This window comes from Spirosoma terrae (assembly GCF_010435915.1).
Taxonomy (GTDB): Bacteria; Bacteroidota; Bacteroidia; order Cytophagales; family Spirosomataceae; genus Spirosoma; species Spirosoma terrae.
On the sequence record NZ_JAAFZH010000019.1, the window covers coordinates 1 to 57,671 of the forward strand.

Consider the following 57,671-nt stretch of genomic DNA (forward strand, 5'->3'; position numbering starts at 1 on the left):
CTTGTTATAGCAGGTTCAGTAGGCCAATTACTCTTGGATCAGGATAAGGTAATGGTATGCTCAAATGGAGTAAAACCGGTTAAATAAACAGTGGGGGCATCCATCGGAGCTAAGGCGCCACGCAAGAGCACACCTTTGTGCTGTTGTAAGCCGGGGCCAAACGTAATGGTGTCATTCTGGACCGTATAACTTCCAGAGCCGGAGAGAAGATACGCATTGTCGCGGGTAGGGTGTTTGCTTACTCCGGTGAACGATCCACCGGGTCGAAAAATAAGCTCTACTGCAACCGGTACGCCATCCGTCCCTGTGATTTGAATAATAGCTTCGATTCCGCGTTCGGCTTCATGGATGGTGATTCGGGTCTGGAGTCGTTGGATTTCACTTTGTTTCCGGTTAGATCGGGGCATTTTTTCCCAGTCGCCATCAACGGCAATGGTTTCCGGTGGGTAGGTTTGATAGTAAGGCCCCTCCAGCGATTGAGTCAATATCCATGAATCGCCCTGTTTATCAATGGACTCGGTCAGGAACTGACCTTTGCCGAAAAAAGAAGCGGCCATGCGTACCCCCTGCAAAATAGCATTGCCTTTATGGAACGTGAGCCAAACCGGGTTTGCCGATAGGATTGTACTGTCCCATCCATTCCGTCTAATTCGGACTAGTCCGGATTTCCGAAATGCCTTTACGTAGTTCGCTGGTAATGGCTGGCTGGGGGGCAGTTCGCGCCAGATCGACGGGTCGTTGAGAAAATAATCGAGGTAGTGAATCAATTTAGGGAGGAGGGTTTTCTCCATCTGGCGACATAGGGCTGCCATCTCCCCATTTTTATCCAGCAAAGCCAGATACCGATACGCGTAATAATAACCTTCTGGTGTGCCAACGCCAGCCTTGTCCTGGCGGCCCGACGCTTCCGTAACCAATTCCCCGTTGGGGTGCAGATAATACAGCGTCATGGTTAGATTGCGTCGGACATAGTCGAGCAGTTCTGGTTTATTCAGTCCTTTTGCGATTGTAATAAGTAGGCGATTGGTTAGGGGAGAATAAATCAACGTACTACGTTCGTTATACTGCCCATCGATATCCATATCGATGTGTTCCGACAGCCACTGGTTAACGCGGGCAACGTAGCGGGCATCGGGCCAGAGTGTATTCAACTTTGTTAGGGCAGCCGATACCACCCATCGGTGATTAGGGGTATGAATACCCCCCACAATCAGGGCTTCGCCAGCCCTGATCAGAAACGATTTAAACGTAGCGAGCACACCAGCCATGTCAGGCGTTCCGGAGCGGGACAGCAACGAATACGCTGTGGTTAAGCGTTTTACAATGAAACCAGTGTCGGGTGTTGAATGAAAGTTAGTGGCTGGTAAATCCAGCGTACCATCGAAATGCTGGATTTTCAGTAGAAACTGAAGCGCCAGGTGTGTTTCGTCGAGTATGATTTTTGACCGATAATGCACTGACTCTGGGCAGGCCATAGCACAGCAGGCCCGGCGAATAAAATCGGATGTCGTTTGCGGATTGGGGATATCTTCCCAGTCTTTAAACCCGCCAAATGCCGGGTTTGTGGCCTCTGTGATACGTAGTGTCCGAACCGTAATCAGCTGCTGGTCATTACCCTTGACCAAGTCAACCAGCCAGTCTGGCTTAGCCACCGATGCGCCCAGAGATGATTGAGAAAATACAGGGAATCGGGCAGTTTGTATTAGACAAAGGGAAGTAACACCTCCACTTAAAAATGTTCTTCGGTTCATGAAAAAAGGTCAGGGACATTGACTAGCTACCGCAACTTTTAGGCTGGTTACGGTAAGCCTGGCACCTGTATAAAAAAGAACAGGTACCAATTTATACTGCTACGTATGGCAATCAATATTGTTAAGTAAAAGCTGAGCATCCGCTTTATGACTTAAGCGATAGGTAGGCGCCGACTGCTGGTCTGCCACATTTTAAAGACAGTGGTTGTACAAAGGCGACATTCTGGCCCAATCAGGCACTTTGGTCTGCCAATCTGACAGCAATTCGAACAATTTTCTCGGCTGGCATTTCTATTGTTAGATAGCACATGTCTGTCAGTCTATAACCACAGTAGGTAAAGACGCTAAACTCACAATTGAATAAAGTAATATGGGAAAGATTATTGGTATTGACTTAGGCACCACGAACTCGTGTGTGGCCGTGATGGAAGGCAACGAGCCGGTCGTGATCCCTAACTCTGAAGGAGCACGCACGACACCGTCGGTAGTCGCATTTATGGATAACGGCAACGGCGAACGGAAAGTTGGTGCACCGGCCAAACGCCAGGCCATCACCAATCCGAAAAATACGATCTCTTCGATTAAACGTTTCATGGGTAAACGGTATAACGAAGTGACGAATGAAGCGAAAACCGTCGCTTATGACGTAGAGAACGGTCCAAACGGTACCCCACGGGTTCGGATTGGCGACCGTCAATATACTCCACAGGAAATTTCGGCGCTGATTCTGCAGAAAATGAAGCAGACTGCCGAAGATTATCTGGGTCAAACTGTAACAGAAGCGGTTATTACCGTACCTGCTTATTTTAACGATGCTGAGCGTCAGGCCACTAAAGAAGCGGGCCAGATTGCCGGTCTCGATGTAAAACGTATCATCAACGAGCCAACCGCTGCTGCACTGGCATATGGTCTGGACAAAACCGATAAAGATCAGAAGATCGCCGTATTTGATCTGGGTGGTGGTACGTTCGATATCTCGATTCTTGAGCTGGGTGATGGCGTGTTCGAAGTTAAATCGACCGATGGTGATACGCACCTGGGTGGTGATGACTTCGACCAGGTAATCATCGACTGGCTTGCCGACGAGTTTAAGAAAGATGAAAACATCGATCTTCGTCAGGACCCAATGGCGCTGCAACGGTTGAAAGAGGCCGCTGAGAAAGCCAAGATTGAACTGTCGAGTTCTAACTCTACAGAGATCAACCTGCCCTACATCATGCCGGTGAATGGCATTCCTAAACACTTAGTACGCTCACTGAGCCGTGCTAAGTTCGAGCAGTTGGCCGATTCGTTGATTCAGCGTAGCCTGGAACCTTGCCGTCGTGCTCTGAAAAACTCAGGCCTATCGGCCGGACAGATCGATGAGGTTATTCTCGTCGGTGGTTCAACTCGTATTCCGAAAGTGCAGGAGGAAGTTGAAAAACTGTTCGGTAAAAAGCCATCGAAAGCCGTTAACCCCGACGAAGCCGTAGCCATTGGTGCTGCTATTCAGGGTGGTGTGTTAACTGGTGAAGTGAAAGACGTACTGTTGCTCGACGTTATTCCACTTTCGCTGGGTATCGAAACCATGGGCGGTGTGTTTACCAAAATGGTAGACGCCAATACGACCATTCCAAGTAAGAAAGTTGAAGTTTACTCGACGGCTTCTGATAATCAGCCTAGTGTAGAAATCAACGTATTGCAGGGTGAGCGCCCAATGGCAGCTCAGAACCGTCAGTTAGGTCGGTTCATCCTGTCGGATATTCCACCAGCACCTCGCGGTGTTCCTCAAATTGAAGTAACGTTCGACGTAGATGCCAACGGTATTCTGCACGTAACGGCTAAAGATAAAGGAACTGGTAAGGAGCAGAAAATCCGGATTGAAGCATCGAGCGGTCTGACCGACGCGGAAATCAACCGGATGCGTGAAGAAGCGAAAGCCAACGAAGCGGCTGATAAACTGGAGCGCGAGACGATTGAGAAAGTTAACCAGGCCGACTCAATGGTGTTCCAGACCGAGAAGCAACTGAAAGAGTACGGCGATAAGCTGACTCCTGCCAATAAAACGGCCATCGAAGAAGCGCTGGGCCAGCTGCGTACCGCTCATGGTTCCCGCGATTTAGCGGCTATCGATGCTGCTATGGAGAAGCTGAATGCCGCCTGGTCTGCTGCTTCGACGGATTTGTATAATGCTACAAACGGTGCTGGTGCACCAACCGATGGAGCTGGCTTCGACGGTGGCAATGCCAACCAGGGCCAACCAACTGGCGACAACGTTTCTGACGTACCGTTTGAAGAAGTGAAATAAGAGTTTCTGATTGAGTTAACGAAGCCCTTGCTGGAAACAGTAAGGGCTTCTTGCTTTGTGTTACGTACGTAGTGATGGCAACCAATTACTCGTTTGCTGTTATGGTCTTCATGCCAACAATGCCCGCCAGGATCAGGAGTAGAAAAAACAATTCAAGCGCTGACCATGATTGCTTGAACCAAATGATGTCGCCCAGTTTAAGAAAGACCAGCGACAACGACATCCAGACCGCAAAGGCGGTTGTGGTAGGAATGGTACGCATAGCAATAGACAATAACACCGAATTAAGGGCTCCTAACGCCAGATAGCCAATCAAGGCAACTAGGAGTAGGCGACCCTCTGCACGATTTAGAAGCCCGGACCAACGTAACGAGCCTACGGCCACATTTTGCATGACTTTCAGGGAGTAAGTCCAACCCATCTGACTAATACCGGCAGCTACCAGGCAAATCCAGCCTATACTACTTTGGAACATCGTTAGAGCGCATGGAAACAATCTGTGTAGATTAGTTTCCGAAACGTCAAATGTAGGTTAAACCTAAATGTGTCAATTTTATGAAATAATTAATAATTGACCAGGAAATTAATTGTATAAACGAATAAGCCTGTTAGTACAGGATATACCTAAATTTTGTTTGTAAATATTTGTCGATATATTGTTGCTTATTGAATAAGGCTCTGTCTCCGCTATTAGGCAGGTCAACAGCAAGATATACATGGCAAAATTCTATCTATTCATTGGGTTACTGACTGGTATTTTTCTGGATAGTCACGCCCAGCAGATGATCGTAACGCAGTCGCCTAACCGGGCAATTACGTTAATCATTCGAAATACTGGGTCTGGAGAAATTACTTATCAGGTTCGCTATAAAAACAAACCGGTCATTGAGCCATCCAGACTAGGGTTTGTACTGAATAAACCACCGCTTGAACTAACTCGATTCAGTATCGTGAGCGCCGATTCATCCCAGAAAGATGAGACGTGGGCGCCAGTTTGGGGAGAGGTCAGCCAGATTCGCAATCATTACAGAGAGGTTGCGGTGAACCTTCAGGACAAGTCCAGTTCACAAATTGCCTTGCGGGTACGGTTTCGCTTATTTGACGACGGGATCGGGTTCCGCTATGAATTTCCGAAACAAACGGCACTGAATCATTTTATTGTGGCCGACGAGCGAACCGAATTCCGTTTAGCGGCCAATCATCAGACGCTCTGGATGCCGGGCGACTATGATTCCAATGAATATCTTTATAATACGACCAAACTTACGGAAGTCGATGCCGTAGTGGCTGCCGATCGGGAGAAAGATACCGCGCTGAAATCGATTATTGGGCCCAATGCGGTTCAGACGCCTTTACTGTTTAAGACCGCCGACGGACTTTATATTAGTTTATATGAAGCCGCATTGCTTAACTATCCCGTCATGCATCTGCAACTGGATAAGAAAAGCCTGACACTGACGTCGCAGCTCGTTCCCGATGCCGTCGGCAATAAAGCGTATCTGCAAACACCAGCGCAAACGCCCTGGCGAACGTTGATTATTAGTGACAAGGCCACGGATCTGCTCGCATCCAAATTAATACTGAACCTGAACGAACCATCCACGATCAGCGATCCTTCCTGGATTAAGCCTCAGAAGTTCGTGGGCATGTGGTGGGAAATGCACGTGGGAAAAGCGACCTGGGAAAAAGCAGGCGGAAAGCACGGCGCTAATACGCAGAACGTAAAAAAATACATCGATTTTGCGGCTAAGTATGGTTTTGATGGCGTACTGGTCGAAGGCTGGAATGAAGGCTGGGAGGATTGGTTCGGTAACTGGAAGGAGGATGTGTTTGATTTTGTTACGCCTTACGCCGATTATAACCTGGATTCATTAACGGCCTACGCTCAGAAAAAAGGCGTTCGACTCATCATGCATCACGAAACCTCTGGTTCAGTAACCAACTATGAGCGCCGGATGGATGCCGCATTTCAATTTATGGTGGCCAAAGGAATCAATACGGTGAAGACGGGCTATGTGGGACGTATCATTCCAAGGGGAGAACATCATGACGGTCAGTGGATGGTGAACCATTACCAACGTGTAGCCGAAAAGGCTGCTCAATACAAGATCATGATCGACTCCCACGAATCGGCACATCCCACCGGTTTACACCGCACTTATCCAAACTGGATGGCGAGTGAAGCCGCACGCGGGAGCGAATTCAACAACGCGCCCACTCTCGGCATTACGCCTGAGCACACCACTATTCTGCCGTTTACCCGGTTGTTGGGCGGTCCCATGGATTTTACACCCGGCCTGTTCCGATTTAAACTGAATCAGTTTGAGAGCACGCGTAAACAGCAGGTTCGGACCACATTAGCGAAACAACTAGCGTTATACATCACCCTGTATAGTCCGTTGCAAATGGCGGCCGACCTCCCCGAAAATTATGAACGACATCTGGATGCGTTCCAGTTTATTCGTGATGTGCCGGTCGATTGGGACGACACGAAGGTGATAGCGGCCGAACCTGCTGATTACATTGTTATCGCCCGGAAGGAGAAAAAGGGGCCTAATTGGTACGTAGGAGCCATTACCGATGAAAATAGCCGAACGCTTCCGGTTAAACTGGATTTTCTCGAGCCTGGTAAAACCTATGAGGCTGTGATCTATCGGGACGCTGCCAATGCCGACTGGGATACCAACCCCGAAGCCTACCAGATTGACCGGAAGACGGTAACCTCTCTGACAACGTTATCGCTGGTTTTGGCAAAAGGGGGCGGTTGTGCTATACAATTTGTTCGGCGCTAACGGGTGCGTCATTAACCCCAGGCTCCCAGCAATCGGCGGATGATAATGATTTCGCCAACGTGATACGCCGTATGGTCTGCAATCAGCAGCGCTTCCCGAAGCAGATTCTGGCCATCGCCGTGCGGAAAAGGGGCGTATAAATCCTGTTCCGGATTGCTCAATAAGGCAATAAAAGCCTCCCGATCCTGCCGAATCTGATGCAAGGTATTCTCCCAGTCCTGTTCATGGGCTGGGATTTCTTCTTTAGGCCAATAGCCTGATGGCCAGGAAGGAGATTGATGCGATGAATCCCTCGAAAATTCGAGAATGTCCCACTGGGCGATCCGAATATGCTCAACCAGCTGCCAGATACTATACGGTATATGGTCGGGCTTGACTCCCCGCAAATCAGCAGGCAAATCCCTTACGGCATCGTCGAAAGATTGATGGGCATTGTTACTGGTTAATAACTCGATTAGCTGCTTCCTGACAGTGTCATTGATGGCAGAAACGGATTGGTTCGTCTGGTTCATTCGTTTGCGGTTTTTATCTATACACTACAATCCAGACTAACGAGTGTTTGCTGGACAGCAGAAAAAGTAGTTTTCTATAGTTATTCGGGTATTTGTTGTGAACCTCCCAAGAGTTAGCGGCTTAAATCAGTAAAAATAGGCTCAGATCGTCTTACCCTTATCGGATAGCCCCAAAATTGCTAGTTAGTATCGATGACGACACGACGATCGTTTTTAAAAAATGCCGGAGGCAGCGTAGCCCTTGCCTCAATAGCTCCTGTGTCCATAACTACGACAGCGTCTGCTGAGACCCTCAGCGCACCTGGCGAGGACCTGTTCAAACTTGGCATGGCTGGGTACTCATTTGTTCACTTCAACCTGGACCAGGCGTTGGAGATGATGAAAAAGACCGATGTTCACTACCTGTGCATCAAAGACTTTCATTTGCCTCTCAATAGCACGCCTGAACAGATCAAAGCTTTTCATGAAAAACTGGCCAGCGCGGGGGTTACTGGCTACGCTGTTGGCCCCATTTACATGAAAACGAAGGAGGAAATCGATAATGGCTTTGACTACGCAAGGCGGGTCGGCGTGAAGCTCATCGTGGGGGTTCCGAATGAAGACCTGCTACCGCTTATCGATAAAAAAGTGAAAGAATATGACATGAACTATGCCATTCATATTCACGGTCCTGACATCAAACTGTGGCCCAATGCCAAATCGGTTATGGATGCGGTAAAGGATTTGGACCCACGGATCGGCCTGTGTTTCGATATGGGACACGATACACGGTTTGGCGACGATGCGATCGCTGATCTGGAGAAATACGCCAAACGGATTTTTGATATTCACCTGAAGAACGTAACGGCTGCCTCCAAAGAGGGAAAAACCTGCGAGCTGGGCCGGGGCGTCATTGATATTCCGGCCTTCGTGGCGATGCTACGTAAGATCAAATACAGCGGAAGCTGTAGCCTTGAATACGAAAAAGATATGAAAGATCCACTGGCCGGAATCGCCGAGTCAGTAGGCTACTTCAAAGGTGTTTGCGATGGGACCCGGCCCGGAGGGACCCGGTCTGGCAAACGCAAATCTTAATAACCCTGTCATTAATTGGAAAGAATGGAAACGTCCAGAAGAGAGTTTATAAAAAAGGCAGCCCTGAGCACCGCCGGTTTAACAGTGGGTGGTCTGGCCACGGGTATGTCGGCCAAAAGCTACGCTAAAATCATCGGCGCTAACGAACGCCTAAATATAGCCATTGCCGGTCTTGGCCGACGAATGGGGGCTTATTATGAGCCAATCGCCAAAAAAGAGAGTAACGTAGAGTTGCTGTACTTGTGCGACGTGATGAAAAAACAGCGGGACTCCGCGCTTCAGAAATGGTCGAAACACATTGACTACAAGCCGAAGCTGGAAAACGACATTCGAAAAATATTCGCCGACAAGGATGTTGATGTGCTGATCAATGCCACGCCCGACCACTGGCATGCTCCGGGAACCTGGATGGCGGTGCAGTCTGGAAAACACGTTTATGTAGAAAAGCCCTGTAGCCAAAACCCGCGCGAAGGAGAACTACTGGTAGAGTTCCAGAAGAAATACAACAAAGTCATTCAGATGGGAAACCAGCAGCGTTCGGCCGCTGAGTCTATCGATATCATCAAGCAGATCCATAATGGCGTAATTGGAAAGCCGTTTAAAGCGGTAGCATTCTATGCGGCCACCCGTGGCGAAGTGCCCATTCCGAAAAAAGCTCCGGTTCCAGATGGACTGGACTGGGAGTTGTTTCAGGGACCAGCGCCACGCCGGGAGTACACGCACGATACGTGGGATTATAACTGGCACTGGTATGGCTGGCTCTACGGCACCGCAGAAAGTGGCAACAACGCTACGCACGAGCTGGACGTAGCACGTTGGGCGTTGCAGGTAGAGTATCCGGAATACGTAACGGTTGAGGCTGCCAAGCGTTATTTCGAAGGCGACGGTTGGGAAATGTACGATACGATGGACGCTACGTTCCGTTTCCCCGGTGATAAAATCATCAAATGGGATGGTAAGAGCCGTAACGGACACAAAACGTATGGCAGTGATCGGGGAACGATCATCTATGGCACAAACGGAACCGTTTATGTCGACCGTGATGGCTATACGTTGTTCAGTCGCGAGGGCAAAGTCATTAAAGATAGTAAGGCCAAAGGTTCCGAAGCAGGCACCGCACTAGGCGGAGGGGGCGACATGAGCACGCGCCACGTTCAGAATTTCTTCGAAGCGATCAGAGGCAAGGAAAAACAAAATTCACCCATCGACGAAGGGGCTAAAAGTACGTTGCTTTGCCATCTGGCCAACATCGCTTACCGAACTAAAAAATCGTTTGCCGTCGATACGAAGAATGGGCATATCCAGGATAAGGATGCTATGAAACTCTGGAGCCGTGAGTATGAAAAAGGCTGGGAGCCCAAGATTTAGTTTTTATCAGAACTGGATACAAAAAAATAACCGGGCAATCGCTCGGTTATTTTTGTTTGAATGAAAAAAACAGAATTTGGTTATGCTAGTATAGGGGAAGATCAGGACAGGTTTTTGGCCAGCACACCCATCGTTTCGCGCTGACGTTTTTCCACAAATTTCTGCGCTTTCGCTACTTTGGCTTTGGCCGCTTTCGGATCTTTCGCCATAGCCAGCACCGCTGGAACAATTTTCGCTACGTCGCTGGGCGTATCCATATCGAACAGCCATTCGTTTAGGCCAATATCCCGCCACATAGCTCCTTTGCTGGTCTGCTCTTCAAACCGACAAACGATGGCCGGAACGCCCTGCGCAATGCACATAATGGGAGAGTGCATCTCCAGTCCAAACAGTCCCGCCGACCGGATATACGTACTGACGGCCTCATCGGTCAGCCAATAATGATCGCGCCAGACAACTTTTTTCTTCACATCGTCGGGGAGCGGGTCGTACAGCATTTCCTTACCGATACGTACCTGGGTTCCGTTTTCGGGCACAAGCAATACTTTGAGCGGGGTTTGCCGAACCACCTGAATAATGGCTTCGCGGATAGGAGCGTTGTCCTGCTCTTTCATTTTATCGTTGTACGCCCGTTTGGCTTCGTTGGGTGCCTGTTTTTTGCTGGGCAACTCCCACCAGGGCGAAAACCGATACTGCGGAATGGCACACAAGAATTTCCCCGGCTCCAACCCGTGTTCCTTTAAAAATGCATCGGCCGCTGCATCGTCTCGAAGATCGACGGCAAAAGCACCATCGGGACAAAACTCCATGATCGGGCATTTTACGCCATTCTTTCGGGCAAACTCCAGCGATACCGAATCCCGGAAATAAGCAAATTTGGCGTTGGTCAGCAGCTCAATATCAATAGGATTGAATTTACTACGTTCCTCGGGAAAGCCATAAACGCCCGGAAACGTAATGCCATAAATGCCGTAGGGTTTTCCCGTTTCGTTTACCCAGCGTTCTATGTCCTTACGCGCCACCAGCTGCGGCCCGGACCCGTGCAGCATAAACACGCAATCGGTAAAAGCTTTCTGGATTTCCTCCGGTGTTCGGATAATCGGTACGTTGGGGAATCGCTTACGTAACATTTCCTCTACGCCGTTTCCCACGTTCGAGGGCCACAGCCGTACCTGTACATCGGGCAGGTATTTTTCGAGCAGCGTTAATACGCCCGGTGTATGCGCAATGTCGCCGATGTTTTCGGTTTGCCACGACGAACGCAGAATAATAGCTTTAGACGCTACGTTGCCCGCTTTTAGCGAAGAAAGTGAACCTAAAATCAACCCGGCGATACCCGGAACCTGCTGAAGAAAATCGCGTCGGTTTAGCATTATTTCGAATTACAGTTAGACAGGTTTTTTTGACAGGATTAACAGGATTTTCAGGATTTATTGCGTTGAATATTGATAACAAATCATGTTCATCCTGTAAATCCTGTCGAAAAAAAATCAGTTACGCCATTACATTTTTCTTTACATACCCCATTGTTTCGCGCTGGCGTTGCTCTACGTATTTTCGAGCTTTAGCCGCTTTTGCTTTGGCCGCTTTGGGGTTTTTGGCCATTTCCAGTACCGTGGGTGCGTAACGAGCAATATCTTCTTCCTTATCAAAATCAAACAGCCAGTCGCCCAGACCAATGTCTTTCCACATGGCTCCTTTGCTGGTTTGTTCCGCAAAACGCCCCACGATAGCCGGAATGCCATTGCCGATGCACATGATGGGCGAGTGCATTTCCAAACCAAACAAGCCCGCCGACCGGATATACGTACTAACAGCTTCGTCGGTGAGCCAATAGCGGTCGCGCCAGACTACTTTCGCTTTTACATCGTCGGGAAGTTTATCGTACAGAATCTCCTTGCCGAGTTTGACCTGCGTTTCATCTTCAGGACAAATCAGCACTTTCAGCGGAGTTTGCCGAACAACCTGGATAATGGCTTCACGAAGGGGCGCGTTGTCGTGTTCGCGCATGGCCTTGTTCCGTGCGTCACGTTCTTCATTGAACGGGGTTTTCTTGCTTGGAATTTCCCAATAGGGGGTGAAGCGCGTCCGCGGAATCACGCACATAAACTTGCCCTCCTCCAGACCATGCTCCTTCATGAACGTAGTGGCAGCCGCATCGTTACGTAGATCAACGGCAAAAGCTCCATCGGGGCAGAACTCCATAATGGGCGATTTTATGCCAATATTCTTCGCGAACTCCAGCGACACCGAATCCCGGAAAAGCGCGAATTGTGCTTTTTTGAGCATCTCGACGGCTTGCGGATTAGGCGTTACCACAGCCTTCGGATCGGGGCTGTAGACGCCAGGAAACGTAATGCCATACACACCAAACGGTTTGCCAGTTTCTTTATCCCATTGTACTACGCTGCCAGTCGCCACCAGCGACGGACCGGAGCCATGCAGTAGAAAGACACAATCGGTAAAGGCTTTCTTAATTTCCTCCGGTGTTCGGATAATCGGTACGTTCGGGAACCGTTTGCGCAGCAGCTCTTCTACGCCATTATCCACGCTCGACGGCCACAGCCGTACTTCTAGGTCGGGCAGGTATTTTTCGAGCAACGTTAGAACGCCCGGCGTATGACCAATATCGCCAATGTTGACCGTTTGCCACGATGAACGTAGGATGATGGATTTTTTAGTGGCCAGACGGTCTGCGGCCAGACCTGGTTGTGTTTCGGTTAATTGCGCCAACGCCGGAATGCTGGACAGCAACCCAATCAGAGCGGGCGTTTGTTTCAGAAAGCTGCGACGGGTTGACAGGGTTTCGTTATTCATTGCGAATGCATTAAGAAGTCAGTTTAACAAGCTTACGCACGACCTGCATCGATGCTTTTTGGCGGTCGGCCACTACCTGCATAGCCATACGGGCTTTTTCTTTAGCTTTTGGATAGTTTTGATGAATCTGCATCAGGGTCGTGTTCATCGTGTCGGCTGAGGTGGTGTTAATGTCGAACAGCCACTCATTCAGGCCAATATCGCGGAACATCCAGCCCTTGCGCCCGTGCCAGATGGAACGGGCATGAATCACCGGAACGCCCAGCGCCAGCGCCATAATGAGCGAATGCGGTTCCATGCCAAATACTGTGTGAGCGCGGGCATAGACCGACATCGCTTCGTCGGCGCTCCAGAACGTATCACGGAAAACAACGCGGGGTTTTACGTCGTCGGGCAACGTAGCGTACAGCATCGTCCGGCCATATTTGGTTTCCTTGACCGACTCGGGGGCAATCAATACCTGTTGCCCGGTTTTTCGGACCCAATTAGTAATTACCGCGCCGGTTTTAGTCATCCAGTCGCGGTTTTGGGCCTGCTGTTCAGGCGTTGGGTTGGCGGGGTTCAGGAAACTGCTCTTGCCGTGACCATCGAGCGGGGCCGTATTCGTACGGATCACGACCGCCAGAAATTTACCCGCTTCCAGCCCGGTCTGTTTGAGGTAAGCCAGTCCTTTTTCTTCGTCGCGCACATCGATACCAAAACAACCGTCCGGCCCGAATTCGAGTACGGCAGGCTTGAATTTATTTTCCTGCAAATAGTTCAGCGAATCTTTGTCGCGGGTGTAAATGAAAGCGGCTCGGTTCAGTACGTCGCGGAAAATCAAATCGGAGGGGGAGGCAAACTTATCGAACGACTGGCCGTAGAGCCCAAACGGGATGTTACGTTCGTAGCAATAAAGCATCGGCGTGAGGTTCCCCATCGGCGCATTCCATTCGAAGCTGAACAGCCCGTAATTCATCGGCATGCCCGAATTATGAATGTATAGATTGGCTTCGTTGAATGCCTTCATAACGGGGCTATCGGGTTTGTCGGGAGCAAATTCGCCCGACACCAATTTGACTTTCGGGAAGTTTTTAGCCACCAGCGCTTCCGTAACGGGGCGGGGAGCCGCATGCCAGAGCACAACCTGCGCTTCGGGTACGTAGCGTTCCAGCAGACGTAGCGTTCCGGGCGTGTGACCGATGTCGCCAATGTTCATATCGTTCCACGATGACTTGAGCAGAATAACGGGCTTAGCGGCTGCGAACGATGGCTGAAACGGAAGTGCCGTGGCGGCCATCGACAGGCCAGATACCTTAAGGAAATGTCGGCGTGACGTCATAATTAGTTAAGCTTTCGGGAAGGACTGTACCTGTGGACGACCAGCTTCCGGACCCTCCGGGAACGTAAACGTCGTTGCGATGGGCTTTGCCGATGCGGTCGAATCCTGCACTCGTACCGTCACCTTTCCGGCACGATGGGTCGGATTACCGACGGCCAATGTCCACTTATTGTTCGTACTGCGTCGCCATTGCACCATGCAAGGCTGGTCGACAGTCAGTTTACGCTGATTCGGTAAGTCGAGCGAACCCGGTTTCCAGAAGATAACCTGCGCCAAATCGGGGAGCGCAATGGCCTGTATCGTATTCGTATTGGCGACAATAGTTGGCGACTGAAAAGCGGCAATATCGGCCGGTTTAAGACCCGGTGCCACTACGTAGCTGTATGTGAACCCTTCTTTCGAACCCGATTTGTCGTGTTCAATCCAGAGACTGAATACGTCGCCCTCAATGGCCGGAGGTGGGTTTTTAGGGTCTTCGCGGGCTTCGCGGTGCGGTGCCGTGTTGAGTGTTTTCCAGGGGGCTGACTTGCGCTCAGTACGGATACGTAGGTTCGTTGCCTGCGGGAAGAGATACGTTACGCCGTCGTGGTGGACCCATCCAGCCTTTGTTTGGGTATGGGTTTCGCCGTTGGGCAGCGTAGCAGTTTGTTCACTGGTAGTCACGGCGCCCTTGGCCCAGCATTGATTTATGCTTGTTACAACGGGCAACGTAGCGTCGTAAGACCGGATGCTTGCGCCCAGACAGACAACAACGTTATCCAGAAAAAACCAGGCTTTCTGCGCGTGTAAGCCAGCCCGGTGAACTTCCATGGATGATGCGCCCAGTGTTCCGTCGGATACGCCACCCGCCCAGTCACTACCGCCGTATGAACCAGCGCCCCAGCTGTGCAAGGGTAAGGGTACACTCGGATTGTACACACAACTCACCCCCGGCACTCGTCGCCAATCCCAAAGCGGGAAAATGTTTCGATATTCCTCACCGGTCTGCATCAGGCACATGGCTCCATCGCCGAGATGATAGCCTAATTCGTTTTGCTTTCCGCCCGATTCGTGGCTGTACACCCGACGCGACGACATGCGGGATGATGCCTGAAAACTGGGGCGGTTGTGCGCTACGTAGTCCGACATCCAGAAAACCCGATTGCCGACCGGAGCCGTGTTGGGTTCCGCTTCGCCCCGCATCCGACGAGCAAATGCCTGAAGTTCGGCCTGACGTTTGCCGCCAAACGGGATCAAATGATCGCAGGCGGCTTCGGTTCCGAAACCGGAGTCATGATCGGGACCATGCTTTACCGGCCAGGATACCATTCGTCCTACGGTCGTAAAATCAAGCGAACGGCCCCGCGTAAGTGGTTGCTGACCATCGAGGACGTAGCGTGTCAGTGTTTCAATTTTGTCGGGCGCAAAAGCCAGCGATGTGTTACGTAGCGCCAGTGCCAGCGCCGTAGCGTCGCGGGAGAAGCCAAGACCGTATAATCCGCCCGAATAAAACTGGGGACCGTGCTGGTGAAAACTGTAATCAACCTGAATACTTTCTCGCCGACCCGGGCCAATTTCCCGTTCGGCCTGTTTGGCGTAACGCGCTACGTAGGCGGCATCGTTCGACAGTAATCCGGCCAATACCTGAATGGTAGCTTCGTGCATCAGGTTTTCGCCCGTTGCCGGAGAGCCGGAATAGTCCAGAACGCCATCGGGCCGCACGCACGTTTTCAGGATCGTCACGATCTGCGCTTTTTCGGTTGCCGACAATTCATTGCCCATCAGCACAGCAGCCTGTCCCAACGCTAGCGGTGAGCCAATCTGATAAAACCAGCCCGCCGATGGGGGATGAGGCTTTCCTAGCCACACGCTCAATGCCCGATGCAGTGCGCTGGCCAGTTCGCTACGTGGCTGACCCTTCGCTTCGTGAAAGGCTCCTGCCAGTTTCAGAATGCGGGTGCAGTGGCCGTATCGTTTGATGCCTTCGTGCTCGGGTTTGAACTGTGCTTCCAGATCAGGCCAATGACCAGTCGGGTCTAACGTAGCAAGCAGTTGTTCCGTGCTTATCCAGTTTACTTCCGGGATAAGGGTCAGATAATGTTCGGCGAGCCGTTGCTGAATAAGCCCCAGTTCTGACGGAGCCGCCGTCGGGTCAAGCAGTTGTGTCAGGCCGAAACCGGGCCATAGTAGCCCTAGCCCTCCAATTGCCCCACCAGTCGATTTAAGGAAGGTACGCCGATTGGGCAAGCGATTTTCTTCGTGCATAAGTAGCTGTATCTAAAGGAAATCCTTGCCTGTTAATAGCCTGGGTTCTGCACCAGTTTCGGGTTCGCATCCATATCGTTTTGCGGAATCGGAAGCAGATTATGAAACGGTTGAATGGTTGCGTTACGCGAAAAGCTGTTTTCCGCTTTCACGGCATCAACCAGCCGACCCGTCCGTACCAGATCAAACCGACGGCTATTTTCGAACGTCAGTTCCAGCCGGCGTTCGAGCCAGACTGCTTCCTTAAACTGCTGATAGCTAAGCCCACTGAGCGCAGTCAGACCGGCGCGGGTCCGCACCCGATTGAGGGCCGCGTATGCTTCGGGGGTTGGGCCACTGTTTGCTTCATTGAGGGCTTCGGCCTGCATCAGCAATACATCGGCATAGCGCAGCACGGGAATGCTGGTTCCTTCGCCCCCGGAGGTTTTGGCCGTTTTATCCCATAGCTTCTGAAACGAAACCGCTTTGGTTGGGTCAGGGTCCGTAACTGACAGATTGGTCGTTACGCCGTTGTATACGTAGGACGTTATGAACGTAACGGCTTTCCGCTTGTCGTCGGGGGTATAGGCGTTAAACAGGGAAGGACTCACGCGGGCAATTCCGGCACCACCGCTGGGGTAGATCAATGCCTGCCGCACCCCGAAATTTCGTCCAAGTCCGTGGCCCCGAACATCAGTCAGGTATTGAACCTCAAAAATATTCTCTTTTCCACCTCGGGCCGAGAGCGCAAATGCATCGGCAAAATTGGCGTATAGGTCATAAACTCCCAAGTCAATAACTTCTTTTGCTTTGGCGGCTGCCTGCGCCCAATAGGGTGAATTGGCGGTGGTACCGGCACGGGTCAGATATACTTTTGCCAGTATGCCTTTGGCCGCTCCCTGCGTGACCCGGCCAGTTTCGGCGGCTGGGTATGACTTGGGCAGCACACTTTCGGCTTCTTTCAGATCCGCTTCAATCAGCGCATAAACATCGGCCAGCGGTGAACGGCCCACTTCCAGCCCTTCCAGCGACGTTGTTTCTTTGGTTATTAGCGGCACGTCGCCGTAATACCGTACCAGATTGAAATAATGGAGTGCCCGCAGAAATTTGGCTTCGGCTACGTAGCGTTTTTTGAGGGTTTCGTCCATCGGAATTCCCGGCAGCCGATCAATCACCGTATTGGACCGGTTGATTCCCCGATATCCCTGGGCGTAGGTCCCAATCAATGAGTTGGCGGGGGTAAGATTGTAACGCCAGAGTAACGGCCGATTGGCGTCGCCCGTCAGAAACGGAATGGCCTCGTCGGTGGTCGTAATGTCGATGTTGGGATCGAGGTTGCCGATGGCATTGTAGCAGGCCCCCAGTGCGGCCCGGGCGTCATCGGCGGTTTTGTAATACGTAGCGTTGGTCAGGTTGGTAACGGGCGACAGATCGAGCTGGTTTTCGCAACCGAACGCCATAAATACCGGAATGATCAGCAGAAGACGGTTTAGTTTCATGATCGGAGGGCGGTTTAGAGTTTCAGATTCAGGCCAATCAATAAGGTTTTGGAGGCTGGATACCCGCCGTAGTCGATTCCCTGGCTGAGCGATGAGCTACCGTAGCGGTTAACTTCAGGATCATAGCCCGTGTATTTGGTAAATGTCAGGTAGTTCTGAGCCGCTACGTATACTTTGACGGACGAAAAACCCGCCTTATTAATCAACGTAGCAGGCAGGGTGTACCCCAGCGAAATATTTTTCAGCCGCAGGTAAGAACCATCTTCGACGTGCAGGCTGGACAGTAACCGCGACCCACCAGCTGCATTGGCGCGGGGAATGGTATTGCCACCGTTCGTTGGCGTCCAGCGATCCAGAACGCGGGCCGACTGGTTGTTGCCGCCCGTCAGGTTAATCAGGTCGAACGTAGCGTAGTTGATGATATCATTTCCAAAACTTCCCTGAAAAAAGAGATTCAGGTCGAAGCCTTTATACGAAAACGTATTGTTGAAGCCACCGAAAAAATCGGGGTTGGCGTTGCCGATGATATCCCGGTCCAGATCGTTGATAACACCGTCGCCATTGCGGTCAACATAGCGAAGATCGCCGGGTTTAGCCGTTTTCTGTGCCGAGGCATCCACGTCGGCCTGATTCTGAAAAATACCGTCTGTTACCAGCCCAAAGAAGCTACCCAACGGGCTACCTACGCGCAGCAGAATCGGGTTCTGTGCCGTGTTCGAAATAGTGGCGTCGGAGCCGGTCCGAAACTCCTGCCGACCATCGAGCGTCAGAATTTTATTCTTGTTGAACGAAATGTTGAATTCCGATGACCAGCGGAAACCACCCCGGTCGATGTTAATTGTATTCAGTGCAAATTCGAACCCTGTATTGCGAACGCTACCAATGTTTTTGAGGGTGTTGCCGAAGCCAGACGAGGTAGGTACGCTCACGCTGAAGAGAAGGTCAGACGTTAGTTTGTTGTAGTAGTCAGCCGACACCTGAACCCGGTTGTTGAACAGGCCGACATCAAACCCGACGTCGAACTGGGCGTTTTTCTCCCACCGCAGATCGGGGTTGCCGATGCCGCCCGTTGCCGATCCTACCTGTAAAGCACCTCCCAAAACATAAGGTGCTGACGAAATGTTGGCCAGGTACTGATAGTTGCCAATTTCCTGATTACCCGATAAGCCGTAGCTGGCCCGGATTTTGGCATCCGATACGCCCGTCAGCCCCTTCATAAAGGGTTCGTTCGCCAGTTTCCAGGCAAAGGCGCCCGATGGAAAGAAGCCAAACTTGTTGTTCGGGCCGAAACGACTGGAACCGTCGCGACGACCGGTAAGCGTAAACAGAAAGCGATCTTTCAGCGAGTAGTTGACACGGGCCAGATACGAGATAAGTCGCCACTGGCTGGACCCCGTGCTGGGTGCCACCAGCGTAGAACCCGCTCCCAGATTATTATACAAGGCAAAATCGTCGGCAAAGGTATTGGCGTTCGCGTCTACCGATTCAGCATTGATTCCCTGAAACGTATAGCCGATTACCGCATTGATGTTGTGATCAGTGCCCAATTGGCGGGTGTAGTTCAGCGTATTCTCGTTCAGCCAGTTTATTGATTGCGACGAGCTAACTGAACCGCTTCCGCCCAGGCTGGCCCCTAACGTAGCAAGCCGGGTAACGTAGTAATTGTTTTTTGAGGTTTGTAAGTCAGCCCCGAAAGTGGTTCTGAACGTCAATCCTTCCAGAATTTTTACGTCCACATACGTGTTGGCCAGCAGGCGAATCAGCGAGGTACGATCCGTAAATTCGTTGATCATCGCCATCGGGTTATCAGCGCCCAGACCGTTCAGTACGCCCACGTTTTTATAGTAACTACCATCGGCATTGTAGATCGGGAACGTAGGGGAGAAGTTGAACGCCGAGGCAATGGCGCCGTCGACGGCCCGGTTTCCAGCCGTTTCCGTGCGGGGACCATTCTTGATCGTGTAAGCCCCCTGAATAGTCATGCCCACTTTTACCCGCGACGACAGTTCGTTGTCCAGATTAGTACGTAACGTGTAACGCTTAAAATCGGACCGGGGAATAATACCGTCCTGGCTAAAGTACCCCGCCGAAATAGCGTAGCGGGACGTAGGGCTCCCGCCCGATACGGAAAGCTGATGGCTCTGCTGGGGGGCATCGCGCAGTACGACACGTTGCCAATCGGTGCCTTCGCCCAGCGTAGAAGGCAGAGGACGCTCGGCCGTACTACCATCGAAATACGGTTTGCCGCCGTTGTTTGTCTGCGCTTCGTTGACCAGCTCTGCAAACTGACGGGCGTTGAGAAGTGGAATAATATATCGCGGGGTCTGATTACCGTAGTAGCCATCGTAACTCACTACCGCCTTTCCCGCTTTACCCCGTTTGGTGGTTACCAGCACAACGCCGTTCGAACCCCGCGAGCCATAAATGGCTGTTGCAGAGGCATCTTTCAGGATTTCGATACTCTCAATATCATCCGTATTGATGGAGTTAAGGTTACCCGTCGGAAATCCATCGATCACGTAGAGCGGGTCATTACTGGCATTCACCGAGCCGGAACCCCGGATACGTATCGTCGCACTGCCGCCCGGCTGAGCCGAGTTGGTTGTCACCTGAACACCAGCCGCACGACCCTGCATGGCCCGGTCGAGTGATGGAATTGGCGTGGCTTTGATATTCGCTTCGCCTACCTTCGCCACCGACCCGGTCAGATCCGATTTTTTCACCGTACCGTAGCCTACTACGACTACTTCATCGAGACTCTTATCGTCCGTTTTTAAGGTGACAGATACGGTAGTCCGTTTGCCTACTTCAATTTCCTGCGATTGAAAGCCCACAAAGCTGAACACCAAAATGGCCGATTCGTTGGGAACCGCTAGTTGGTAGCTACCGGTGGCACTCGTTGACGTACCGCGTTGCGTACCTTTGACAAGCACACTGACACCGGGCAGCCCTTCCCCTTTTTCATCCGTAACGGTTCCGGATACCGTAATATCGGCCAGTCGATTGGCGGGAAATGTCAATGTAGGCACGGGGATACTGCCGGAATTTTCTTTGCGAAACAACAGGATTTGTTTGCCAGACACTTCGTACTGAATATGGAGTGGTGTCAGCAGTTCGGCCAGCGCTTCTTTAAGGGTTGAAAAGCGGGATTCCAGCGTTACTTTCTGGTTGATCTGGATTTCGCGGGGATTGTAAACGAACAGAATATTCGTTGTTCTTTCCAGCGTTGTCAGCGCCCGTTTCAGATTGGTTGTTTCGGTTCTCAGCGCGATGCGCTGATCGAGAATTTCCTGTCCATGCGCATGATGGGCATAAGTCGCACCCACAAACAGGATGGTCATCAGCAACTGAATAACCGATAGTTTCATGAGCGTTCGGCAGGAAAAACAGTTCGTGTATTGTCTATCCATAAGAAAGAAAGGGTTTGCTCATGGATAGCAGCAACAATACGTCGATACTGTATATTTTGTAATTTTTTTGAGATTTTTTTTAGGTGTACGAGTTTGGATGCCAATTGAGGCTATTTATTATCACATCCTTTACTGTGAATAACGATTTGGCCGTCGACCAGTTCGTACGATGAGCGGGTAATTTTGCAGATGAGATTAAGTTTATCAAAGAGCGACTCATTGGTCAGATTGGCGGTCAGATAGCATTCGCTCAGGCTGGCTTCATCGTAAATAAAGGTCAGGCCATATGTTTTTTCCAGCAATTTAAGAACCTGTGTAATCGGAGCCTCATCGAAAATGTACTCAATTTCAGGTGTTTGGAGAAGGTTAATTGGCCGGTCAACTACTGATTTTACCAGGCGTTTATCCGTATTGGAGAAAACAACCTGCTGATTAGGTGTCAAGACCATGCCCGCCGATTCGCTTTTGCTGGTTTGCTGCTCCCGGCTAACGTCATTACGTCGATAGACTGATACGCGGCCCGAGTGAACTTCTACTTTTGCATTGCTGGCCGTAGTGGTTACCAGAAAACTGGTTCCCAAAACCTGAGTCGAAATCTGATCTGTATAGACCCAAAATGGTTTTCTGGGGTTTTTAGTGATCGAGAAAAAGGCTCGTCCTTTCAGATAAACCTCGCGTCGATTCGGGTCAAATTGCTTCGGATACCGTAGTTTACTTTTTGGATATAACTGTACCTGGCTATTGTCCTGTAAACGAATCGTTTGTAGCTGAGCGCCCGTATTGACGGTTTCCACAAAGTCACTGTTTGTCAGATTGGTCGAATCAGCTTGCAAGCCACCGATTGAATCGTCGGATCGCTGTAGGTAGGCAATAGCAACATAGCCGATGCCGATTATAAGTAGTAACGAGGCTGCCAGTTGAAACGCGGTTCGTTGCCAGAATGGAACCACCCGCGCCGGATTGGACTGTAGGATGTTAGTCATGATTTGGTCCAACTCCGATGACGGTAGGGACGTGTCTTTTTCGCCCAGGGCCTGCAAGAAAGCTCTGGCCAGTTGCACCTTGTCGGTACAGTCGGGGTTCTGTTCCAGCCAGTTGAGCCAGAAGAGTTCGCTTTGGTGGTTATGGTCGATTACCCAGGACCGGAAGTAATCGTCCCGGCTCAGGTCGTCAACGCTATAGTCACGATAATCGGGTTTCTTCATCTGGCTGTGAAAGGCATGCTAAAACTAGATGGCAAATAGAGGCTGCAAATACTTGTTTTTAGAAAGAAAGTCCGTCGAAGAGTCGGGTCAACACCAGAATACCGACCCAGTTCTCGCGGAACGACTTGAAGGCAGCCTGTAATAAATTGGATACCGATTGCGGATTGACGCCCATGATGTCGGCAATTTCATCCCGTTCGAGATTCTGGTAGTAACGCAGGTAAATAACCTCGCGCTGGCGCTTGGGTAGCTGATTGAGCGAATCAGAGATCCGTTGGGTGGTTTCGGCCAGACTTTCCTGTTCGATAACGCTCCATTCGGGCGAAAACTCCACAAAACTCAGGTCGTTTTCCAGGTCCATAGGCTCGTCATCCCGATTGATACGCTGGCGATAACCTTCCCGTAGTACGCGTTTCCGTACGCAACTAAGCAGGTAGGCCCGTACGCTATCGGGGGTGCTGATCCGATCCCGGCGACTCCATATTTCGATAAATACTTCCTGAACGCAGTCTTTGACAAAGTCTTCGTCCCGAACAAACTTGTAGCCGTAGTTCTGCAGCGAATTAAAATATTTTTCGACCAGTTTTCGTAGGCCAAACTCACTGCTGTTTTTGATCTGCTGCCAAAGCAGCAAATCGGTAGCGGTCGACAGGCGTTCGTTGGATTTCATGCGTTCGTCGGGGAAACTCTTTTTAAAAAAGCCAGTGCTGGTTAAGATTCTACTATAACCCAGCCGTTGAATAGGCTTAAAAGGGGCAACGATGTATTAGTCAGGCTTTGCAAAGAGTGGCTAGCAGAATGAGTAACTTTCGGCCCAGCTTTAGTATGGATAAAGTCATGAAAACCATTAAACAGTTTTTTGTTTTTCTACTGGTAACGGGAATAGCAGTGGGGGCTCTGGCGCAGAGGCCCACTATTCGGTACGGTAGTAATGCTGGTGCGGGTAACTTCGTATCTATCCGGGGATTCAGGATGTATTACGAAGTCTATGGCTCCGGTAAACCCTTGCTGCTGATTCACGGGAATGGCGGGTCGATTAAGGATTTCCAGCATCAGATTTCGTATTTCGCCAGGAACTATAAAGTTATTGTGGCTGATAGCCGGGCTCAGGGGAAGTCGGTCGATACCAGCGACACGCTGACGTACGAAATGATGGCCGATGATCTGAACGCGTTGCTGACAACGCTCCGGGTTGACTCGTGCTACGTTATTGGCTGGAGCGATGGCGGAATCAATGGCTTATTACTAGCGATGCGCCATCCCGAAAAAGTAAAGAAACTGGCTATTACAGGCACGAACACAAGCCCCGATACGACGGCGCTGGATCCCGTTTTTTTTCGCTGGATGATCAATGCAAACGATAGTCTGGCAAAACTACCGCAGACAAGGACTGTGAAAGACCAGCAAAAACTGCTAACCCTGATGATGAACAACCCACATATTTCATCGGCTGATCTAAAGCAGGTAAACTGTCCGACGTTAGTGATTGGTGGGGATCATGACGTTATTCCGGTTAGTCATACGATGGCGATCGCCCAGGCGATCCCGCAAGCCTATCTGTGGATTCTGCCAAACTCCGGTCATTCGACCCTGATTACATACAAAGCTATGTTTAACCAAGTTGTCAGCGATTTTTTCAACCGCTCCTATCGATCAATCAAAGGCATGGCCAGACTCGACTAGTACCGCAACAGTTGAGCCGACGAATAGTAAATGTAGACAAAATCATTCTTTAGTTGACGTAACGGATTGGCCCGGTTCGCGCATTCGTTACGTTGACGTAGCGTATGATAGTTCAGCACATTCTCCACGTATCAATAGCATCGACATTCTGGCTTTGGCAATTCCTAGGGCGGCTTCATCCGCTGGTTGTTCATTTTCCCGTTGCCCTGCTCTGCGTTGCCTTAGTGCTGGAATGTATTGGGTGGTACCGTAAATCGTCGGACTGGCGGCCAGGCATCACGGCGTTGGTGTGGATCGGAGTGGTTAGTGCCGGGCTGGCTGCGGTGTTGGGGCTGGTATTGGTCAATCAGGAAGAATATAGCGGCAAGATGGTTACTATTCACCAGTGGTCGGGCTTCGCTACGGTCGTGCTGGCCGTTGGCGCGTTAATAGCTCTTCGTTTAAATCGGTTGGCTGTTTTCAGGAGCTTTTTGATGCTGACGGTAGTAGGCGTTACGTTGGCAGGTCATTACGGCGCTCTGCTAACCCATGGCGAAGACTATCTGACGGGCGTATTACCCAACGGTGATCCAGGTCCCAGTCCCGGAAATAAGGCTACGCTGGCATTCGCCAGCACGAACCAGCCATTGACCGATCAGCAACTTCAGGATCTGAATCTGGAGGTGCGGTCTATTCTGGCTCATAACTGTTATAGTTGCCATAGTGCTACCAAAACCAAGGGCGACCTTCGACTGGATAGTAAAGAACTGTTGATGAAAGGAGGGAAGCATGGGCCGATTCTGACACCAGGACAGCCTGACAAAAGTGAGTTGATTCGGCGCGTTACGTTACCGGCGGGCGATGAGGAAGCCATGCCAACCAAAGGTAAACGATTGACCGACAAGGAAGTAGCGTTGCTGTCTTTCTGGATTGAGCAAGGAGCACCCTGGCCGGATGGGGCCGAAAAAAGTATTTATCGGGTGGCCGCCTTAGAGCCTCGTTTACCGGTGGTGCCAGCCGCAACCGTCGATATTACGCAACCCATCGACCGATTCGTTAGTGCTTATTTTCAGCAGCATAAAATTGCCTGGAAAGGCGTAGTCGATGACCGGACCTATATTCGGCGGGTCTATATGGACGTCATTGGCTTACTACCATCGCCCGCCGAGATCCAGACATTTATCGCCGATACCCGACCCGACAAGCGGGAGCAATTGGTGAAAAAGCTGCTGAACCAGAATGATGCGTACGCCCAGCATTGGCTTACGTTCTGGAATGATGCGCTACGTAATGATTATACTGGAACGGGCTACGTAACGGGCGGTCGGTTCGATATTACTACGTGGTTATACGAATCGCTGAAAAAAAATAAGCCCTACAACTGGTTTGTGCGGGAGTTGATCAGCCCGAACAAACAATCGGCCGGATTTATTAAAGGCATCAAGTGGCGGGGAACCATCAATTCGAGCCAGCGTACTGAAATGCAGGCCGCTCAGAACGTAGCGCAGGTGTTTCTGGGGCTGAATCTAAAATGCGCATCGTGCCACGATAGCTTTATCAGCGACTGGAAACTGGACGATGCCTATGCGTTTGCAAACGTCTTTTCCGATACAACGTTAGAAATTAATCGGTGCGATAAGCCGACGGGTAAAATGGCCGGACGACGAATCCTTTTCAAGGAATTGGGCACCATCAGCGTCGACGCGCCTACGGAAAAACGATTACGGGAATTGGCCGATTTTCTGGTTCAGCCTAAAGATGGGCGTCTGTATCGGACGCTGGTTAACCGAATCTGGGCGCAGGTGATGGGGCGGGGAATCATTGAACCCGTTGATGTGATGGATAACGTGCCCTGGAGTCAGGATCTTCTCGACTGGCTGGCTTACGATTTCGTGCAGAATGGCTATGATCTCAAGAAACTATTGTATGCGATACTCACGTCCAAAACGTATCAACTGCCATCTGTTGGCGTAAAAGACGCGGGATTACTGACGTCGCCAACCTTTACATTTGACGGGATGGTCCGTCGGCGGTTGACCGCTGAACAATTTGCCGATGCGGTTAGTCAGGCATTTACGCCAATTTATCAGGATACGTCGATCGTGGACATGGTACCGAAACAGATTCATCGGGCTATCGTCTTTCCACGAGCCGCTTTAGTGAAAAATGATCCGTTTTTGACGGCATTGGGACGACCGAACCGGGAGACCGTTAGCACGAGCCGGAACTCACAGGCCAATTTGTTGCAGGCGCTGGAGCTGACCAATGGCGCTACGTTCAACGAAGCCCTGAAACGAGGAGCCGAACGTTGGAAAGCCAACGGAGCAACGTCAGAAGCCATCGTTACCAAATTATACTGGCAATCGCTGGGTCGTGCGCCATCGCCTAAAGAGCTGGCCGTTGCCCGACAACTTGTTGGCGATAAACCAAGTACTGAAGGCCTACAGGATTTAGTCTGGGCCATAGCACTGCATCCTGAATTTCAGCTGATTTATTAACCGAAATAACGTAGTGATACCATGAAACCAGGGTGGAACAGACGGGAGTTTCTGCAAAAAACCAGCGCTGCTACGTTAGCGGCTTTAGCGGCCGGGGCGCCAATGCCCAGTCTGTTGTCCGGTTGCCGCAGTACGGGAAACTCATCGACGGGGCATAGTACCGCCGATACGGTTATTCTCTTGTGGATGGCAGGCGGTATGGCGCATACCGAAACCTTCGATCCTAAAAAGTTTACTCCTTATGAAAAAGGCATGTCGGGCGATCGGGTATTGAGTACGTTTAAATCCGTACCGACTGTTCTCGATGGTATTCATTTTTCGGATGGTCTTCAATCGATTGGGCGGGTTATGGATAAAGGCACCCTGATCCGGTCGTACGTAGCGGCCGATATGGGGCATATTCTCCATTCGCGCCACCAGTACCACTGGCACACCTGTTATGAGCCACCACAGACCGTAGCCGCTCCCCACATCGGCGCCTGGATAGCCAACAAGTTAGGCCCTAAAAACCCGGTTATTCCTGCTTTTATTGATATTGGGCAGCGATTCACGGTGGGTGAGGGGGAGGAGTTGAAAGCGTTCCATACGGCTGGCTTTCTGGGGAATGAGTTTGGGCCGTTCTTTATTCCTGATCCGAGTCAGGGTCTGGATAGCGTTCGTCCACCCATCGGGATGGATGCCCGGCGGTTTGAGCGACGTAATCAGCTGTATAACGAATTAGTCAATAACAGCCCGGTGGGTGAGTTTGGCTCTGATTATCAGAAAGAATCCCTGAAGCGCTCGATGGAGCAGGCGTATCGGTTGCTGAATTCGCCCGAAGCCAAAGCCTTTGATCTGAGTACCGAACCGAAGGCTATTTATGATCGATACAACACCGGACGTTTTGGGTTAGGCTGCCTGCTGGCTCGTCGACTGACCGAACAGGGCGCGCGATTCATTAGTGTCACCACTGAATACGAACCCTTTAAAGGCTGGGATACCCACGAAAATGGCCACACCCGACTGGATGATATGAAATGCCAGATCGATGGACCGATTGCACAACTCATTACCGATCTGGATAAAACCGGGCATCTGGACCGAACACTCATTATTCTGGCCAGTGAATTCAGCCGGGATATGATGGTAGAAGGACGGCCGGATGCCAAAGTACTGGAACAGGTGAATCAACCCGACGTATTGACCGATCCGAAGTTTTATGGCATGCACCGCCATTTTACCGATGGTTGCTCAGTACTTATGTTCGGGGGCGGCATAAAAAAAGGACTTGTTTACGGAAAAACGGCGGACGAGCGCCCCTGCAAGACTATCGAAAATCCGGTACGTATCGAGGGAATTCACCAGACAATTTACCATGCGCTGGGTATTCCACCGGATACGCAGTATGAGATCGAAAAACGTCCGTTCTATACTACGCCCGATGGAAAAGGGAAACCTGTGATGGACTTGTTTGCTTAACGATTGTTCCGTTTTCGTGGCATCTGATTCCGCAAACTATCCGGCGAAACTGCTTTCCTGTTGGGTTGCGTAGTATTGGAACCAGCCGGTGAAGCGGCCCGATTTTTCTTGGTGGTCGGTGGTACGTACATATACGCTCGGGAAGCACCTTCGTCGTCAATCGTCATGCTATTCGGATTGCTCGTTGTTGGGCGTTCGCCTTCGGATAGATAACCGGTGCCGGTAGAGGCCGTCGAGCCACCGCTTTTGCCGCCTGTAGTGGATTGGGCCGTTGCCAGGTGAAGGCCACTGAGTACAGCAGCAATGGTTAGTAGGGTTTTCATAGGTTAGTAAGTTTTGTTTGTAGTCGTAAACACGTAGCAGCAGGCATAAGTTTACAGAAACAGTTAGACAAATTTCCGTGTTTGTTAGACAAAATGCTTATGTTTGTTCTATGATTGTTCAAGACCGTACAGCCCTGGTTTTTTCGGCCCTTAAAGGTATTCCGGCTACTCGTTTTTTCGAGATCGCCGATCTGACCGGCTATAAACGCGAACAACTGGCCGAAGTATTTGATACGTCACTGAAAACATTTCAACGCTACGAGCGGGAAAAAAAGAAACTGAATCCGCAGGATAGCGAGAAAGTATTGAAAATTATGGCGCTTTTCCAGACGGGAGAGTCTGTTTTTGGCTCGGCTGATGCCTTTCGGCGCTGGATGGATAAACCCGCTTATGGGCTCGGCAATCAGATACCTTTCGATTTATTGCATACATCGGGTGGTATTGACCTGGTGATGGATGAGGTAATTCGCATTGAGTACGGCGATCTGGCCTGACATAAACCCGTTTGCGCTTTCGCCTGATGCTTGTTTATCGAATTACAAAAGCCGTTTATGCTGATCGACTAGTGGCTTCGGGAGGAGCCGCCCGCTGGAATAGTCGTGGGCAATTCGTTCTGTATACCGCAGCGACACGGGCGCTGGCCTGTCTGGAGAACGTAGTACATCGGAGTGGTGAAGGCTTGCAGGAAACGTTTCGGGTGATGGTCATTGACGTACTGGATGCCATTTTTGTTGAGACGATTACGCTCGATACGTTGCCCGCCGACTGGTTTGACTTCAACCAGTATGATAGCTGTCAGCGACTGGGGAGTGAGTGGTTACGTAGTGGTCGGTCGGCCGTACTACGGGTACCATCGGCTATTATCCCGAACGAGTGGAATTATCTGCTGAATCCCGCTCATCCTGACTTTCCCCGTATTCAACTGATACGTACGGAGCCTTTTCTGTTTGATCCAAGAATTAAATCCTGATCGAATTATCAATACGTTGCGTATGCGCCAGAATATTTCTGTCAAAATCGGGAGTCTACTAACTCATGCCTGATACCATTAAGTCGTACGACTGGAACCCCGATCCATACCGTTGATTTTATTCCTATTTCTATCGAGTCTGATACGCTGTTGTTCATTAACAAGAACCGAGTCCACTTCTTTGATCCGCACGGCGAGTACGATGGATGGGTGCTCTTATTTACCGATGCTTTTTTTGCTCAGCATCGGTCGGATAGCCACTTTCTACGTAACACCATTCTGTTTCATGATTTACTGGATATTCCTACCATTCAACTGAATCAGACAAAGACAGACCTTACCCTGATTTTAAATCAGTTGCGGTAAGAACTGGCCGGTCCAAAATTCAGGCATTTTATGAGATATCGTTTTGAATTTTAATCATTTTTTCTCTTCCCTATACGCGTATTGCCATTCATCGTAATCAGCATCCGATCCACACTTCCAGATGAATCCTTTTCAAACCAGATACGGATGCTTTCCTGTAGCTGATCAAAAAAATGAGTTTCATCTTCCGCCACCAGCACCGATCGAGGCCCCTTAGCAGGGTAGACTATTAATTGACCATCTTCCACTTTCACCTGGATTACCAGGTGTGGTTCACTTATTTCGTAGGTTCCTCTATAAGACATCAAGATCGATTCCGGCAGGGTAATCGATCTTTTCTGAACAGGTAGCTCATAGGGCTGCTCATAGATGACGGCCAGCAAGCCCTTAGTCAATTCAGCGAGCGCGGGCGTCTCAATATTGGCCAGCAAAATGATACACACATCATCGGCTGGCAGGCGAGCGATGTTACTTCGAAAACCGAAAATACCTCCGCTATGACTAACAACCCGCTGACTATACACCGTATCGATCATCCAGCCCAAGCCGTATTGATGGCGAATAGGCCGATAGGCTTCCGTTTGCAGGTTAACACCGATGATCTGATGACGCTGTATACCTTGATGAAATCGGTATAGGTCCTCAACTGTGGAATAGAGCGAACCGGCCGAAAACGAGACTGATGAATCGACAATCGGGGCTTCCTGAGTGTACTCTTTACCTGTTTGGGCGTAATAACCGGTGGCCCGCTTGTCGGGGTTTACCTGGCTAAAATCAAAACCACTATGTGTCATTTGTAAGGGACTCAATACATACTGGTTGAGGGCTTGTTGATAGCTCATCTGGGTGACCTTCTGGATAATATAGCCCAGCAGCGAATAGCCAGAATTACTATAGTTCCAATTCGATCCTGGTGGGAAATCTAAGGGCTTATCCCGGAACAGAGCCAGCATTTTAGCTTCCGTGGCAGGCTGGGTGGCTTGCTGGAGCATAAACTCCCGATCCTGGGTATAATTATAGATGCCAGCGGTATGAGCCAGCAGGTCCTGGATGGAGATGCTATCCCCATGCGGATAATTGGGACAAAATTGACTAAGCTTATCCTGTAAAGTTAATTTTTTGAGTTCGACCAATTTTAAAACCAGCGTTGCGGTCAATGTTTTGGTGATCGAAGCAATTTGGAAGATGGTTTGGGGTTCGTTAGTTGCGTTCAATTTACGGTCTCTAAAGCCATAGCCTTTTTTGAGTAGGATCTCTCCCTGACGACTTACCAGAACAGACCCGTTAAATTCATTGACGTTGAGGTAGGCCTGCATTAACTCATCGAGCTTGAGGGCTTTCGATTGGCCAACTGCATTCAGTGAGCCGGTAAGCAGTATCAGGATATATACTTTACAAAATAGGTTCATCTTTATCCTAATTACCTAAGTTTTGAAGTCTCAAAATACGTTCTTACTTGAGACTACTCTGTACAACCTCTTTCTACGATTTTTTCTGCGTCGAAAACGGCAAAATTGCTGAACACTGGGATACAATTGAAGCGATTCCAGCCAAATCGGAGTGGAAAAATACGAACGGGAAGTTTTAAAAAAGGTAAAAAAACGTATCGACTGTTCGATAGGCAGCTCGTTAAAAAACAAGCCCCACTGCGAACAGTGGGGCTTGTTTTTTAACGAGACTACGTGCGGATGTTAGTAGCCCGGATTCTGAACCAGATAGCCGGGCAGGTTTGAGGCCCCGTCGATGGCGGTTTGGGGAATCGGGAAAATACGTTTCTGTGGGTTGACATCCGTTTTCTCGGTCCATGTGCCTTCGAATTTGCCGAACCGGATTAGGTCTGTACGACGTACCATTTCCCAGTACAATTCGAACCCACGCTCGCGCAGCAGCAAGTCGAGGTCCATGCTGGCCAGCGCCGGTGCTGGTTTATTCCGGGCCGCTCGAACAGTGTTTACATCCGCAAGTGCCGACGCAGCATCATTACTTTTCCGCAGTTTCGCTTCCGCCCGCATCAGATACACGTCGGCGAGCCGGACAATCGAAATATCGGCATCGCCAAAGTTCCGGCCCGATTGTGACTTCTTGCTGAACTCATACTTGAGTACCCGATAGCCCGTACTGTAATCGCTGCCGGCTACGGAAAAATCAACTTTTTCGGTGAACACAACGGGCGTAGTGGGCCGGTTACGGGTTACGTTGAATAGTTTCCCAACTCGATAGTTCGCACCACAGCGTACAAAGGCACCGTTCACCCGAATCAACCCATACTGAACACCTCGTAGAATGCCCCGGTTCATGTTAAAGTTGTCAGCAGCAATGCAGGAGTCGGCCGGGATGGTCCAGTTCTGCTGATAAAAGCGAGGATCGATACCCGCCGGGTCCTGTGGTGCGTAGGCTTTCACCCAGGTCTGGTAAAAGTCGGGCGTAATGGCGGGGCCGTCCGTGCCATTGGCAGCTGGATAAGCCGGTAGCGGGAACTGATCGCCCGAGAGTGAGAAATACGCCAGTCGATTATGACCATTTAATTCAGCGCGTTGATCGACGGCGAAAATCAGTTCTTTGTTGTCGTGGTTATCCGAATTGAAGATCGAAAAATAATCCTTTGCCAACTGATATTGTCCCGAATTGATAATCTTGTCACTGTATTCGACTACCTTATCCATATCTTCGGGCTTGAAGGTAATCGACGTAGCATAGCGGTCTCTGTACACAGCCGCATTCAGGTACAGCCGAGCCAATAAGCCCCAGGCGCCCCCTTTCGTCAACCGTCCTGGGCCAACGGTAGTTAGCAAGTCAGGTTCAACTGCGAGCAGCTCATTTTTTATGTATTCCAGCGCCTGTTCGCCCCGTAGCACTTCCGAGATACCCTGAGGGGAGTCTTTTTTAAAGGACAGTCCGAATAAATCGAGCAAGACCATGTTGTAGTACGCCCGCATCCCCCTTGCTTCAGCAATATATACTTTCCCATTAGGGTCGTTTATGGTTGGTAACGTATTGATGGCCGTAATGGCTCGGGAAATACCCTGCGTCAGAAAAAGCCAGGTATTCCGCAAATTCGGATCGGTGCTCGTTTGTGTATGCTGGTGTAGCGCCAGGTAAATACCATTGTCACCCCAGTCCGTGCCGCCCCGATAGGGGAGAATGGCTTCGTCCGTCGAAATTTCCTGAATCGTAAAGTAGTTCGTATGCAGGAAAATGTCGGGCAGGCGCGCATAGACGGGGGCCAGATTGCCATCGGCCGCCTGTTTGTCGGTCAGGCCGGTTACCGACGACTCATCCAGTACGTTTTCGGTAAGATCAGTACAGCTGTTTAAGAAAAGCAGACCAGCCAGAGCCAGCGAGCTAATGAGTATCTTTTTCATGGTGAATGCTAGAATGTCAGATTAAGGCCAAATACAAAGGAGCGGGCTTTCGGATAGCTCAGATAGTCGATTCCGTACGATGAGATACCGTTGACTGTTCGGTCGGTGTTCACTTCCGGGTCAAATCCGTCGTATTTGGTGATCACGAACAGATTTTGCCCCGTTGCCGATAACCGAATGTTCGATACCCAGCGGTTCAGTCCAATCAGACGAGGACTCAGGTTGTAGCCTAAGGTCAGGTTGTTTAATCGGAAGAACGATCCGTCTTTCAGGTATCGCGTCGACACGGGTGCCGCGTTGTTGATTGATTCATTCGGCTCACCAACAGCCGACGCCGGGCCGTTTAGTCCTTTCACCAGACGGGCTTTAAAGAAAAACGCGTTGGCGGTGTTATCGTAGATCTTATTGCCGGATACGCCGTTAAAGTTGGCCGTCAGGTCGAATCCTTTATAGGCCAGACTGGTGTTGACGTTAAACTGTTTGGTAGGAAGCGCACTGCCCGCAGCAATCCGATCTTTATCGGAACCGCCAATGCCATCGCCATCCACATCCAGGAAAATATTAACCCCTTTGTCGTCGATGCCCAGGAATTCGCGGAGGTAGAACGTACCGATGGGCTGCCCATTCACGTAGCCATTAATCGTAGCTGACGTAAGACCATTACCCGATGCGGAACCGGAGGTGATCACCGTATAGGGCGACTTATTCACTACGTTGTTAATAAAGGTCATGTTACCCCCAATGTCGAACCGGAAACCGCTATTGCTGGCGTAACGATAGTTCAGTGCCACTTCAACCCCCTGGTTGGTAATGGTCATGCCCGGTACGTTCGTCCAGTACGTAGCAGCTGGCTGGATAGGGTCGGAAGGAATCACTTCCAGCAGAATTTTGCCAGAGATTTTCCGGAAATAATCAAGGCTACCCGTCAATGCGCCTTTAAACAGGCCAAAGTCAAGACCGATATCCGTTTGGGTCGATACTTCCCACTGGATATCGGGGTTGGCCAGACGAGTATAGGTTGTTCCGGCGGGATAGCTGGTTGAGTTGTCGAGTGGGTAGCTGGTTGAGGCCGAGGTACTGGACGTAAACAGGGCTTGGGTAATTTTGGATGGGATTTCCTGGTTACCCGTTTGGCCCCATCCGGCGCGTAGTTTCAGATCGGTGAATGGTCCCGATTTCAGGAATTCTTCTTCCGATAAACGCCAGCCTGCCGAAAACGAAGGGAATACGCCATACTTGTTATTGGCGCCAAACTTACTCGATCCATCGGCCCGAACGGTTGCCGTCAGCAGATACCGATCATTGAACTGGTAGTTCAACCGGCCAAAGAACGACTGTAGTTCATTGTCTATGGCGAAACCAGCAGGTCGGTTGTTAGCCAGGGTCAGGTCCTGGCCAAGACTCGGATTGTTGATGGGTTCAATGGGCGAAATCGGAAATTTATTGATACTCCAGGTACGTTCCCGAAGCATAAATTTCTGGTAGGAGTGCCCTGCCAAAGCCGTCAGATTGTGTTTGTTCCAGGCTTTGGTATAGGTAAAATAGTTTTCAACCAGAATGTTGCGGTTCGTATTGTAGGTGCTTTCAAGGCGTCCATCCTGCTGGGGTATCGCACTGGCCAGCGATTGCTGATCGCGATTCGAGCTGGCGTTGTCTATACCAATGTTCAGCTTGTAAACCAGATCTTTGTTGAATTTATACGACGGTGATACGCTGGCTACAACCCGGTTAATGGTCGTAATGTCTTTTTGTAGCTTCAACGTAATGAGCGGATTCGTGAATGCCTGATAGCGGGCCGGTTCTCCGTTGGCGTCGTAGGCCGGATAGGTCGGGTTGGCCGACAGGGCCGCCCCAATAACGCCGTCGAGTGCCGGACGGTTGGTAACGGTTTGGGTGGCCGTCAGGTTTATGTCCAGTGACAGACGATCCTCGAGAAATTTCTGGGAGGCATTGAACCGGCCGGTATACCGTTTCAGCGAACTTCCTTTGATAACACCTTCCTGATTTTGTACGCCCACGGATCCATAGAAGGTTAGTTTTTCGGCACCGCCACTGAAGGCAATATTATGATCCTGCGTAATGGCGGTTCGGCTGATTTCTTTCTGCCAATCGGTCGAGGCTTTCTGATCATCGAGGGTACCGCCCAGGGCGACTACCTGTTTCCGGAACTCATCGGCCGAGAAAAGAGGAATCGGTCGGGCTATGTTTGAAATACCCACCGACGAAGACAGTGTTAAGTTCGAGGACCCGGCTTTCCCTTTTTTGGTCGTGATCAGAATAACACCATTGGCGCCCCTGGCTCCGTAAATGGCCGTTGCTGAAGCATCCTTCAATACGTCGATGGATTCGATGTCCTGGGGATTCAGGAAGTTCATCGGGTTGCCTGTTCCGCCAGTACTTGAATTGTCGAGCGGAATCCCATCGAGCACAAATAGGGGGGTACTGCCGGTTCGAACACCACCAGGGCCACGTACCGTAATGTTCTGACGGCCACCGGGTTCACCACTGGCCGATGTTACGTTCACACCGGCTACTTTTCCCTGGAGCAACTGTTCGGGCGAGTTTACAATCCCCCGGTTGAAGTCACCGTTCTTCAGGGTAGTCATAGCCCCGGTGGCGTCCTTTTTCGTTGTGGTGCCGTAGCCAATAACCACCACCTGTGCCAGCTCGGACGAGGATGATTTCAACGCTACGTTCAGGGTTGTTCGCGTCCCCACTGTCAGCTCCTGCGAATCAAAACCAATAAACCCAAATACTAATACCGCATTGGCGTTAGGAATCGAAATCGTATAGTTACCATTGGCATCTGTACTGGTTCCGCGTTGGCTCCCTTTAAGTACTACGTTACAACCGGCTAAGGGTTCTCCGGTGGTGGCATCCGTTACACGCCCGGTAACAGTAATGTCGGCGATGACGGACGACCGGATTGACATAATGCCCGTTTCCTTGTCAGGATAGTGAGTTGCCCAACCAGTTGTACTACGGGTGGTGAGTAGTACAAACGCCAGGCCAAATGCAATTTTTAGCGGTGGTGAAGTAGACATGTTTTGCATATAGTTCTAAAAAATTAACAGAGGATTATAAGACAAAAAAAAGTCCCTAAAGTACAATATTATTATTGATAAATGGGAGAACTATTTGAAAGGAGCGCAAGTTGGGCAATCCATTTTCGTTACGTTAGTGTCGTGACACAATTTAACGATTCGGTAACAATTCGAACGGGTTAATCCGTTGGGGGCCAGTAGACTACTAAAGGGTAGAGTAGTGCTGATTAAGAATTTGTTATGAAAAAGGCCGTCCGGGTGCATCCGGACGGCCTGGTGTGGGAGAAGGTAATTACGTATACCCGATTATTCGTTTCGTCTAATTCGTTGCGTTGACTGACAGAGCTAGTTTAGCCGTTAATTATACGACTGAAACCGATCCAGAATCTGAGCCGCCCTGCGTCGGGATACAGAGTGGAAATTGCCATTCCGTAGTCGTAGATAGACGGTTTTGGTATTCACTTTAACCAGATCCTGTACCCAGGCAGGGTTGATAATTTCGGATTTACTGATCCGGATAAAATCAGGAATCTGCTCTTCAAACCATTTTAGCGTCTGGCACACTAACAAAGGTTTGGAGCTATTATCCAGATGGACAAATGTATAGTTACCGTTTCCTTCCAGCCGGGCAATGGACTTAATGGTATGAAGGGCTGAATAGCCCGGAAGACGAAGCGATAGATCTGATGCTGATTGGGTGTTCATACTCGTTTTATAAAAGACACAAATGGTCTGTTTCAAGATCGATGGTACTTATGTAGCAATGTCAGACGGAGTGCCCTACACCAAGTCACTTAAGAATGGTGTATTAATCTTGAAATATGTGTTTTTGATGAAATAGAATTGTATTTCATGTGGATGCTACTTTTCAGGGCTATTGGCAGGGTTTTATTTTTGATGAGCTATTTCTCGGGCGATTAGCGCCTTTGTACGGTATTATTTCGCTTTTCTCCTGAAAAAATCGTATATTTGTCTATAGAGCGGTTTGCGCGATTGTGTGAGCCGGAATAGTAATTTTCTGCGAAACTCCAACTTGAATATGGCGGAAGAAAATCCCGACCTCGAATCTCCCAGTAACATTATTCCAATTACCATTGAGGACGAAATGCGCGGAGCCTACATTGATTATTCAATGTCGGTTATTATCTCGCGTGCTCTTCCCGACGTGCGCGATGGCCTGAAGCCTGTACACCGCCGGGTTCTATTTGGAATGGCTGAACTGGGGGTTAATTACAACAAACCCCATAAAAAATCGGCTCGTATCGTTGGTGAGGTTCTTGGTAAATATCACCCACACGGCGATTCATCGGTGTATGATACGATGGTCCGTATGGCCCAGGATTGGTCACTACGGTATCCGCTCGTTGATGGACAGGGTAATTTTGGGTCGATCGATGGCGACTCACCAGCGGCTATGCGATATACCGAAGCCCGGTTGAAACGTATCGCCGAAGAGCTGCTGACCGATATTTATAAAGAAACGGTTGATTTTCAACCTAACTTCGATGATTCGCTCGAAGAGCCGTCGGTAATGCCAGCCAAGCTGCCCAATCTGCTGTTAAACGGTTCATCGGGTATTGCTGTCGGTATGGCAACCAATATGGCACCGCACAACCTGACCGAAGTAGTTGACGGGATCATTGCTTATCTGGACAACAACGACATTACGGTTGAAGAGTTGATGCAGTTCGTCAAGGCGCCCGACTTCCCAACCGGGGCTACCATTTATGGTATGGAAGGCGTTAAGTCAGCGTTCAAAACAGGCCGTGGACGGGTGGTTATGCGCGCGAATGCAACCATCGAAGAAAACAGAGGCAAAACCCAGATTATCGTTACGGACGTACCGTATATGGTTAATAAAGCGGTGATGCTGGAGAAAACGGCTGAGCTCATCAACGACAAAAAGATCGAGGGTATCACGGCTTTCCGCGACGAATCGGACCGGGATGGGTTGCGCGTAGTGTATGATCTTCGGAAGGATGCCATTCCTAACGTCGTTCTGAATAACCTCTATAAGCATACGGCTCTGCAATCGTCGTTCAGTATCAATAACGTAGCACTCGTAAAAGGGCGGCCGCTGTTATTGAATCTGAAGGATATGATGAAATACTACGTCGAACATCGTTTCGAAGTCGTTACCCGTCGTACCCAGTATGAACTGCGCGAAGCCGAAAAACGAGCCCATATTCTGGAAGGCTTGTTAATTGCGCTGGATAATATTGACGCCGTTATCGAGCTGATTCGTTCGTCCCGCGATCCGGAAATTGCGAAGAATGGCCTGATGGATCGATTCTCGCTGAGCGAAATCCAGGCGAAAGCGATTCTGGAAATGCGTCTGCAGCGGCTGACGGGTCTGGAACGGGATAAACTGCAGGCTGAATACGATGAGCTGATGCGCGAAATTGCTGATCTGCGCGAAATTCTGGCCAGTGAAGAACGCAAGCGGCAGGTTATCAAAGAAGAATTACAGGATCTGAGAGCCCGTTACGGAGACGAGCGTCGTACGCAGATCAATGCTCTCGGCGACGGCAACATCAGCGATTTGTCGTTGATCGCCGATGAGGACATGATCATTACGATTTCGCACGAAGGCTATATCAAACGGACCCCAACCACCGAATATCGGTCGCAGGGTCGCGGGGGGGTAGGTGCTAAAGCAGTGGCTACGAAAGAGGAAGATTTTACGGAGCATCTGTTTACGGCGACAATGCACAATACCTTGCTGGCGTTCACTCAGAAAGGCCGGTTGTATTGGTTGCCAGTTTATGAATTGCCCGAAGGGTCGCGTACGTCGAAAGGTCGTCCGCTGGCTAACTTTATCAATATCGAATCCGATGATAAAGTCAGAGCGGTCATTAACGTAACGGACCTGAAAAACGAAGACTACATCAACAATAATTACATTGTGATGTGTACTCGTCAGGGAACGATCAAGAAAACCATGCTGGAAGCCTTCTCGCGGCCCCGTCAGAATGGGATTATTGCTATCACGATTGATGAGGGCGATCAGTTGATCGGCGTTTGTCTGACCAACGGCGACAATGATATCGTGATCGCTTCCAGCGCCGGGAAGGCGGTGCGGTTCCACGAAAGCCGGGTGCGGCCTATGGGACGGACAGCGGCCGGGGTTCGTGGTATTTCGCTGGATGAAGAAGATGCAACGGCTCACGTAGTGGGGATGGTATGTATCGCTTCGTCGGAAGCTCAGTTGCTGGTGGTATCGGAGAAAGGTTACGGTAAACGGTCGGATATCGACGAATACCGGATCACAAACCGGGGTGCCAAAGGTGTTGGTACGTTGAAAGTGACGGAGAAAGTCGGTCGTCTGGTTGCGATTCTCGACGTAGCAGACAACGACGATCTAATGATTATTAACAAGTCAGGTATTGCCATTCGGACCCCAGTCAATGAGATCAGCGTTATTGGTCGAAACACCCAGGGAGTTCGTTTGATTAGCCTGCGCGACGGTGACGAAATCTCGTCAGTAACTAAAATTAAACAGGAAGAGGAAGTTGAATCAGGGGCCATTGTAACGGAAGAAACGCCCGAATAACCTGATAATTAGCCCATAAGCTGAGCCGCCTGTGCTGACACCAATCAGTCGGGCGGCTCAAACAATTTCGTGTCTGTCATGCTTATACAGACAGATTCCGTAATTTCGTTCCTGTAAATAAAACACACAACCCCATTTTACACATGAAATCAGTTTTTGTAGTACTTGTGGCATGTTGCCTGTCTGCAGGAGCCTATGCTCAAAACGAGGGCGGGGCCAACGCTACGTTAGATGCAGCCCAGATGGATGCACTAAAGAAGGACAAAGAGAAGAGTGATAAGGATATTGCTGACGCAAAAGCTTCTACGAAGGCTAGTACCTGGATGGATCGTGCCAAAACCTACCAGAATATTGCCGGTCAATATATCCGTGTCGACTCAGCTGCGGCTACGACGGCTTACGAAGCCTACAAAAAAGTAATTGAGCTGGATAAAGATAAGAAAGGTGGCCCAGGTCGGTTAGCTAAAGAAGCCGAAGAAGCCCTGAAGGGACAAGCTTTATACGGTGCTTTCATGCAGCAGGGTGTCGCAAAATTCCAGAATAAGAATTATGCCGATGCGATGAAAGCCATGTCGATGGCGGGAGAAATCAATCCGAAAGATACACTGGCTCCTTTATATACAGCCATCGCGGCTCAGCAGGTTAAGGATAATGCAACGGCTAAAACGCAACTGGAAAAATACATGGCCGGTGGCGGTAAAGATGCGTCTATCTACGGATCGCTGGCTATGCTATATAGCGCCGACAATGAAGTAGATAAAGCGCTGGCTACGTTAGATAAAGGTATTGCTATCGCTCCTGGCAATAAAGACCTGGCTAACGAGAAAATCAATATCATGCTACGTACGAATCGTATGGATGAAGCCATTGCGGGTATGAAAGCGATGGTTGAAAAAGATCCAAACAACGTACAGAATCTGGTGAACCTGTCGATCATTTATAATAACATTGCTGATAAATCGAAAACTGAGATTAAAAAACTGGAAAGCGAAACCAAGAAAAGTGGTAACGCTGGCAAGCAGTTAGCCGATGCAAAAGGGATTCTGGAGACCTATAACGGTGAGGTAACCCGTCTGAGCGGCATGATTAAGAAACAGCCAAAGAATGCTGCCGAACTGAAACGTCAGCTGGCTGACGTACAGAAACGGGCTACTGAACAAAAAGCAACGATCGCTCAGTTAGAGGCTGATGCTAAAGCGGCCGCTGCCAATGCGTCGGCTAGTGCCGATAGCGAAAAACGGTTGGCTGAGTTGAAATCGAAATATGAGCAGGACAAAAAGCAGGAGAAAGATTACCTGAAGAAAGCCCTGGCTATCGACGCTAACAACTACGACGCCAATTTCAACATGGGTGTTTTCTACTTCAACGAAGCGGTTGAAATGAAGAATACCGTTGATCGGATGGATATGGCTGAATACAGCAAGAATGGTAAGGAGCTGGATGGTAAGGTATGTGGCAAGTTCAAACAGGCACTTCCTTTCTTTACAAAAGCAAAATCCATCAAAGAAGAGGATATTGTTACCGAGAACCTGACGAACACGCAAAATATTCTGAAGCAATACGAGGAGAAAAAAGTAACCTGTATTGATGCTACGGAATAAGTCGTACAGATCAACAAAAAAGGGGGCTGACACATTGTGTCAGCCCCCTTTTTTGTTGAATAGCAGTAAACCGATGAGCTACATACTGTAAACGAAGCAGGAGAGGAGCTAAGACCGGTGTTTAAACAATAGCGCATCCAGACTAAATGCTCCAGGACCAAGCAGGAGACTCGTAATGTAACCGATCAGTAGTGCAAAACCTGCTGATCCATCGCCCACAATGTCCCCGTCGTGAGCGAGAAAAATAATAACCAGTGCCGTAATAATCAGCGGAATCAGGACCAGCCGGGTCAGCAGACCCACCATCAGCAAAATAGAACAGAAGAATTCGGCTCCAATCGCCAGAATCAGGGAAGCAGACATGCTTAAGCCCATAAAACTCATAAAGGAAGTTTGATAGTCAGCAAAGTGCATCAATTTGTCGTAGCCGTGGGGAATCATGGCTATGCCCAGACCAAGGCGTAACCATAGTGTAGCGGTGTTCACGGTCGAGTCTGTGTAACGGGTAGGTTGTATAAATTGCATTGTATGAATTGGTTAGATAACGATTCGTTGTGTTTTGAGTAAAAAAGAACCCATTATTTTGATCGGGTGTCGTCGTTGGTAATTTTCCGAACGGGCTCATCAGGGGCGCTACGTACCTGACCAAACTGCCAGCTAAAGGTTAATTTCAACGAACGGGTGAAATATTGATTAGCGGTATAAGCCCGGAACGTAGCAGACTGCGACTCATTCTGCTGGCGGAATGGGTATGTAAATGGATTATTAATCCCCAGTGTAAGATTGGCTTTTTTATCCCAGAATTCTTTGCGAACAGCCAGACTGTAATCGTACCAGGCTGAATTTTTTCCCTGCAACAGTATCCAGCCGGTGCTATATATGCCATTGGCCTGTAGGGTGTACTGGCGTGGTAACTGATATGCCAGGTTCAACGTGAACTGCCAGAGCCAGCCCGAGTTCTGTACCTGTAAAGCCGGGCTGTTGAACTGGGCGTAATAAAATTCACCCCCGCCATTTATCTTCCAGTTTCGGCCCAGTTGTCCAGCCGCGTTTATATTCAGACCTGTTCGTTCATTTCGCGCTACGTTCTGTCGGGTGGTTAGGGAGACCCCTGATGTATCGACACTTCGCACATCGTCGATAGAGTTGTCCGTTTGTCGGCGATATAAAGCCAGGTTCAGATAGGCTCCTTTTGGGGTGGTCAGGCTGTATGAGATTTCGGTAAGATGGGCCAGCTCGGGACGGAGTTGGCGATTGCCTGCCATCAGGTTTTTAGGATCGCTTGCATTGATATACGGATTCAGGTCCCAGATCATGGGGCGCGAAATCCGCTGTGTATACGTTAGTTTAACCGATTGCTGTTCTGTGAGTTGCTTTGAGAGAATAATACTGGGGATAAAATTGGTAAACTGAACCCGAAACGGGGATATACTATGCTTAAACTGACCGCTCATAGTCGTGTTTTCCAGCCGGGTTCCGAGTTGAAGCGTCCAAAAGGTCCGGTTAACCAGCTTCAGAGAGGCATAACCCGCAGCGACCTGCTGATCATACGTAAACGTATTGGATCGGTCTGTACTGAGTAGGAGTAAGGCAACATTGTCTGGCTGACTGGTGTAGACTTCGTAGAGGCTGCTCACATCCCGACGTACCATTTTTGCACCCACTTCAAACACCTGCTGGCCATTTCGTGAGAATGGGTGGATGTAATCGATTTGCCAGGTCCACTGCGGATTATGACTGCGATTTGTGCTCGTTTCCCGATACAGGGGCTGCTCGGTCAAGCTGAACTGATTGCTGGAGTAATGGGAGTTATCGAAGGTGTAGCTATATTGGCCGAGGAAGCTAAGTTCCTGTTTCGGTTTTCGAAAAGCGCGGGTGTAGGCGAGGTTTCCTTCAATATTGCCAAATGGGTTTTGCTGGTCGACTACCTGATTATATTCCTGCGTGACCCGGTTCTCGGCATTCCGAAACCTATAAAAACCGGTATTGGAAGTAGGCCAGGCCCCCCCCCAACTGCTGATAGACAGATTGACCCGGTTCAGTGTGTCGAAGGCATACTCCATGCTCAAATCTCCGAACCAGCCCGGGTGTATATTATTGGCACTGGTTCGCTGAAACAACTCTCCAGCCGTTTGGCCATTCACCAGCGACGTACGCGTTACGTCAATAATACTCTTTTCGCGCTCGGCATTGGTGTTGCCCGAAAACGTCAGGCCAAATTTGTCACGCTTCAACCCGTAGCTACCGCCCAGCGACTGCACGTAATTACCAGCCGTTACGTCCAGACTTCCGTTGGAACCTTTCAACTGTTTTTTTGTAATGATGTTAATGACTCCACCAGCTCCTTCTGCATCATAGCGGGCTGCCGGGCTGGTGATTACTTCGACCGACTGAATTGTATTAGCCGGAATCATTTTCAGTGCTTCACTCAAGTTTCGGGCCAGCAGACCCGATGGACGACCATTCAGTAATACTTTTATACTGGAACTTCCCCGAATTTGAACGTTACCCGATACGTCGACGGTGAGCATAGGAGCTTTTCGTAACACATCAACCGCTGTACCGCCTTTGTTGGTAATGTCGCTACCTGCATTATACACCAGTCGGTCGGATTTTTCTTCAATCAGTGCTTTTTGCGAGGTTACTCGAACTTCGTTCAGTTGACGACTTTCGGGCCGAAGCAAGAGACGGCCCAGGGAACGGACGGGTTGGCTGGAGGTAAGAGAAAGGCCGGTTAGGATTCGAGGCTGGTAGCCGACATACGTAATTTGTAATCCATAGGTGCCAAGGGCCAATTCTGAAAAGGTAAAATGACCTGCATCATTGGTGGTCTGGCCGGTCAATATCGTTCCGGTTTCGGACAGGAGCGCTACCGTTGCGAACGGCACGGGTAAATGGGTCGTGGAGTCTACTAGAGTACTAGTTATCTGTCCCTTAGCGGTTGAGTTGGACTGATTAGTGGGTAATTGCTGTCCTTTTGCCGAGATTACGGCCAATAAAAAGGAAACGATAAAAAAGAAACGTCGTGTATGCATCAGTACTGAACAGATGATTATAACGGGTCATCTGACTGCAAAGTACGATGTTGCTCTCGGGAAAAGGCGGCTAAAAATGACAAACCTACCCTTTTGAATGACGTATTCAGTTGGTCATATTGAATTGGATTGTCGGCTAACATTCAGTTTTTTTGTTTAAAAATAGGGGAGAAGGATGAGCTGGTTTAATGAGAGTAGAAAACAAAAAGTCTGGTTACGGGAAGCGTTGGCTTTTGTGTTTCTATTTGTACTAATGTCGCTAAACTCTTGGAACCGGCTCACTTCCTGGAATGATGTTGGCCGGGCTTTACTTTTTTTTCTGACGTTATATAGTCAGGCTCAGTTTCACCGCTTTGTGTTATTTCCATTGCTGTTTAGCAATCAGATTAAACGGTACGTTGTATGGACTATTCCGGCGTTGATAGTCGGTAGTTTTTTGGTGTACGGCGTGAATCATTGGCTTTATCCAGAGGCCTGCCCGATTGAGGAATGGCGCGAGACGGGACTTTTTTTGCTCGCGACCTATCTGGTTAGTCTGATGGTGCTCGTTGGTGTTTTTCTCATTCAGCGCTTTTATCAGCAGCAGCAAGAACGACATACCGACCAGTTGCTTTATCAGGATGAGCAAATCCGATTTTTACACGCGCAGCTTAATCCACATTTTTTCTTCAACACCCTGAATAATCTATACGGAATTAGCCTGCAAGAACCCGGTCGGATGCCCGACTTGCTGATGCAGTTATCGAAGCTGATGCGGTATCAGGTCGAAAGTAGCCGACGGTCATGGGTTTCGCTTCAGCAAGAGGTCGAATTCATTACCAGCTACGTTACGTTGGAGCAGGAACGATTAGGAAAAAGGTGCCAGATCAGGTATACGTATCCAACTGATGAACATCAGCTACAAACGTACCAGATGGCTCCATTGCTGTTGATGCCATTGGTCGAAAATGCATTTAAACACGGTACAGGCGATATCAAAGGTTGTTTTGTGGATATTAGCCTTCAACTCCGGGATGATCGTTTGTATTTGTTCATTGAAAATTCGCTTTCCAGTCAAAAACTCAGCGGAACATCTACGGGATTGGGCTTACATAATACCCGACAACGGCTCGATATGTTGTATCCCGACAAATATCTGTTGACATTAATTCAGGAATCCGACCGCTACAGCACTCAGTTAGAAATTCAACTAGCCACCCGATCCGATGCTCAAGCCGTTGCGCTGTTTACTTATTGACGATGAACAGGCTGCCCACTACGTATTGCAGCATTATATTGAGCAGGTTGATCAGTTGACGCTGGTGGGGGATTGCTATGATGCTCTGGAAGCGATTAATTTTTTACACCGACAGCCGGTCGATTTGCTGTTTCTGGATATCAACCTGCCGCAAATCAATGGGTTACAGCTCCTGCAAACGTTAGTTAATCCACCCCGCGTTATTCTCACTACTGCCTATTCGGAATTTGCCCTGCAAAGTTATGAATACGCAGTGGTCGATTACTTACTCAAACCCATTGAGTTTCCCCGTTTCCTGAAAGCGATTGATAAAGTCATCAAAACGAGTGCTGATCAACAACCGCCAGCGATTCCTGTTGTTGCCGAACAGTCGATGATGGTGAAGGTGGATACCGATTGGGTGCGTCTCGCCTTTAGCAGCCTTGATTATATACAAAGCTGGGGGAATTATGTCAAACTCTTTACGGAGCAACACGTTTACGTAGCGTCGATGACTATGACAGAAGTGGAGCGGAGGTTACCATCTGAGCAATTTATTCGGATCCATAAATCCTATCTGGTTCCCCTGTCTAAAATTCAGCGAATGAGCGGTAATGAGATTTTTATCCGCGATACGGCTCTACCTGTTGGACTAACGTATCGTCGTGAATTGATCGAACGGCTGAAATCGTAATGTCGAAGAGAGTTCTATATGTAGATATATATCTATATATCAGTGTGTTATGTTGGTGGTTTGTTCGATGGGCATTACAGCTTATTGATGCTTAGTACCGTAACTAATTAGGGGAAGAGGTTGACCCAGAATAGACTACCATGATTACTGGATGAGCCAATGAAAGTGTTCACGGATTTCGGTGTCAAGTAAGGTTATCGCTAGTGGATGATGCTTTCGTCAGACTTTTATCACAATCCGTTGTGTCCGTAGTAAATCTGTTGGATTGAAAAGAGCGGTGGGGTTATTGCTGATTTAGTCATGTATATGGCTACTAGTACGATTTTTTTGCCGCATAGTTTTCGAATTGTATGTTAGTTAGATGTATCATCATCGGAAGTATGTACTGAACGATGATGATTCAGGTATAAAAATAATTTCGTTCAATTCCTTTGAAGCATGTTGAGATACTATAGCTACTTATTACTTTCAGTCTACTTGAGCATAGAAGGGGAAATTCTGAACATATAGGAAGTATTGGGTGGTGAAATAAATATTACTTAACATAATATAAATTATACAACAAATGAAATAAACTATTCCTAACTCAGCCGGCGTCATGAATCGCAAGGTCTGGTGAGGCCGTTCTTGTTGTATTCCGCAAAAATCGAGTGACTCGTCGGGCAGTAAATAATAATCGATCTCGATGCCATAAGCCTACCGATTGTAGTCGTCTACTACATTCAGGGTACGAAACTTATACCCGCCGGTTAAGTTATCCGATGTAAAATTCAGTGACCGCTCCGGCGGTCCGGCAGCACTGATTGCAAGCCGTTGCTTGGGCAGCGGTTCACGTACAGCATCAGGGAGTCGTTTTTTGGCTCGTTGTCTTAAACTTAACACTAACTTTCTGAACAGCCGCCTGACTCGCTTATGATTCGCAAGTTCTCCCTGCTTGCGCAACCGCCGATAAATTTTAAGCCACACCCCAATGCTTATGCCGCCGAGCCAACTGCTCGATCCGGCCGGCCAACATTTTATCCTTGTCTTTAATGACTGCTGGTTCAGCCAGCACATTTCGACTTAGCCCCACCCAACTACAGGCTTTATGTTGACGAATCCGCTTGTGATCAATCATCCATCTTTTGTTAACCGCGCTTATGAACAAAACAGTGTATTTGATCTATCCTTAGCGGGTACATCGATTCATGCCGATTACCTATCTGGGATCTTATATATTACTACGGCCTTTTGAATCCAGAAGTTGTAAAGTGCTGCTATAGTAATAGAATGCTGACAGCAATCTTACTTGAGGTTTACCATATTGTATAGGGTTCAAAGCTTCGCTACTCTTTGCATAAACTTGTGTCCAGTACACCTCCCGAATGTTTCAGAACGTATTGGTTAGCCTTGAGCGGTATTGAAGAAAACGGGTACATTTTGGATTCCAGTAATTTAAAATCTTGAGAACTTAACGTGGAATTTCGATTTAATCCACATAGATATCAACAAGTTATCCACGTGGAACACTAAAGTGTTGCTTTACAACGAGTTATGTTTTTTGTGACCAAAACCCCCTTAATTAGCTGTATAAGGGCTTTTTTATGATTTTAGGTTTACCTGTTAATCCGAGGAGTAGTAGTGGTCAAGTAAAACTTTACTGTATAAATAGCACTAGAATACCCTATTTATTTTGTATTAATATCATATGTTTATTTATTTATATAAAATGGATTGTTACTGACAACAATACGGTAGTAATGATCAAAAAAAACTACTTGTTAGGCTGTTGGTGTATACTCTTTAAATGAACCATCTGTGTAGAAAATCAGAATTCGCTCTACCCTTTTTTCTGTTGAAGGGGCGACTGTTTCAAGCGGCTCTGTATGTTCTACTATCGGCTGATTCTGTGGTAAACTTGGAGGAATTTCGTTACGTTGGCTACGTATACCAATTGGTTGTGTCGTTGAATAGGTTATACCTGGATTAAATCGATCTGGAACAGGTCGATTTACAGAGTTGGGTACTGCCCGGTTTGAAAAATTAGGCGCTGTGGAGGGTGGTATAAGCTGGTTATCCTCCTCCATAATCCATTCATAACCCAGCTCTGGAAAACGACGGATTATTTTCTGAATAATATCAAAACTAGGGCGATTACGGCCGGATAGTATGTGTGAAATACTAGAGCGTTGTACTCCTATTTCGTCAGCGAAATAAGATGGTGTTAAATTCTTATCAATAAGAATCTGTTTAATCTTGTCATTTATACTCATTGGCCTACGTAACATGTAATTCAATTACAAATATAAATGTATAGTTACGGGGTTAATTTAAAAAAACCAAGCACAAATGTTAATTAAAATTACAATTAACATTTGTGCTTGGTTTGATTGGTTCAATTTAACGGTTACTCTTTTAAACTGTTACGTTGTTTTCACGCAGTGCTTCATTCAGTGATGTTTTTAAATCGGTAGACTCCTTACGCTGGCCAATAATGATGGCACAAGGTACGTGAAATTCTCCTGCAGGAAACTGTTTAGCATAACTGCCGGGGATTACTACCGAATTAGCAGGAACATAGCCCTTGTATTCAACGGGTTTAGTACCAGTCACGTCAATAATTTTAGATGAACCTGTAATGGTTACCCCAGCGCCTAAAACGGCCCGTTTGCCAATATGGGCCCCTTCCACTACAATACAACGTGAACCAATGAATGCACCGTCTTCTACAATAACAGGAGCAGCCTGGGGGGGTTCCAATACACCGCCTATGCCTACTCCCCCACTTAGATGAACATCTTTGCCAATTTGTGCGCAGCTGCCAACAGTTGCCCATGTATCCACCATCGTTCTTTCATCGACGTAGGCACCAATGTTTACGTAAGAAGGCATTAATATAACACCTGGTGCCTGAAATGATCCGTATCGAGCCACGGCTGGTGGCACAACCCGGACCTTAGCTTCCTGAAAATTAGTCTTTAGAGGAATTTTGTCATGGAAAGAGAAAATGCCTACTTCTTCAGGCTTCATCTGTTGACTTACGAAATAAAGAAGTATGGCTTTTTTTACCCACTCATTAACGGTCCAATTCGACGAATCAGCTGAAGGTGGAGTTGCTACTCGGAGCTGTCCCTTATCTAATTGATTTATTACTTCCTGAATAATCTCGATAGAGCCTGGGTCTTTCAATAGCTCTCTATTTGCCCAAATCTCTTCAATTTTACTGCTCATTTAATTAAAGTTAAAGTTTATAGATATTATTATAAATTGCTGAATAACTGATAGTTAACTATTTTCGCAGAATATTATTTTGTAGTATAAAGATATTATATACTCATTTCTATTTCCTGCTTCAAAGGTATAAAGACGACGCGTATAGTTGAAATATATGGGTTTATTTTTTTCTGAAAGATTTATCGCCTTGTATGTCTGAAGATATGATATAGATTTCTTAGTGCATAAATAATGCCACACTTACTCCTCTGAAATTGGATCGGTTTGTCAAGCCAAGATTTGATGTTGGGATTGTAGCTGACCCAATCCTGTATTATCAGCAACTGGGCCGAGACACCCCTTCCCACGTGCTGTTCGACTAATTATAAGTCGTTCTAGACCTATGCAACAACCATACGTTCTACTATACGTGGTCCCATCTATTAAACGATGCTCTTAAATGATTAATTAGTGAAAGATAGATTTAGCTTTTGTGTGCTGCGTTTAGGTGTAGATTTAAATGCCGTTAATTAGTATATCTCTCTACATCTTATAATGCGCTCTAAAGTGAGCTACTTAATTAATTCGTTATCTTTTTTTAACTCACTAATTCCTTTGCATACAATTAGGCTTGTTTTGTCTGTAATGCAGTTTTACGGCTATTGGTAGTGAGCAATTGTATTGAGTGATTAGGTTATTTCAAGCGAAGTTGCATGAAGTGGGTATCCTGACAATAGATTTGGAAGGAAATTTGATTGTTCAAGCCCTGGTGTAAACGATGGTGATTATAAGCCACACCAGGGCTGATATTTTCGCTCTTAAGAACTACTAAAACGCAGTTGAGTGAACAACGGTTCTTTTCACTCAGAATAAGCCATACACTTCATCGTAATCATCTAATTAGTACTTTACTCCTGCTAAGGAATCAAGTAATTGTCAATTAGAAGGTTTATTTAGCAATAGTTATTTCATATTAACTAAACTAATTAAGCCTTCTCTTTAGTAATTCTATATTATTAGCAATATTATTAGTATATTTAGCTAAAAGTTTAGTTTTACTAACGTACTTTAGCTAAATTAGCAATAAATACTAATAATTCTGCTAAATTACTTCTCTATTACTAAAATATGCTACTTTTAATACTAATGCTAATTATAGAAACACTAAATAGCCCTTCCCTATTTAATATGTATATTTGCCCTTGAAAAACAAACCTATTTTTAGTTCATGGAAAAAATACGCGTTGCTATCAACGGCTTTGGTCGGATTGGACGACTCTCTTTCAGACAATTACTTGCTAAGGAAAATATTGAGATCGTCGCCATAAACGACTTAACAGACAATGCGACGTTAGCCCACCTGTTAAAATACGATTCTGTACATGGTAAGTTTTCGGGTGAAGTTGCTTCAGACAATGACAGCATCACTGTAAACGGAAACAGAATTAATGCGTATGCTGAGCGCGATCCCAAGAAATTACCCTGGAAAGAATTAAATGTAGACGTAGTATTAGAGTCGACAGGCAGATTCGTAGATGAAGCTGGCGCAGGACAGCATTTAGAAGCTGGTGCTAAAAAAGTTATCATCTCCGCTCCTGCTAAAGGTAATATTCCTACTGTAGTATTGGGCGTAAACGATGATACTCTGACAGGAGAGGAAACTATTATCTCTAATGCTTCCTGCACAACAAACTGTCTGGCTCCAATGGCTAAAGTTCTGGACGATGTGTTCGGTATCGAGAAAGGATACATGACAACAATCCACGCCTATACTGCCGATCAGAATCTACAGGATGCTCCTCACTCCGATCTACGTCGCGCCAGAGCGGCTGCCTTATCCATCGTTCCTACATCAACTGGAGCTGCTAAAGCCGTTGGCTTAGTTCTTCCTCAGCTGAAAGGTAAATTAGATGGGAACGCATTACGGGTGCCAACCCCAGATGGATCGCTTACCGACCTGACTGTCGTTTTAAAACGTCCAGCATCAATCGAAGAGATTAACAATGCCATCAAAGAAGCTTCTGAAGGCGCTCTAAAAGGCTATTTAGAATATACGAGTGATGAAATTGTTTCGATTGATATTGTAGGTAACCCTCACTCCTGCATATTCGATTCTAAATTGACAGCCGTGAATGGTAATCTGGCCAAAGTTGTTGGCTGGTACGATAATGAATTCGGCTATTCGAGCCGGGTAGCGGATTTAATCGCTAAATTATTCTAGTCTATACGACTTTAGAGTAACCAAAAGGGGGCCTACAGGCCCCCTTTTTATATTTATATTCTACACTGCAGGTAGTTAATTGTAAATCCTTTGTCAAAAAACAGCTGCTCGTATTTGGTTTTAATCCCCAAGTGAATATCATTCAACTCAGAGTGGTATAGATCAGTTGTCGACTGTAAATCGTTACAACCAGCTTGTTGAACCTGTTCCAGACTATAAGCAAACAATTCTGGGTTATCTGTTTTTAAGTGTAACGTACCACCTGGAATCAATAAACTCCTGTAAATAGATAAGAAACGAGGATGAGTAAGTCGGTGTTTCTCCTGTTTAGGTCTCGGTTGTGGATCTGGAAATGTAATCCAGATTTCATTTATCTCCCCCTCCTGAAAAAATTCATTTAAGTAATTAATATCAGTACGTAGAAACGCTACATTTTGGAGATTCCGCATCTGGGCAATTTTAGATCCTCTCGCTATACGATCTCCTTTGATGTCAACACCAATAAAATTACGATCAGGAAACGCTCCACCTAACCCAATTGTATACTCCCCTTTACCGCAGGCTAGCTCCAAAACAATTGGATTGTCGTTTGTAAAATACTCACGTCGCCAATTTCCTTTTATAGTTTTGTAAATAGGCTTCCCTGACTCAATTACATTTGTACTAACTGAATTATGAAGAAAAAATTGATGCTTTCTACGTGTCACAATTATAAATTGATTAATTCGGCAATGTGAAAGTTACTACCAGTAATCAGGATAAGGTCATCGTCAATTGAATCTTGTAATGCTGCGCTAAGTGCCTGATTTACATCAGAAAAAGTATTTCCAAACCTATTTTCTGTGTTAAATTCCATTTGTAAATCAGCACTAGATAATGATCGTTGTGAATCGAATTCACAAAAGTAAAATACTGAATTTACAGGAAATAAGCTGATTACATTTGTTCTTTCCTTATCAGCAACCAGAGCAACGATTATTCGTAACGTAGCAAACGTCAGCGATTTAATTGACAAAAATAAAGCAGCCAATCCAGCCTGATTGTGGGCTGTATCGACAAGTACACGGGGGTTAAATTGAAGCGTCTGAAAGCGTCCTTTCAGCCCTGTTAGATAGACAACAGTCCGTAACCCACTTTGTATAGCTTCTTGCGAGACAGGCCATTTTTTTTGTAAAACATCGACAGTTGCCAGTACTCCTGGCAGATTGCGTAATTGATAGTCGCCCAACAGATCGAGTAGAATATCCGCTTCGCTAACGTCCTCAATTCCTGATTTGATAATCTGTATCTGCCGCAAGCCGTTTTCAACTCCCCTATCCTGAATGAGAAATCGCTCGTCAGCAAACATAATAGGCGCGTTAACCGAACGGGCGATTTCTACAAAAACTGGCGCCGTCTCTGGGTTAGTCTCACCAACAATAACGGGGATTGACTCTTTAATAATACCCGCTTTTTCCCGCGCAATCTGTGGTAACGTATCCCCCAGTATTTCGGTATGATCAAAACCAATGTTGGTAATAACCGAAGCCAGTGGCGTAATAACATTCGTAGAATCCAGACGCCCTCCCAGCCCTACTTCAATAATGGCTAGATCAAGGGATTGCCGGGCAAAGTAATCAAAGGCCATGGCCACTGTTACTTCAAAGAATGACGGTTCAATTGATTCGATTAATAGCTGATGCTTACGAACAAAATCCGCTACGTCCTCCTCCGCTATTGGCTGCCCATTTATACGGATCCGCTCGGTAAATGATTGTAGATGGGGGGACGTATAGAGGCCAACCCGATACCCCGCCGACTGGTAAATAGCCGCCAGCATATGCGATGTGCTGCCTTTACCATTCGTACCGGCGACATGAATACTAGGGAATTTATGTTGCGGATTCCCCAGTGCCGAACAAAGCTTGAGGGTATTGTCTAAACCAGGTTTAAGGGCCTTGGGACCGATTCTGTGAAAAACGGGGAGCCGACTATAGAGGTAGTCGATTGCTTCCTGATACTGCATTTACTTGGATGTGATAATAAACGTAATAGTACCTGTTGCCGTGGGTGGTGTAGCTCCGCCCTTAGGCCGCAACTGCAACCGTTGTACAGCCTTGCGATATACATCACTAACCGCAGGGCTGACCGTACTTTGTAATTGCTGAATACGGGTTATATGCCCCTCGTCATCCACGGTTATTTTAAAAACAATTTTTCCGGTTTCATCCGAGTTATCATTTACACTCGGACGACTCGCCATAGACCAGCCTGATACGTCAAAGGCTACGCCTGTAGCCGATCCACCGGGAGTTCCATATAAGCTTTTCGCATCAATTTTACCGTTGGGGTTTCCTTTATCACCTACACCACTGGCATCGTCGCCGTTGTTATTTCCACCCGTACCCGATGCTTTTCCGACCGTTCCATTCGATCCTCCCCCGCCTGACGATTTTTTAAACACCGCGTCATTATTCACCGTTTCTACTTTCTTTGGCGGTGCTGGTGGGGCTGTTTTTTCAACGGGAGCCGACTTTGTATTTTCTACCCGCTTCGGCTCAGGCCGTTCGGGTGTTGTAACAGGGCTTTCGGCCTTACTGGCAATAATTGGTTTTTCGGTGGCCGTCTTCGCCGGTTTAGCATCCTCAATTTTAGGCGTTGGAGTTGGTCTGCTACGTTCCAGCTTCGGCGTCGTATTTATTTTAGGATTTGGTCGCTTTTCTGCGGCTTTAACGTCTTCAGGGTTTGGGGAATCAGATGCTTTATTATACGTCTGGATACGCCCGCTTCCACGCGCATCGGTACCAAAGTTTACCTCCACAAATTGAATAGGCGGTGGAGTCGGTACTGATTGTGACAGATGGACCAATAATAAAATAGCAATCAGGACAACGTTGATAATAACGGCTCCTGCTAACGATTTTAGCTGAATTTCGCCCTCGTTATCGAATAAGATGCGGTTCATGTTGACTAATTTTTCGTTACTATAACGTTAGTATAAGTCGGTTCGTTTATGGCGAATGCCTCTGTAGATAGAATTATGCGCAAACACAAGCTTATTTTAGGAAGAATAATACCTATGCGACGGCATTGATCGACAACGGCTCATTTTTTCTCAAACAGATAGCTTGTAAACAAAGTAACATAAAATCTATGACAGATAGTCCGACCAGCCGCTTTTCAATGGTTATGTTTGCATACCCAATGCGTAAATTGATTGCTTATGCCCGTTCTTCAGCCCATTGTTTCAATCGCCGAGCTCCTCGTTCAGAAAGGCATTACCCACGTACTAGTATCTCCCGGCTCCCGTTCAGCTCCATTAACGCTGGCCGTTGCCCGACACCCACGCTTGCAGGTACGTGTGATGGCTGATGAACGCTCGGCTGGTTTTGTAGCCCTGGGTATGGCTCTTCAAAGTGGAATCCCGACAGCCATCATCTGTACATCAGGCAGCGCCGTGTATAACCTGGCCCCGGCTATAGTGGAAGCCTATTTCCAGCAGGTTCCGCTGGTTGTTCTGACTGCCGATCGGCCGCACGAATGGCTATACCAACAGGACGGGCAAACGATTGATCAACGTACCATTTTTGGATCCCACGTAAAGCGGAGCTATGACCTACCCGCCGACTATACTCATCCTGATTCTCGCTGGTTTATTGAACGGACCGTTAATGAAGCGATTGGCCTGAGTCAATCACATCCCAACGGCCCGGTGCATATCAACGTACCGTTGCGTGAACCGTTTTACCCTGCTTCCGACGAATCATTTCAGTACGAGCGAGTGCGGCTTATCGATACGTTACCCGCTCAACCAACACTTGCCACCGAAGCCTGGCATCAACTCCTTCAGGAATGGGAACAAACGGAACGGATCATGATTGCTGTTGGTCAACACCCACATAGTACGGCCTTACTGACGGTCTTCCATAAACTCTCCGATGAATGGGGTATACCGGTTATTGGCGAAATCACGAGTAACATTCCACGCAATGGTTTATTCATTACCCAAACCGATACCTTTTTATCCGGTATGGATGAACCAACTGCCCGTGAACTTCGCCCCGACCTGCTAATCACGCTGGGCAACTCATTTTTGACCAGAAACCTTAAAACTTTTTTTCGTCAGTTTCCAGCTACCCGTCACTGGCATATTCAACCGTCGGTCGATCGCCTTACGGATTCATTTCAAAGCCTGACAACCCTCATTCCTGCCGATCCGCTGGCGTTTTTTGAGAAACTTTTTTCAGACATTGACTACCAGCGGTTCCTGCAAGGGGATGACGACGATGACTCGCATGAGTACCTCCATCGTTGGCAATCAATGGACCAGCAGGCCGCTAAACTGGTACATCAGCAACTCTCGGGAGACACTCCGCTGACTGACTGGTCGGCCGTCATGACCATTCTTGAACAGCTACCGAACCAGTCTATTCTTCATCTGGCGAACAGTATGCCGGTTCGCTACGCGAATTTATGCGGAGTCCATGAACAGCAACAGATCAGCGTTTTTGCCAACCGGGGGGTCAGCGGTATCGATGGGTGTCTAAGCACGGCGGTTGGCGCAGCCCTACGTACCGATAAAATTGTTACGGTATGTATTGGCGATGTCGCTTTCTTTTATGACCGGAATGCACTCTGGTCGGCTCCTGTTCCGGCTAATCTTCGGATTATCCTGCTAAACAACGACGGCGGCCATATTTTTCGAATGATTGACGGGCCAGGCCGTCAGCCTGAACTGGAAACGTATTTCGAAACCCCCCATGGCTATACAGCCCGAAATACCGCCGATGATGCTCAACTCGATTACCTGACGTGTGACTCACTGTCAGTTTTAGCATCACTCCTACCCGACTTTTTTGCTACCTCCCCCAAAGCAAAACTACTGGAGGTAACGACCGACAAAATCAACAATCAAAAGCAGTTTATCCACTATAAAGAAAAACTAAAATCTATCCATCAGCTATAAACTACAACTACAGTTATAGTTTATAGCTGCCCATTTTCCGGTAGTGTAGACTTAGAGCGACCCTTTCATTTACATTGATCGCTGTAGGCTTTACGAGCCAGCTCATCGCCTGCCAGTTCGCCACGCTTCCAGGCCTCACACGCCCCCGTTTTGTTCCCAGTCCCAGATTCCGCTAGTCCTAGATAATAATAGAGTTGCTCGACAGTAGCGTCGAGTTTTTCAGCCTGCCGGAATTCGGTCAGGGCTTCTTTCGCCTTATTCCCTTGCAAGTGATAAATCCCCAGACTACGATGGGCCCACGCATTAGCAGGATCGATGCGGATCGATTCCTGAATGAAAGGCAAGGCGGCCTCTCGTCGATTGAGCATGAGCAATAAATATCCTTTGTTATTCAGGTAATAGGGCTGAGCAGGTCGTACCGATAAGGCGCGCTCTACGTATTCCAGTGCCTCATCATATTTTTTTTCCCGCGCCAGCAACAAACTCTGGTTGTTCAGGGCCGCGTCCTGTTTCGGATTGATGCGTAATGCGCTGGTGATATCCAGTCTGGCCTCGTTATAGGCTTTCTGACTGAAATACAAAGCGCCCCGATTCGTTAGGGCCTCCACATTAGCCGGATCAAGTTGCAAGGCACGATCATAAGCGGCCTGGGCCTGTGACGTATTGTTTAAGCGAACATAGGCATCACCAAGCCGAGTCTGGTAAAATGTCGAATCCTTATACTCCTTTTCGATCCGTTGCAGATCAGCTAAACTACCGGCAGCATCGCCCGTTTCCATCAGCACGTCGGCCCTGTTCAGGTAAGCCGCTCCAAAATCAGCATCGGCTTCAATGGCACGCGTGTAGTCTGCCAATGCTCCTTCCCGATCGTCGTTCCTAAACTTTGCCAATCCACGATTATTATAGGCATCGGCAAAATCAGGCTTTTTATCCAGCGCTTCTGTGTAAAACCGAATCGCTTCTTTATACTCCCGTTTCTGTAACTGAACATTCCCCCGTAGAAAAAATTGAGCGGCCTCATCCGTCTTATCCGCACAACTAGTTCCCCAAAAGGCTACGTTCAGCAAGAGAACGGGCAAAACAAACGGTCGAACCATTGTCTTTTTTACCTTTGCACAAATGGTACTCTTTTCACCCAACATATTCGTTTTCACAACAATCATGCGCTTTGTTCAGGACATTCCTCACCCCCACTTCCGAATTGGCTTGTATGCCTGGAACAGCAAATATATAGTGAAGATTGAAGCCGGTCCGTATGAACAGACCTATAAA

General features: G+C 48.3%; 43 protein-coding genes (1 of these 43 running past the window's edge). 18 read left to right on the forward strand and 25 right to left on the reverse strand.

The features are described 5' to 3' along the window. Window positions 1-38: 38 nt before the first annotated feature. A complete protein-coding gene (locus GK108_RS27155; protein ID WP_163954740.1) occupies window positions 39-1,751 on the reverse strand; it encodes a hypothetical protein in 1,713 nt (570 codons plus the stop codon). Between the two features lie 370 nt (window positions 1,752-2,121). On the opposite strand from GK108_RS27155, the gene dnaK reads away from it, so the two are divergent. Next, window positions 2,122-4,038 carry a molecular chaperone DnaK gene (gene dnaK, locus GK108_RS27160; RefSeq protein WP_163954741.1) on the forward strand — a complete coding sequence of 639 codons (1,917 nt, stop codon included), beginning with the start codon at window positions 2,122-2,124 and terminating at the stop codon, window positions 4,036-4,038. Between the two features lie 85 nt (window positions 4,039-4,123). Here dnaK and GK108_RS27165 read toward each other — a convergent pair whose 3' ends face one another. Next, window positions 4,124-4,513, reverse strand: a complete 390-nt coding sequence (locus GK108_RS27165; protein ID WP_163954742.1) for a DMT family transporter — start codon at window positions 4,511-4,513, stop codon at window positions 4,124-4,126. A gap of 241 nt (window positions 4,514-4,754) precedes the next feature. Here GK108_RS27165 and GK108_RS27170 point away from each other — a divergent pair, with 241 nt between their 5' ends. Continuing rightward, window positions 4,755-6,830, forward strand: coding sequence for a glycoside hydrolase family 97 protein (locus GK108_RS27170; protein WP_163954743.1), 2,076 nt, complete (start codon window positions 4,755-4,757; stop codon window positions 6,828-6,830). An 11-nt stretch (window positions 6,831-6,841) separates the two neighbouring features. On the opposite strand, the gene GK108_RS27175 is transcribed toward GK108_RS27170, so the two are convergent. After that, window positions 6,842-7,342: a DinB family protein gene (locus tag GK108_RS27175; RefSeq protein WP_163954744.1), complete on the reverse strand. Its 501-nt coding sequence runs from the start codon at window positions 7,340-7,342 to the stop codon at window positions 6,842-6,844. Between the two features lie 192 nt (window positions 7,343-7,534). On the opposite strand from GK108_RS27175, the gene GK108_RS27180 reads away from it, so the two are divergent. Both GK108_RS27180 and GK108_RS27185 read left to right on the forward strand, forming a co-directional pair. Then, window positions 7,535-8,416, forward strand: coding sequence for a sugar phosphate isomerase/epimerase family protein (locus GK108_RS27180; RefSeq protein WP_163954745.1), 882 nt, complete (start codon window positions 7,535-7,537; stop codon window positions 8,414-8,416). Window positions 8,417-8,440: 24 nt separating this feature from the next. Beyond that, on the forward strand, window positions 8,441-9,784 hold the full coding sequence (locus tag GK108_RS27185; protein WP_163954746.1) for a Gfo/Idh/MocA family protein: 1,344 nt from the start codon (window positions 8,441-8,443) through the stop codon (window positions 9,782-9,784). Between the two features lie 101 nt (window positions 9,785-9,885). On the opposite strand, the gene GK108_RS27190 is transcribed toward GK108_RS27185, so the two are convergent. The 8 genes from GK108_RS27190 to GK108_RS27225 form a co-directional block, all read right to left on the reverse strand. Then, complete coding sequence (locus GK108_RS27190; protein ID WP_163954747.1) at window positions 9,886-11,157, reverse strand: polysaccharide pyruvyl transferase family protein; 1,272 nt, start codon at window positions 11,155-11,157, stop codon at window positions 9,886-9,888. A gap of 121 nt (window positions 11,158-11,278) precedes the next feature. Then, window positions 11,279-12,601, reverse strand: a complete 1,323-nt coding sequence (locus GK108_RS27195) for a polysaccharide pyruvyl transferase family protein (protein ID WP_163954748.1) — start codon at window positions 12,599-12,601, stop codon at window positions 11,279-11,281. 10 nt (window positions 12,602-12,611) lie between these two features. Continuing rightward, complete coding sequence (locus GK108_RS27200; RefSeq protein WP_163954749.1) at window positions 12,612-13,922, reverse strand: polysaccharide pyruvyl transferase family protein; 1,311 nt, start codon at window positions 13,920-13,922, stop codon at window positions 12,612-12,614. 6 nt (window positions 13,923-13,928) lie between these two features. Next, complete coding sequence (locus GK108_RS27205) at window positions 13,929-16,166, reverse strand: polysaccharide lyase family 8 super-sandwich domain-containing protein (protein WP_163954750.1); 2,238 nt, start codon at window positions 16,164-16,166, stop codon at window positions 13,929-13,931. Window positions 16,167-16,198: 32 nt separating this feature from the next. Further along, on the reverse strand, window positions 16,199-17,644 hold the full coding sequence (locus GK108_RS27210; protein ID WP_163954751.1) for a RagB/SusD family nutrient uptake outer membrane protein: 1,446 nt from the start codon (window positions 17,642-17,644) through the stop codon (window positions 16,199-16,201). Between the two features lie 14 nt (window positions 17,645-17,658). Continuing rightward, on the reverse strand, window positions 17,659-21,054 hold the full coding sequence (locus tag GK108_RS27215) for a TonB-dependent receptor (RefSeq protein ID WP_246225204.1): 3,396 nt from the start codon (window positions 21,052-21,054) through the stop codon (window positions 17,659-17,661). Between the two features lie 110 nt (window positions 21,055-21,164). Beyond that, complete coding sequence (locus GK108_RS27220) at window positions 21,165-22,259, reverse strand: FecR family protein (protein ID WP_163954752.1); 1,095 nt, start codon at window positions 22,257-22,259, stop codon at window positions 21,165-21,167. A 58-nt stretch (window positions 22,260-22,317) separates the two neighbouring features. Further along, window positions 22,318-22,929: an RNA polymerase sigma factor gene (locus GK108_RS27225; RefSeq protein ID WP_163954753.1), complete on the reverse strand. Its 612-nt coding sequence runs from the start codon at window positions 22,927-22,929 to the stop codon at window positions 22,318-22,320. A gap of 167 nt (window positions 22,930-23,096) precedes the next feature. On the opposite strand from GK108_RS27225, the gene GK108_RS27230 reads away from it, so the two are divergent. The 3 genes from GK108_RS27230 to GK108_RS27240 all read left to right on the forward strand — a co-directional run bounded on the left by GK108_RS27230 (window position 23,097) and on the right by GK108_RS27240 (window position 27,877). Then, window positions 23,097-23,942: an alpha/beta fold hydrolase gene (locus GK108_RS27230; RefSeq protein WP_246225206.1), complete on the forward strand. Its 846-nt coding sequence runs from the start codon at window positions 23,097-23,099 to the stop codon at window positions 23,940-23,942. Between the two features lie 104 nt (window positions 23,943-24,046). Beyond that, window positions 24,047-26,419 carry a DUF1549 domain-containing protein gene (locus GK108_RS27235; protein ID WP_163954755.1) on the forward strand — a complete coding sequence of 791 codons (2,373 nt, stop codon included), beginning with the start codon at window positions 24,047-24,049 and terminating at the stop codon, window positions 26,417-26,419. Between the two features lie 21 nt (window positions 26,420-26,440). Further along, the gene (locus GK108_RS27240; RefSeq protein ID WP_163954756.1) at window positions 26,441-27,877 is read left to right on the forward strand and encodes a DUF1501 domain-containing protein; all 1,437 of its coding nucleotides are present in this window, start codon (window positions 26,441-26,443) and stop codon (window positions 27,875-27,877) included. Here the strand turns inward: GK108_RS27240 and GK108_RS27245 are convergent. Next, window positions 27,874-28,200, reverse strand: coding sequence for a hypothetical protein (locus tag GK108_RS27245; RefSeq protein WP_163954757.1), 327 nt, complete (start codon window positions 28,198-28,200; stop codon window positions 27,874-27,876). The two genes, GK108_RS27240 and GK108_RS27245, sit on opposite strands and share 4 nt — an antisense overlap. A gap of 110 nt (window positions 28,201-28,310) precedes the next feature. Here GK108_RS27245 and parS point away from each other — a divergent pair, with 110 nt between their 5' ends. The 3 genes from parS to GK108_RS27260 all read left to right on the forward strand — a co-directional run bounded on the left by parS (window position 28,311) and on the right by GK108_RS27260 (window position 29,536). Beyond that, on the forward strand, window positions 28,311-28,694 hold the full coding sequence (gene parS, locus GK108_RS27250; RefSeq protein ID WP_163954758.1) for a type II RES/Xre toxin-antitoxin system antitoxin: 384 nt from the start codon (window positions 28,311-28,313) through the stop codon (window positions 28,692-28,694). Between the two features lie 11 nt (window positions 28,695-28,705). Further along, window positions 28,706-29,170: an RES family NAD+ phosphorylase gene (locus GK108_RS27255; protein ID WP_449618954.1), complete on the forward strand. Its 465-nt coding sequence runs from the start codon at window positions 28,706-28,708 to the stop codon at window positions 29,168-29,170. Window positions 29,171-29,320: 150 nt separating this feature from the next. Then, window positions 29,321-29,536 carry a hypothetical protein gene (locus GK108_RS27260; RefSeq protein WP_163954759.1) on the forward strand — a complete coding sequence of 72 codons (216 nt, stop codon included), beginning with the start codon at window positions 29,321-29,323 and terminating at the stop codon, window positions 29,534-29,536. Window positions 29,537-29,586: 50 nt separating this feature from the next. Here GK108_RS27260 and GK108_RS27265 read toward each other — a convergent pair whose 3' ends face one another. Continuing rightward, on the reverse strand, window positions 29,587-30,945 hold the full coding sequence (locus GK108_RS27265) for a serine hydrolase domain-containing protein (RefSeq protein ID WP_163954760.1): 1,359 nt from the start codon (window positions 30,943-30,945) through the stop codon (window positions 29,587-29,589). A gap of 47 nt (window positions 30,946-30,992) precedes the next feature. Between GK108_RS27265 and GK108_RS31455 the strand changes: the two genes are divergently transcribed. Continuing rightward, the gene (locus GK108_RS31455) at window positions 30,993-31,124 is read left to right on the forward strand and encodes a nuclear transport factor 2 family protein (protein WP_262887465.1); all 132 of its coding nucleotides are present in this window, start codon (window positions 30,993-30,995) and stop codon (window positions 31,122-31,124) included. A gap of 103 nt (window positions 31,125-31,227) precedes the next feature. On the opposite strand, the gene GK108_RS27275 is transcribed toward GK108_RS31455, so the two are convergent. From GK108_RS27275 to GK108_RS27285, 3 genes are all read right to left on the reverse strand, one after another. Next, window positions 31,228-32,898, reverse strand: coding sequence for a RagB/SusD family nutrient uptake outer membrane protein (locus tag GK108_RS27275; protein WP_163954761.1), 1,671 nt, complete (start codon window positions 32,896-32,898; stop codon window positions 31,228-31,230). An 8-nt stretch (window positions 32,899-32,906) separates the two neighbouring features. Further along, window positions 32,907-35,831 (reverse strand): SusC/RagA family TonB-linked outer membrane protein, encoded by a 2,925-nt coding sequence (locus GK108_RS27280; protein ID WP_163954849.1) that lies wholly within the window; start codon window positions 35,829-35,831, stop codon window positions 32,907-32,909. 468 nt (window positions 35,832-36,299) lie between these two features. Continuing rightward, window positions 36,300-36,647, reverse strand: a complete 348-nt coding sequence (locus tag GK108_RS27285) for a LytTR family DNA-binding domain-containing protein (protein ID WP_163954762.1) — start codon at window positions 36,645-36,647, stop codon at window positions 36,300-36,302. A gap of 334 nt (window positions 36,648-36,981) precedes the next feature. Here GK108_RS27285 and gyrA point away from each other — a divergent pair, with 334 nt between their 5' ends. Beyond that, entirely contained in the window at window positions 36,982-39,495 is a 2,514-nt protein-coding gene (gyrA, locus tag GK108_RS27290) for a DNA gyrase subunit A (protein ID WP_163954763.1), read from the forward strand. Window positions 39,496-39,638: 143 nt separating this feature from the next. Further along, window positions 39,639-41,096: a tetratricopeptide repeat protein gene (locus tag GK108_RS27295; protein WP_163954764.1), complete on the forward strand. Its 1,458-nt coding sequence runs from the start codon at window positions 39,639-39,641 to the stop codon at window positions 41,094-41,096. Window positions 41,097-41,204: 108 nt separating this feature from the next. Here GK108_RS27295 and GK108_RS27300 read toward each other — a convergent pair whose 3' ends face one another. Next, complete coding sequence (locus GK108_RS27300; RefSeq protein ID WP_163954765.1) at window positions 41,205-41,621, reverse strand: DoxX family protein; 417 nt, start codon at window positions 41,619-41,621, stop codon at window positions 41,205-41,207. 53 nt (window positions 41,622-41,674) lie between these two features. Next, the gene (locus GK108_RS27305) at window positions 41,675-44,131 is read right to left on the reverse strand and encodes a TonB-dependent receptor domain-containing protein (protein WP_163954766.1); all 2,457 of its coding nucleotides are present in this window, start codon (window positions 44,129-44,131) and stop codon (window positions 41,675-41,677) included. A 253-nt stretch (window positions 44,132-44,384) separates the two neighbouring features. Here GK108_RS27305 and GK108_RS27310 point away from each other — a divergent pair, with 253 nt between their 5' ends. Both GK108_RS27310 and GK108_RS27315 read left to right on the forward strand, forming a co-directional pair. Next, on the forward strand, window positions 44,385-45,368 hold the full coding sequence (locus GK108_RS27310; RefSeq protein ID WP_246225209.1) for a sensor histidine kinase: 984 nt from the start codon (window positions 44,385-44,387) through the stop codon (window positions 45,366-45,368). Next, complete coding sequence (locus tag GK108_RS27315) at window positions 45,337-46,041, forward strand: LytR/AlgR family response regulator transcription factor (protein ID WP_163954768.1); 705 nt, start codon at window positions 45,337-45,339, stop codon at window positions 46,039-46,041. Before GK108_RS27310 ends, GK108_RS27315 begins: the two co-directional genes overlap by 32 nt. 955 nt (window positions 46,042-46,996) lie before the next feature. On the opposite strand, the gene GK108_RS27320 is transcribed toward GK108_RS27315, so the two are convergent. The 3 genes from GK108_RS27320 to GK108_RS27330 all read right to left on the reverse strand — a co-directional run bounded on the left by GK108_RS27320 (window position 46,997) and on the right by GK108_RS27330 (window position 49,251). Further along, on the reverse strand, window positions 46,997-47,158 hold the full coding sequence (locus GK108_RS27320) for a hypothetical protein (protein ID WP_163954769.1): 162 nt from the start codon (window positions 47,156-47,158) through the stop codon (window positions 46,997-46,999). Between the two features lie 643 nt (window positions 47,159-47,801). Continuing rightward, window positions 47,802-48,293 (reverse strand): helix-turn-helix transcriptional regulator, encoded by a 492-nt coding sequence (locus GK108_RS27325; protein ID WP_163954770.1) that lies wholly within the window; start codon window positions 48,291-48,293, stop codon window positions 47,802-47,804. A gap of 142 nt (window positions 48,294-48,435) precedes the next feature. Then, complete coding sequence (locus tag GK108_RS27330; protein ID WP_163954771.1) at window positions 48,436-49,251, reverse strand: 2,3,4,5-tetrahydropyridine-2,6-dicarboxylate N-succinyltransferase; 816 nt, start codon at window positions 49,249-49,251, stop codon at window positions 48,436-48,438. Window positions 49,252-50,461: 1,210 nt separating this feature from the next. Between GK108_RS27330 and gap the strand changes: the two genes are divergently transcribed. Then, a complete protein-coding gene (gene gap, locus GK108_RS27335) occupies window positions 50,462-51,454 on the forward strand; it encodes a type I glyceraldehyde-3-phosphate dehydrogenase (protein WP_163954772.1) in 993 nt (330 codons plus the stop codon). Window positions 51,455-51,507: 53 nt separating this feature from the next. Here gap and trmB read toward each other — a convergent pair whose 3' ends face one another. The 3 genes from trmB to GK108_RS27350 are packed head-to-tail and all read right to left on the reverse strand — an operon-like array spanning window position 51,508 to window position 54,398. Then, on the reverse strand, window positions 51,508-52,161 hold the full coding sequence (trmB, locus tag GK108_RS27340) for a tRNA (guanosine(46)-N7)-methyltransferase TrmB (protein ID WP_163954773.1): 654 nt from the start codon (window positions 52,159-52,161) through the stop codon (window positions 51,508-51,510). Window positions 52,162-52,163: 2 nt separating this feature from the next. Then, complete coding sequence (locus GK108_RS27345; RefSeq protein WP_163954774.1) at window positions 52,164-53,459, reverse strand: bifunctional folylpolyglutamate synthase/dihydrofolate synthase; 1,296 nt, start codon at window positions 53,457-53,459, stop codon at window positions 52,164-52,166. Further along, the gene (locus tag GK108_RS27350; RefSeq protein ID WP_163954775.1) at window positions 53,460-54,398 is read right to left on the reverse strand and encodes an energy transducer TonB; all 939 of its coding nucleotides are present in this window, start codon (window positions 54,396-54,398) and stop codon (window positions 53,460-53,462) included. Between the two features lie 258 nt (window positions 54,399-54,656). On the opposite strand from GK108_RS27350, the gene menD reads away from it, so the two are divergent. Beyond that, the gene (gene menD / locus GK108_RS27355; protein ID WP_163954776.1) at window positions 54,657-56,399 is read left to right on the forward strand and encodes a 2-succinyl-5-enolpyruvyl-6-hydroxy-3-cyclohexene-1-carboxylic-acid synthase; all 1,743 of its coding nucleotides are present in this window, start codon (window positions 54,657-54,659) and stop codon (window positions 56,397-56,399) included. A gap of 65 nt (window positions 56,400-56,464) precedes the next feature. Here menD and GK108_RS27360 read toward each other — a convergent pair whose 3' ends face one another. Then, window positions 56,465-57,496 carry a tetratricopeptide repeat protein gene (locus GK108_RS27360; protein WP_246225211.1) on the reverse strand — a complete coding sequence of 344 codons (1,032 nt, stop codon included), beginning with the start codon at window positions 57,494-57,496 and terminating at the stop codon, window positions 56,465-56,467. A gap of 64 nt (window positions 57,497-57,560) precedes the next feature. On the opposite strand from GK108_RS27360, the gene GK108_RS27365 reads away from it, so the two are divergent. Continuing rightward, a protein-coding gene (locus GK108_RS27365; protein ID WP_163954777.1) for a hypothetical protein crosses the window boundary here: on the forward strand, window positions 57,561-57,671 show its start. The gene runs 138 nt beyond the window's last position; the window shows 111 of its 249 coding nt (coding positions 1-111); it begins with the start codon at window positions 57,561-57,563; the stop codon falls past the right edge of the window.

Excerpts from the sequence above, each read along its gene's own strand:
- GK108_RS27155 (WP_163954740.1), bottom strand. The coding sequence starts at position 1,751 with ATGAACCGAAGAACATTTTTAAGTGGAGGTGTTACTTCCCTTTGTCTA.
- dnaK (WP_163954741.1), top strand. The coding sequence starts at position 2,122 with ATGGGAAAGATTATTGGTATTGACTTAGGCACCACGAACTCGTGTGTG.
- GK108_RS27165 (WP_163954742.1), bottom strand. The coding sequence starts at position 4,513 with ATGTTCCAAAGTAGTATAGGCTGGATTTGCCTGGTAGCTGCCGGTATT.
- GK108_RS27170 (WP_163954743.1), top strand. The coding sequence starts at position 4,755 with ATGGCAAAATTCTATCTATTCATTGGGTTACTGACTGGTATTTTTCTG.
- GK108_RS27175 (WP_163954744.1), bottom strand. The coding sequence starts at position 7,342 with ATGAACCAGACGAACCAATCCGTTTCTGCCATCAATGACACTGTCAGG.
- GK108_RS27180 (WP_163954745.1), top strand. The coding sequence starts at position 7,535 with ATGACGACACGACGATCGTTTTTAAAAAATGCCGGAGGCAGCGTAGCC.
- GK108_RS27185 (WP_163954746.1), top strand. The coding sequence starts at position 8,441 with ATGGAAACGTCCAGAAGAGAGTTTATAAAAAAGGCAGCCCTGAGCACC.
- GK108_RS27190 (WP_163954747.1), bottom strand. The coding sequence starts at position 11,157 with ATGCTAAACCGACGCGATTTTCTTCAGCAGGTTCCGGGTATCGCCGGG.
- GK108_RS27195 (WP_163954748.1), bottom strand. The coding sequence starts at position 12,601 with ATGAATAACGAAACCCTGTCAACCCGTCGCAGCTTTCTGAAACAAACG.
- GK108_RS27200 (WP_163954749.1), bottom strand. The coding sequence starts at position 13,922 with ATGACGTCACGCCGACATTTCCTTAAGGTATCTGGCCTGTCGATGGCC.
- GK108_RS27205 (WP_163954750.1), bottom strand. The coding sequence starts at position 16,166 with ATGCACGAAGAAAATCGCTTGCCCAATCGGCGTACCTTCCTTAAATCG.
- GK108_RS27210 (WP_163954751.1), bottom strand. The coding sequence starts at position 17,644 with ATGAAACTAAACCGTCTTCTGCTGATCATTCCGGTATTTATGGCGTTC.
- GK108_RS27215 (WP_246225204.1), bottom strand. The coding sequence starts at position 21,054 with ATGGATAGACAATACACGAACTGTTTTTCCTGCCGAACGCTCATGAAA.
- GK108_RS27220 (WP_163954752.1), bottom strand. The coding sequence starts at position 22,259 with ATGAAGAAACCCGATTATCGTGACTATAGCGTTGACGACCTGAGCCGG.
- GK108_RS27225 (WP_163954753.1), bottom strand. The coding sequence starts at position 22,929 with ATGAAATCCAACGAACGCCTGTCGACCGCTACCGATTTGCTGCTTTGG.
- GK108_RS27230 (WP_246225206.1), top strand. The coding sequence starts at position 23,097 with ATGAAAACCATTAAACAGTTTTTTGTTTTTCTACTGGTAACGGGAATA.
- GK108_RS27235 (WP_163954755.1), top strand. The coding sequence starts at position 24,047 with ATGATAGTTCAGCACATTCTCCACGTATCAATAGCATCGACATTCTGG.
- GK108_RS27240 (WP_163954756.1), top strand. The coding sequence starts at position 26,441 with ATGAAACCAGGGTGGAACAGACGGGAGTTTCTGCAAAAAACCAGCGCT.
- GK108_RS27245 (WP_163954757.1), bottom strand. The coding sequence starts at position 28,200 with ATGAAAACCCTACTAACCATTGCTGCTGTACTCAGTGGCCTTCACCTG.
- parS (WP_163954758.1), top strand. The coding sequence starts at position 28,311 with ATGATTGTTCAAGACCGTACAGCCCTGGTTTTTTCGGCCCTTAAAGGT.
- GK108_RS27265 (WP_163954760.1), bottom strand. The coding sequence starts at position 30,945 with ATGAACCTATTTTGTAAAGTATATATCCTGATACTGCTTACCGGCTCA.
- GK108_RS27275 (WP_163954761.1), bottom strand. The coding sequence starts at position 32,898 with ATGAAAAAGATACTCATTAGCTCGCTGGCTCTGGCTGGTCTGCTTTTC.
- GK108_RS27280 (WP_163954849.1), bottom strand. The coding sequence starts at position 35,831 with ATGTCAATCCGGTCGTCCGTCATCGCCGACATTACTGTTACCGGGCGT.
- GK108_RS27285 (WP_163954762.1), bottom strand. The coding sequence starts at position 36,647 with ATGAACACCCAATCAGCATCAGATCTATCGCTTCGTCTTCCGGGCTAT.
- gyrA (WP_163954763.1), top strand. The coding sequence starts at position 36,982 with ATGGCGGAAGAAAATCCCGACCTCGAATCTCCCAGTAACATTATTCCA.
- GK108_RS27295 (WP_163954764.1), top strand. The coding sequence starts at position 39,639 with ATGAAATCAGTTTTTGTAGTACTTGTGGCATGTTGCCTGTCTGCAGGA.
- GK108_RS27300 (WP_163954765.1), bottom strand. The coding sequence starts at position 41,621 with ATGCAATTTATACAACCTACCCGTTACACAGACTCGACCGTGAACACC.
- GK108_RS27305 (WP_163954766.1), bottom strand. The coding sequence starts at position 44,131 with ATGCATACACGACGTTTCTTTTTTATCGTTTCCTTTTTATTGGCCGTA.
- GK108_RS27310 (WP_246225209.1), top strand. The coding sequence starts at position 44,385 with ATGTCGCTAAACTCTTGGAACCGGCTCACTTCCTGGAATGATGTTGGC.
- GK108_RS27315 (WP_163954768.1), top strand. The coding sequence starts at position 45,337 with ATGCTCAAGCCGTTGCGCTGTTTACTTATTGACGATGAACAGGCTGCC.
- GK108_RS27320 (WP_163954769.1), bottom strand. The coding sequence starts at position 47,158 with ATGATTGATCACAAGCGGATTCGTCAACATAAAGCCTGTAGTTGGGTG.
- GK108_RS27325 (WP_163954770.1), bottom strand. The coding sequence starts at position 48,293 with ATGAGTATAAATGACAAGATTAAACAGATTCTTATTGATAAGAATTTA.
- GK108_RS27330 (WP_163954771.1), bottom strand. The coding sequence starts at position 49,251 with ATGAGCAGTAAAATTGAAGAGATTTGGGCAAATAGAGAGCTATTGAAA.
- gap (WP_163954772.1), top strand. The coding sequence starts at position 50,462 with ATGGAAAAAATACGCGTTGCTATCAACGGCTTTGGTCGGATTGGACGA.
- GK108_RS27345 (WP_163954774.1), bottom strand. The coding sequence starts at position 53,459 with ATGCAGTATCAGGAAGCAATCGACTACCTCTATAGTCGGCTCCCCGTT.
- GK108_RS27350 (WP_163954775.1), bottom strand. The coding sequence starts at position 54,398 with ATGAACCGCATCTTATTCGATAACGAGGGCGAAATTCAGCTAAAATCG.
- menD (WP_163954776.1), top strand. The coding sequence starts at position 54,657 with ATGCCCGTTCTTCAGCCCATTGTTTCAATCGCCGAGCTCCTCGTTCAG.
- GK108_RS27360 (WP_246225211.1), bottom strand. The coding sequence starts at position 57,496 with ATGGTTCGACCGTTTGTTTTGCCCGTTCTCTTGCTGAACGTAGCCTTT.